Origin of the sequence: Magnetovibrio sp. (assembly GCF_036568125.1) — a bacterium.
Taxonomy (GTDB): domain Bacteria; phylum Pseudomonadota; class Alphaproteobacteria; order Rhodospirillales; family Magnetovibrionaceae; genus Magnetovibrio.
The window spans coordinates 1-57671 of record NZ_DATCTF010000008.1; the positions used below are offsets into that span (position 1 = coordinate 1).

Annotated in this window: 53 protein-coding genes and 1 riboswitch (1 of these 54 running past the window's edge); of the genes, 25 read left to right on the forward strand and 28 right to left on the reverse strand. The window is 58.8% G+C overall.

Annotated elements, in window-relative coordinates; genetic code table 11:
• Window positions 1–15: 15 nt before the first annotated feature.
• From VIN96_RS04070 to tldD, 5 genes are all read right to left on the reverse strand, one after another.
• Complete coding sequence (locus VIN96_RS04070; protein WP_331894161.1) at window positions 16–900, reverse strand: hypothetical protein; 885 nt, start codon at window positions 898–900, stop codon at window positions 16–18.
• On the reverse strand, window positions 897–1778 hold the full coding sequence (locus VIN96_RS04075; protein WP_331894162.1) for a hypothetical protein: 882 nt from the start codon (window positions 1776–1778) through the stop codon (window positions 897–899). The genes VIN96_RS04070 and VIN96_RS04075 overlap by 4 nt, the downstream gene beginning before the upstream one ends.
• A gap of 24 nt (window positions 1779–1802) precedes the next feature.
• Complete coding sequence (locus VIN96_RS04080; protein WP_331894163.1) at window positions 1803–2576, reverse strand: hypothetical protein; 774 nt, start codon at window positions 2574–2576, stop codon at window positions 1803–1805.
• Between the two features lie 52 nt (window positions 2577–2628).
• On the reverse strand, window positions 2629–3420 hold the full coding sequence (locus tag VIN96_RS04085; protein ID WP_331894164.1) for a hypothetical protein: 792 nt from the start codon (window positions 3418–3420) through the stop codon (window positions 2629–2631).
• A 220-nt stretch (window positions 3421–3640) separates the two neighbouring features.
• On the reverse strand, window positions 3641–5074 hold the full coding sequence (gene tldD / locus VIN96_RS04090) for a metalloprotease TldD (protein ID WP_331894165.1): 1434 nt from the start codon (window positions 5072–5074) through the stop codon (window positions 3641–3643).
• Window positions 5075–5219: 145 nt separating this feature from the next.
• Window positions 5220–5297: riboswitch (SAM riboswitch) on the forward strand.
• Between the two features lie 64 nt (window positions 5298–5361).
• On the opposite strand from tldD, the gene metZ reads away from it, so the two are divergent.
• The 7 genes from metZ (at window position 5362) to VIN96_RS04125 (ending at window position 13895) form a co-directional block, all read left to right on the forward strand.
• A complete protein-coding gene (gene metZ / locus VIN96_RS04095) occupies window positions 5362–6573 on the forward strand; it encodes an O-succinylhomoserine sulfhydrylase (protein ID WP_331894166.1) in 1212 nt (403 codons plus the stop codon).
• Between the two features lie 78 nt (window positions 6574–6651).
• On the forward strand, window positions 6652–7998 hold the full coding sequence (locus VIN96_RS04100; RefSeq protein WP_331894167.1) for a TldD/PmbA family protein: 1347 nt from the start codon (window positions 6652–6654) through the stop codon (window positions 7996–7998).
• A gap of 145 nt (window positions 7999–8143) precedes the next feature.
• Window positions 8144–9910, forward strand: a complete 1767-nt coding sequence (locus VIN96_RS04105) for an ABC transporter ATP-binding protein (RefSeq protein ID WP_414675591.1) — start codon at window positions 8144–8146, stop codon at window positions 9908–9910.
• Between the two features lie 18 nt (window positions 9911–9928).
• A complete protein-coding gene (locus VIN96_RS04110) occupies window positions 9929–10675 on the forward strand; it encodes a lysophospholipid acyltransferase family protein (RefSeq protein ID WP_331894169.1) in 747 nt (248 codons plus the stop codon).
• A complete protein-coding gene (locus VIN96_RS04115) occupies window positions 10672–11979 on the forward strand; it encodes a 3-deoxy-D-manno-octulosonic acid transferase (protein WP_331894170.1) in 1308 nt (435 codons plus the stop codon). The genes VIN96_RS04110 and VIN96_RS04115 overlap by 4 nt, the downstream gene beginning before the upstream one ends.
• A complete protein-coding gene (gene lpxK / locus VIN96_RS04120; protein WP_331894171.1) occupies window positions 11966–13003 on the forward strand; it encodes a tetraacyldisaccharide 4'-kinase in 1038 nt (345 codons plus the stop codon). Before VIN96_RS04115 ends, lpxK begins: the two co-directional genes overlap by 14 nt.
• Entirely contained in the window at window positions 12996–13895 is a 900-nt protein-coding gene (locus VIN96_RS04125; RefSeq protein ID WP_331894172.1) for a lauroyl acyltransferase, read from the forward strand. The genes lpxK and VIN96_RS04125 overlap by 8 nt, the downstream gene beginning before the upstream one ends.
• Here VIN96_RS04125 and VIN96_RS04130 read toward each other — a convergent pair.
• The 3 genes from VIN96_RS04130 to xseA all read right to left on the reverse strand — a co-directional run bounded on the left by VIN96_RS04130 (window position 13892) and on the right by xseA (window position 16809).
• Entirely contained in the window at window positions 13892–14389 is a 498-nt protein-coding gene (locus VIN96_RS04130) for an ATP-binding protein (protein ID WP_331894173.1), read from the reverse strand. The genes VIN96_RS04125 and VIN96_RS04130 overlap by 4 nt on opposite strands.
• Window positions 14390–14587: 198 nt before the next feature.
• On the reverse strand, window positions 14588–15403 hold the full coding sequence (locus VIN96_RS04135) for a M23 family metallopeptidase (RefSeq protein WP_331894174.1): 816 nt from the start codon (window positions 15401–15403) through the stop codon (window positions 14588–14590).
• On the reverse strand, window positions 15400–16809 hold the full coding sequence (gene xseA, locus VIN96_RS04140) for an exodeoxyribonuclease VII large subunit (protein ID WP_331894175.1): 1410 nt from the start codon (window positions 16807–16809) through the stop codon (window positions 15400–15402). Before xseA ends, VIN96_RS04135 begins: the two co-directional genes overlap by 4 nt.
• A gap of 137 nt (window positions 16810–16946) precedes the next feature.
• Between xseA and purD the strand changes: the two genes are divergently transcribed.
• A complete protein-coding gene (gene purD / locus VIN96_RS04145; protein ID WP_331894176.1) occupies window positions 16947–18227 on the forward strand; it encodes a phosphoribosylamine--glycine ligase in 1281 nt (426 codons plus the stop codon).
• Between the two features lie 95 nt (window positions 18228–18322).
• Window positions 18323–18640 carry a DUF1244 domain-containing protein gene (locus VIN96_RS04150; RefSeq protein ID WP_331894177.1) on the forward strand — a complete coding sequence of 106 codons (318 nt, stop codon included), beginning with the start codon at window positions 18323–18325 and terminating at the stop codon, window positions 18638–18640.
• Between the two features lie 14 nt (window positions 18641–18654).
• Here the strand turns inward: VIN96_RS04150 and VIN96_RS04155 are convergent, their stop codons facing one another.
• The 3 genes from VIN96_RS04155 to VIN96_RS04165 all read right to left on the reverse strand — a co-directional run bounded on the left by VIN96_RS04155 (window position 18655) and on the right by VIN96_RS04165 (window position 21667).
• Window positions 18655–20367, reverse strand: a complete 1713-nt coding sequence (locus VIN96_RS04155) for an aldehyde ferredoxin oxidoreductase C-terminal domain-containing protein (protein ID WP_331894178.1) — start codon at window positions 20365–20367, stop codon at window positions 18655–18657.
• A gap of 279 nt (window positions 20368–20646) precedes the next feature.
• The gene (locus tag VIN96_RS04160) at window positions 20647–21072 is read right to left on the reverse strand and encodes a sulfur globule family protein (RefSeq protein WP_331894179.1); all 426 of its coding nucleotides are present in this window, start codon (window positions 21070–21072) and stop codon (window positions 20647–20649) included.
• Between the two features lie 136 nt (window positions 21073–21208).
• Window positions 21209–21667: a nucleoside deaminase gene (locus VIN96_RS04165; protein ID WP_331894180.1), complete on the reverse strand. Its 459-nt coding sequence runs from the start codon at window positions 21665–21667 to the stop codon at window positions 21209–21211.
• 76 nt (window positions 21668–21743) lie between these two features.
• Between VIN96_RS04165 and VIN96_RS04170 the strand changes: the two genes are divergently transcribed.
• From VIN96_RS04170 to VIN96_RS04200, 7 genes are all read left to right on the forward strand, one after another.
• Window positions 21744–22505 carry a gamma-glutamyl-gamma-aminobutyrate hydrolase family protein gene (locus VIN96_RS04170; RefSeq protein ID WP_331894181.1) on the forward strand — a complete coding sequence of 254 codons (762 nt, stop codon included), beginning with the start codon at window positions 21744–21746 and terminating at the stop codon, window positions 22503–22505.
• A complete protein-coding gene (locus VIN96_RS04175) occupies window positions 22498–23463 on the forward strand; it encodes a pseudouridine synthase (RefSeq protein WP_331894182.1) in 966 nt (321 codons plus the stop codon). Before VIN96_RS04170 ends, VIN96_RS04175 begins: the two co-directional genes overlap by 8 nt.
• 7 nt (window positions 23464–23470) lie before the next feature.
• Window positions 23471–24043 carry a 16S rRNA (guanine(966)-N(2))-methyltransferase RsmD gene (gene rsmD / locus VIN96_RS04180; protein ID WP_331894183.1) on the forward strand — a complete coding sequence of 191 codons (573 nt, stop codon included), beginning with the start codon at window positions 23471–23473 and terminating at the stop codon, window positions 24041–24043.
• Window positions 24044–24225: 182 nt separating this feature from the next.
• Window positions 24226–24624 carry a hypothetical protein gene (locus VIN96_RS04185; RefSeq protein WP_331894184.1) on the forward strand — a complete coding sequence of 133 codons (399 nt, stop codon included), beginning with the start codon at window positions 24226–24228 and terminating at the stop codon, window positions 24622–24624.
• Between the two features lie 77 nt (window positions 24625–24701).
• Complete coding sequence (locus VIN96_RS04190; RefSeq protein WP_331894185.1) at window positions 24702–24932, forward strand: sulfurtransferase TusA family protein; 231 nt, start codon at window positions 24702–24704, stop codon at window positions 24930–24932.
• 66 nt (window positions 24933–24998) lie between these two features.
• Window positions 24999–26138, forward strand: coding sequence for an FAD/NAD(P)-binding oxidoreductase (locus tag VIN96_RS04195; RefSeq protein ID WP_331894186.1), 1140 nt, complete (start codon window positions 24999–25001; stop codon window positions 26136–26138).
• A gap of 13 nt (window positions 26139–26151) precedes the next feature.
• Window positions 26152–26676 carry a hypothetical protein gene (locus VIN96_RS04200; RefSeq protein ID WP_331894187.1) on the forward strand — a complete coding sequence of 175 codons (525 nt, stop codon included), beginning with the start codon at window positions 26152–26154 and terminating at the stop codon, window positions 26674–26676.
• A gap of 68 nt (window positions 26677–26744) precedes the next feature.
• Here the strand turns inward: VIN96_RS04200 and VIN96_RS04205 are convergent, their stop codons facing one another.
• The 3 genes from VIN96_RS04205 to VIN96_RS04215 form a co-directional block, all read right to left on the reverse strand.
• Window positions 26745–27788 (reverse strand): 2-oxoacid:ferredoxin oxidoreductase subunit beta, encoded by a 1044-nt coding sequence (locus VIN96_RS04205; RefSeq protein ID WP_331894188.1) that lies wholly within the window; start codon window positions 27786–27788, stop codon window positions 26745–26747.
• Window positions 27785–29665, reverse strand: coding sequence for a 2-oxoacid:acceptor oxidoreductase subunit alpha (locus VIN96_RS04210; RefSeq protein ID WP_331894189.1), 1881 nt, complete (start codon window positions 29663–29665; stop codon window positions 27785–27787). Before VIN96_RS04210 ends, VIN96_RS04205 begins: the two co-directional genes overlap by 4 nt.
• 245 nt (window positions 29666–29910) lie before the next feature.
• On the reverse strand, window positions 29911–30063 hold the full coding sequence (locus tag VIN96_RS04215) for a hypothetical protein (RefSeq protein WP_331894190.1): 153 nt from the start codon (window positions 30061–30063) through the stop codon (window positions 29911–29913).
• A 31-nt stretch (window positions 30064–30094) separates the two neighbouring features.
• Here VIN96_RS04215 and VIN96_RS04220 point away from each other — a divergent pair, with 31 nt between their 5' ends.
• On the forward strand, window positions 30095–31954 hold the full coding sequence (locus VIN96_RS04220) for a sensor histidine kinase (RefSeq protein ID WP_331894191.1): 1860 nt from the start codon (window positions 30095–30097) through the stop codon (window positions 31952–31954).
• Here VIN96_RS04220 and mutL read toward each other — a convergent pair.
• The 11 genes from mutL to VIN96_RS04275 form a co-directional block, all read right to left on the reverse strand.
• A complete protein-coding gene (mutL, locus tag VIN96_RS04225) occupies window positions 31951–33756 on the reverse strand; it encodes a DNA mismatch repair endonuclease MutL (RefSeq protein WP_331894192.1) in 1806 nt (601 codons plus the stop codon). The two genes, VIN96_RS04220 and mutL, sit on opposite strands and share 4 nt — an antisense overlap.
• A 2-nt stretch (window positions 33757–33758) precedes the next feature.
• A complete protein-coding gene (locus VIN96_RS04230; protein ID WP_331894193.1) occupies window positions 33759–35066 on the reverse strand; it encodes a glucose-6-phosphate isomerase in 1308 nt (435 codons plus the stop codon).
• Window positions 35067–35140: 74 nt separating this feature from the next.
• On the reverse strand, window positions 35141–36451 hold the full coding sequence (locus tag VIN96_RS04235; RefSeq protein ID WP_331894194.1) for a pitrilysin family protein: 1311 nt from the start codon (window positions 36449–36451) through the stop codon (window positions 35141–35143).
• Window positions 36448–37821, reverse strand: coding sequence for a pitrilysin family protein (locus VIN96_RS04240; RefSeq protein ID WP_331894195.1), 1374 nt, complete (start codon window positions 37819–37821; stop codon window positions 36448–36450). Before VIN96_RS04240 ends, VIN96_RS04235 begins: the two co-directional genes overlap by 4 nt.
• A gap of 144 nt (window positions 37822–37965) precedes the next feature.
• The gene (locus VIN96_RS04245; RefSeq protein ID WP_331894196.1) at window positions 37966–38529 is read right to left on the reverse strand and encodes a DUF3035 domain-containing protein; all 564 of its coding nucleotides are present in this window, start codon (window positions 38527–38529) and stop codon (window positions 37966–37968) included.
• A complete protein-coding gene (gene lspA, locus VIN96_RS04250; RefSeq protein WP_331894197.1) occupies window positions 38516–39076 on the reverse strand; it encodes a signal peptidase II in 561 nt (186 codons plus the stop codon). Before lspA ends, VIN96_RS04245 begins: the two co-directional genes overlap by 14 nt.
• Complete coding sequence (ileS, locus tag VIN96_RS04255) at window positions 39073–41910, reverse strand: isoleucine--tRNA ligase (RefSeq protein ID WP_331894198.1); 2838 nt, start codon at window positions 41908–41910, stop codon at window positions 39073–39075. The genes lspA and ileS overlap by 4 nt, the downstream gene beginning before the upstream one ends.
• A gap of 53 nt (window positions 41911–41963) precedes the next feature.
• On the reverse strand, window positions 41964–42911 hold the full coding sequence (locus VIN96_RS04260; protein ID WP_331894199.1) for a bifunctional riboflavin kinase/FAD synthetase: 948 nt from the start codon (window positions 42909–42911) through the stop codon (window positions 41964–41966).
• Window positions 42912–42998: 87 nt separating this feature from the next.
• Complete coding sequence (locus tag VIN96_RS04265; protein WP_331894200.1) at window positions 42999–43460, reverse strand: MaoC family dehydratase; 462 nt, start codon at window positions 43458–43460, stop codon at window positions 42999–43001.
• Window positions 43461–43538: 78 nt separating this feature from the next.
• A complete protein-coding gene (locus tag VIN96_RS04270) occupies window positions 43539–43946 on the reverse strand; it encodes a hypothetical protein (RefSeq protein WP_331894201.1) in 408 nt (135 codons plus the stop codon).
• Between the two features lie 27 nt (window positions 43947–43973).
• On the reverse strand, window positions 43974–44753 hold the full coding sequence (locus VIN96_RS04275) for a sulfite exporter TauE/SafE family protein (RefSeq protein WP_331894202.1): 780 nt from the start codon (window positions 44751–44753) through the stop codon (window positions 43974–43976).
• Between the two features lie 301 nt (window positions 44754–45054).
• On the opposite strand from VIN96_RS04275, the gene ccoN reads away from it, so the two are divergent.
• From ccoN to ccoS, 8 genes are all read left to right on the forward strand, one after another.
• Complete coding sequence (ccoN, locus tag VIN96_RS04280; protein WP_331894203.1) at window positions 45055–46542, forward strand: cytochrome-c oxidase, cbb3-type subunit I; 1488 nt, start codon at window positions 45055–45057, stop codon at window positions 46540–46542.
• Between the two features lie 15 nt (window positions 46543–46557).
• Entirely contained in the window at window positions 46558–47277 is a 720-nt protein-coding gene (ccoO, locus tag VIN96_RS04285) for a cytochrome-c oxidase, cbb3-type subunit II (RefSeq protein ID WP_331894204.1), read from the forward strand.
• A 2-nt stretch (window positions 47278–47279) separates the two neighbouring features.
• Window positions 47280–47459, forward strand: a complete 180-nt coding sequence (locus tag VIN96_RS04290) for a cbb3-type cytochrome c oxidase subunit 3 (protein WP_331894205.1) — start codon at window positions 47280–47282, stop codon at window positions 47457–47459.
• Window positions 47452–48318 carry a cytochrome-c oxidase, cbb3-type subunit III gene (ccoP, locus tag VIN96_RS04295; protein WP_331894206.1) on the forward strand — a complete coding sequence of 289 codons (867 nt, stop codon included), beginning with the start codon at window positions 47452–47454 and terminating at the stop codon, window positions 48316–48318. Before VIN96_RS04290 ends, ccoP begins: the two co-directional genes overlap by 8 nt.
• Window positions 48319–48475: 157 nt before the next feature.
• Window positions 48476–49924 (forward strand): cytochrome c oxidase accessory protein CcoG, encoded by a 1449-nt coding sequence (ccoG, locus tag VIN96_RS04300; RefSeq protein WP_331894207.1) that lies wholly within the window; start codon window positions 48476–48478, stop codon window positions 49922–49924.
• A gap of 15 nt (window positions 49925–49939) precedes the next feature.
• Window positions 49940–50437, forward strand: a complete 498-nt coding sequence (locus tag VIN96_RS04305; protein ID WP_331894208.1) for a FixH family protein — start codon at window positions 49940–49942, stop codon at window positions 50435–50437.
• Entirely contained in the window at window positions 50437–52884 is a 2448-nt protein-coding gene (locus VIN96_RS04310) for a heavy metal translocating P-type ATPase (RefSeq protein WP_331894209.1), read from the forward strand. The genes VIN96_RS04305 and VIN96_RS04310 overlap by 1 nt, the downstream gene beginning before the upstream one ends.
• Window positions 52885–52886: 2 nt before the next feature.
• Window positions 52887–53096, forward strand: a complete 210-nt coding sequence (gene ccoS, locus VIN96_RS04315) for a cbb3-type cytochrome oxidase assembly protein CcoS (RefSeq protein ID WP_331894210.1) — start codon at window positions 52887–52889, stop codon at window positions 53094–53096.
• Here ccoS and VIN96_RS04320 read toward each other — a convergent pair.
• The 3 genes in view from VIN96_RS04320 to VIN96_RS04330 are tightly spaced (each overlapping or abutting the next) and all read right to left on the reverse strand, a layout consistent with a single transcriptional unit that may run on beyond the window.
• Window positions 53087–53839, reverse strand: a complete 753-nt coding sequence (locus VIN96_RS04320) for a ceramidase domain-containing protein (RefSeq protein ID WP_331894211.1) — start codon at window positions 53837–53839, stop codon at window positions 53087–53089. The two genes, ccoS and VIN96_RS04320, sit on opposite strands and share 10 nt — an antisense overlap.
• Window positions 53836–57273 (reverse strand): acyl-[ACP]--phospholipid O-acyltransferase, encoded by a 3438-nt coding sequence (locus tag VIN96_RS04325; protein WP_331894212.1) that lies wholly within the window; start codon window positions 57271–57273, stop codon window positions 53836–53838. Before VIN96_RS04325 ends, VIN96_RS04320 begins: the two co-directional genes overlap by 4 nt.
• A protein-coding gene (locus VIN96_RS04330; protein WP_331894213.1) for an esterase/lipase family protein crosses the window boundary here: on the reverse strand, window positions 57270–57671 show its final stretch. It continues 774 nt past the right edge of the window; 402 of the gene's 1176 nt are visible here — the last part of the coding sequence; its start codon lies off the right edge, out of view; its stop codon occupies window positions 57270–57272. The genes VIN96_RS04325 and VIN96_RS04330 overlap by 4 nt, the downstream gene beginning before the upstream one ends.

Here is a 57671-nt window from a genome sequence, read left to right on the forward strand (position 1 = left end):
AAAAGGGCCGTATCATCACGTCATGCTCCCAGGTCCATCGTGTGCGAAATGCCGATCGAAGAACATGCTTGAAGACATGCCCTTGAGCTGCTCCATGACCCGGTCGGTCAGCAGCTTGATTTTCGGCTCGTACGCGAGCCCCGACCAATCGTCGTGAGCAAAGATCGTGTGCAACACCGCACGATCAATGGGCGCGAAGCCGTTAGGCTTTTTGGGAGAAAGCGGCGAATTGACAACAGAGGGCGTGATCACATCACTGAACACCGCACCGGTCAGCGCAGCAAAAACAACATAACGAAGCTGTGCGCCGATGGGGTTTTGCTCAGCTAGCTCACCTGTGTATCGTTCGGTGGCGATCACGACCAAGCGATCGCGGGCATCGCGCTCTAATCTGGTCGTAGGATAGACGCCCGCTTGCGTTTCGTACTCCCGCAAGGTACGCAAGTATGCCTCATCAGAGTTGTCCGCTTGCAAAAGCCGTCGCGCACTCGATATCGTTGCAGAAAAAGGCAAGTTATCCCAGACCAATACCAGCAAATCGAACTCCTGGTTATATGGGTCTATCCCAACAAACGGTACATCCAGTATTTCAGAAAGATCCCGCACGATACTTCGCGCATCATCTTTTTCATCATCTTTTAAGTTTACAAATGAAAAACGAACTTCAGGTTTTTGACCTAAATACTCAAAACCTGACAAACCTACATTAAACAATTCTTTGGGTATGAAGTCCGGGATACGATCAAGATGCAGATCTGGAAACATCGCCCGCAGATGGTTTTCGACCTGGGTGCGCGGATACGGACTTTCCGCCTTGGCGACGCCATCGACTGCGATGCTCAGCGCCACGACCAGGGCGCAAGCTTTGATCAGCCGTTTGAAAAAGGGCCGCGTCATCATGCCATCTTCCCCGATGCGTCGTGTGCGAAATGCCGATCGAAGAACACGCTTGAAGACATGCCCTTGAGCTGCTCCATGACCCGGTCGGTCAGCAGCTTCATTTTCGCCTTGTAGGCCAGCCCCGACCAATCGTCGTGACCGAAGATGGCGCGCAACACGGCACGGTCGATGGGCGCGAAGCCATTCGCTTTTTGCATGGAGAGCGGGGTGTTTACAACAGACGGGCGAATGGCATCACTGAACACTGCACCTGTCAGCGCCGCAAAAACAACATAGCGAAGCTGTGCGCCGATGGGGTTTTGCTCAGCCAAATCTGCGGTGTATCGTTCGGTGGCGATCACGACCAAGCGATCGCGGGCATCGCGCTCTAACCGCGTGGTAGGATAGACACCCGCTTTCGTTTCGTATCCCCTCAATGTGCGATAATAGTCTGCATCCGATTTCATGCCCTGCAACAAATCCTTTACGTTTGGCTGCATCGCAAAAAAAGGCAGGTTGTCCCATATCAACACCAGCAAATCGAACTCCTGGTTATATGGGTCAATCCCAGAAAACGGGGTATCCAATATTTCAGAAAGCTCCCGCACGATACTTCTCGCATCCTCTTTTTCATGATCTTTCAACTCTACGAATGCAAAACGAACTTCTTTTTTCAGACCGAAATAATCGAATCCCGACAATTCCTTGTTAAAGATTTCTTTCGGCATGAAGTCTGGAACCCGGTCGAGGTGCAGATCGGGAAACATCGCCCGCAGATGGTTTTCGACCTGGGTGCGCGGATAAGGGCTTTCCGCCCTAGCCGCTTGACCGGCAACGGTGCAAAGCATCGCGACCAGCGCACAGGCCTTCATCACACGTTTTATAATTTGCCAGCCCATCGTCCCGCCCCCTTATCGTGCCGCTTAAACAGAACTACGAAGCTGCTCCATGACCCGGTCGGTCAGCAGCTTCATTTTCGGTTTGTAGGCCAAACCGGACCAATCTTTGTTGTTGAAAATCGCACGCAGCACGGCCCGGTCGATGGGCGCGAAACCGTTGTGGCGCTTTTGCACGGAACGCGGATTCATCACCGAGGGCTGGATCACATGGCTGGCCCTGGCCCCGGTCAGGGCGTGAAACATTGCAAAACGAATTTGCGCATCGAAAGAAAACCGTTCCGGCGCGCTCAAGACATCGCGTTCCGTCGCCACCACCACAAGGGGCTCGCCCGTATTGCGCATATACCTTTTGGCTTGGAAAATGGCGCCGCCGGTCTCAGCCTTACGCAAATCTTGGATATAGTCTTGTTCAGATTCCGAGCCCGACTTGAGCAGTTTTTTATAAGCCGGATACATAGCTGCAAATGGCAAGTTGTCAGGAACCAAAATATATAGGTCAGCGGCATCTTTGTTGGGGTTGACCCCTACCGCAGGAAATTTCAAAACTTCGTCGAACAACTCAAATAAAATGGCATTCCTATTATCTCGCTCAAATGATTTCACATCATAAAAAGAGAAACGAATGCGCTCATTCTTTGCAAATACATCAAAATCCATCGGCCCCGCACCGGAAAAAACCGCCGACATAGCGCCTAGTCCAAGATCTGGAAACATCGCCCGCAGATGGTTTTCGACCTGGGTACGCGGATACGGACTTTCCGCCTTGGCGACGCCATCGACTGTGATGCTCAGCGCCACGACCAGGGCGCAAGCTTTGATCAGCCGTTTGAAAAAGGGCCGTGTCATCCCATCACAATCCCCGGCCGGTGCTTTGCAGATAAGTCATCATGGCGTTGAGCAGCTCTTCGCGAGCGCGCTCAGTCGGCAGAGCGTTCCAATTGTTGTTGGAATACAGAACGTAGATCAGCGCTTCGTCCAAAATGGGAAGTTCCGTGAATTCCGGCAAATCCGGGACGGAAGCTTGCACGGATTCATATACCGCCCCACCCTTTTTCGTGCCCGTGAGCATGAAAAATACGATCTGCATCAAGTAGCGGCGCGGCGGGATATAGGTGCCGCGCTTCGCCCAATGGTTTTCCGCCAGCGCGGAGGCCGCGATGATGGTTTGATCGAGATCGGACGTTAAAAAATTGGCAACCAGATTTTTACGGTTTTCCGCCACCTGATTGAGAGTTTCCACATACGCATCGTCCGCAACGTCGCCTTGCATGCGCGGTCTGTAATCCGGCGTCATGGCTTCGAAAGCCACGTTCTTCACATAGTCGATGGTGAGGTTGGCGGTTTCATCGTCGCCTTTGCGCAATGCGTTCCCCGTGAATTGATCGAAGAGATCGAAGACGGCTTGGGTGTCGGCACTGCTGAGACCTTCCATGCCTTTCACCAGCCACGTCACATCGCCCCTGAAACGCCGAACCGGTGTGTCGTCGCTGTAGGTCAAATCGATGTAGGTCCGAACGCTTCTGCGGTCGTACGCTTCGTCCGCGCGCACGGAAGAAACAAAACTGGCGCTGAACAAGACCGCAATCAATGCGGCGATGGACAAGGCGCGAAACGGGGTCGGCAGGGATTTCAGGACGGGCATTTGAACCTCACGAACATGAACGTCCTTAAATTCATACCCACCCAGGGCGGAACAGTCCAGACACACTTCGCCCTGTCGTTGCAAGCAGAGTATATGTTCGCGCCTTTTCTGTCAAGGATTTTTTACCTATTTTCGTTTTCCCCCGCACCCCCGCGCGCAAAAACACCGCCCAGCGCGTTGGCATGGGCGGCGTTTTTTTTCGATGCGAAGATGCAGACGGTTAAGCCGCCGTGCCGCCGACGGTGAGGTTTTCGATGCGCATGGTCGGCTGACCGACGCCGACCGGCACGCTCTGGCCATCCTTGCCGCACATGCCGACACCGGTATCGAGCTTCATGTCGTTGCCGATCATGGTGACGCGCTTGAGGTCTTCCGGCCCGTTGCCGATCAATGTCGCGCCTTTGACCGGGGCGGCGATTTTACCGTCTTCGATCTTGTAGGCTTCGGTGCAGCTAAAGACATACTTGCCGGACGTGATGTCGACCTGACCGCCGCCGAAGTTGACCGCGTAAAGACCGTTTTTCACCGACTGAATAATTTCCTCAGGCTCCATATCGCCCCCCAACATATACGTGTTGGTCATGCGCGGCACCGGGGCATGGGCGTAGCTTTGACGGCGCCCGTTGCCGGTCGCCTCCATCCCCATCAGGCGCGCGTTCATGCGGTCTTGCATGAAGCCTTTGAGGATGCCGTCCTCAATCAGAACGGTGTTCGACGTCGGCGTGCCTTCGTCGTCGATGCTGAGCGAGCCGCGACGGTCCTGCATGGTGCCGTCGTCGACCACGGTGACGCCCTTGGCCGCAACGCGTTCGCCCAACAGGCCGGCGAACGCCGAGGTCTTTTTGCGGTTGAAATCGCCTTCCAAGCCGTGGCCCACCGCTTCGTGCAGCAACACGCCCGGCCAGCCGGGGCCGAGCACCACGGTCATTTCACCGGCCGGGGCGGGCACGCTATCCAAGTTCACGATGGCTTGGCGCAGGGCTTCGTCGGCGATGTTGGCCCAGTTTTCCGGGGTGATCCACTGCGCGTATTCGGCCCGGCCGCCCGCGCCGAACGAACCGCTTTCCATGCGCCCGTCCTGTTCCACCACCACCGAGACATTGATGCGTACCAGCGGGCGGATGTCCGCCGCGCTGTGGCCACCGGGGCGCAAAATCTCCACGGCCTGCCAGTTGCCTGCGAGCGAGACCGACACCTGTTTGACCCGCGGGTCCTTACCGCGCACATACGCGTCGATGTCGCCCAGCAGCTTGACCTTGGCGTCGAACGCCATGCCTTGCAGCGGGTTCATGTCGCCGTACAGTTTGACGTTGGTGCCCTTGGGGGCCTCGGCCAAGGTGCCGCCGTGACCGTTACAGACGGTCTTTACGGTTTGCCCGGCGCGCTTGATGGCGTCCTCAGACAATTCCGTCGCATGGGCATAGCCTGCCGTTTCGTCCGCCACCGCACGCAGGCCGAAACCTTGGGCGGTGTCGAAATTGGCCGACTTCAACTGGCCGTCGTCGAACAACAGGCTTTCGGATTGGCGGTATTCCAAAAACAGCTCGCCGTCGTCCGCCCCGCCGAGCGCCTCTTCGACAAGGCCGGTGACGCGGCCCCGGTCCATGCCGGTATGTTCGAAGAAAAGCTGATTGGTGGTCGCGGAATTGGACATGAGCGGTCTCCGTTAGATGTGCGCCTTCCCGTATGCCAGAGGGGGCGCGGCGCTGCAAGGGTCGCACCGCATATATAGGGTTTTAATCGCGCTTCGCCAGCGCAGGAAAATCTTGACGATTCGCGTCTGGTTCGACATGTTATGGCGTGAACTACGTGGTGATTTGGCCGGTCGGCTTGCGGCCACGTAAAACAATCCGCTAAAAGGCCGAAGCAACGGGAAAGCAAATGTAATGCCCTGGCCTTCGGTCCGGGCTTTTTTTTGTTTTTTTGAAGGATAACCGGAACATGCCCCAATCGAGCAACAGCAGCAACAAACCTGACACATCGTCTTGGCGTCCCGCCACCCAACAAGTGCGCGGCGGGCTGGAACGCACGCCCTACGGTGAAACCAGCGAGGCGTTGTTCCTGACGTCGGGTTATGTCTACGACAGCGCCGAACAGGCGGAACGGTCCTTCACCGGCGAGGAAGACCATTATGTTTATTCCCGTTACGGCAACCCGACGCTGAGCATCTTCGAAGAACGCCTTGCCGCCGTCGAAGGCGCGAAATTCTGCAAAGGCACCTCTAGCGGCATGGCCGCGGTGTTCGCCGCGCTGGCCGCGCATCTGAAAACCGGCGATCGCATCGTCGCCGCATCGGCGCTGTTCGGGGCGTGTTACCACGTGATCAACGCGATCTTGCCGCGTTGGGGCATCACCGCGGAATTCGTCGACGGCACCGATTTGAACGCTTGGGCCAAAGCACTAAGCACACCGGCGCAAGCCGTGTTCCTGGAAACGCCGTCCAACCCGGCGCTGTCGATCACCGACATCGCGGCGGTCTCGGACCTGGCGCATAAGGCCGGTGCACTGGTGGTGGTCGACAACGCCTTCGCCAGCACCGTGTTGCAGCATCCCCTTGAACTGGGCGCGGACGTGGTGACCTACAGCGCCACCAAACACATCGACGGCCAAGGCCGTTCGCTGGGCGGGGCGATCTTGTCCAACAACGAAGACTACATGGAAAATACCGTTGCGCCGTTCCTGCGCCAGACCGGCCCCAGCCTCAGCCCGTTCAACGCCTGGGTTCTGCTCAAAGGGCTGGAAACGGTCGAACTGCGCGTCACCCGCCAATGCGACAATGCACTCGCTGTGGCGGAATTCCTCAGCAGCCAAGACGCCATCGAACAGGTGATGTATCCGGGCCTCGCATCCCATCCCCAGCACGATCTGGCGATGAAGCAGATGTCCGGCCGTGGCGGCACCATCGTCGCGTTCAACGTCAAGGGCGGCAAGAACGCGGCGTTCAAGATCATGAACAAGCTGAGCATCATCGACATCTCCAACAACTTGGGCGACGTCAAAAGCCTGATCACCCACCCCGCCACCACCACCCATCAAAAGATGACCGTGGACGAGCAATTGGCGGCGGGCATCACGGCGGGCACCATTCGCTTGTCGGTGGGTATCGAGGATGTGCGCGACCTGATCGACGATCTGGCCCAAGCTTTGGCCTGATTTAGCCGCTAGGCCTTGGCGAACGGCGTTTAATCCCCTACATAGTCTGGGGACCACTTCCAAACTTTAAGGAACACGATGCCGGATTCCATCCAAGACAAGCTCAACCTGTTGCAAGACCTGATCAAGTCCGCCCAATCCCAAGGCGCGGACGCGGCGGACGCGCTGTTCGCCGAAGGCACGTCCCTGTCGCTGTCGTGGCGCATGGGCGAGGTCGAACAACTGGAACGTTCCGAAGGCATGGATTTGGGCCTGCGCGTGTTCGTCGGCAAATCCCAAGCCATCGTGTCGTCGTCCGACATCGGCAAGCGGGCATTAAGCGAATTGGTCGAACGCGCCGTCGCCATGGCCAAGTCGGTCCCCGAGGATCCCTTTGCGGGTTTGGCGGACCCCGACCAGCTGGCCACCGAGTTCACCGATTTCGACATGTTCGACCCGTCCGAGCCCAGCACCGACGAGCTGACCGAAGCCGCGCGCACCGCCGAAGAGGCGGGCTTGGCCGTGGCCGGCGTCAGCAATTCCGAAGGCGCGCACGCAAGCTTCAGCCAATCGTCCATCGCGTTCGCCGCGTCCAACGGGTTTGCGCACACCTATCAGCGCTCGCGCCACAGCCTCAGCGCGTCAATGTTGGCGGGCCAAGGCACCGGGATGGAACGCGATTACGATTACACCGGCGCTGTGTGGGCTGAAGACCTGCAAAGCCCGGAAGCCATCGGTCGCAGCGCGGGCGAACGCGCGGTCAAACGTCTCAACCCGAAAAAGGCCAAGACCCAGCAAGTGCCGGTGGTGTTCGACAACCGCGCCGCGCGCTCTCTGGTCGGGCATCTATCGAGCGCGATCAACGGCTCCTCCATCGCGCGTGGCACCTCGTTCCTCAAGGACAAAATGGGCCAAGACATCTTTGCGCCGGGCGTTACCATCGTCGACGACCCGCACCGCATCCGCGGCTTGCGCTCCGCCGCGTTCGACGACGAAGGCCTACCCACCCAACGGCGCAACGTCATCGACAACGGCAAACTGACCACGTGGTTCCTGGACCTGCGCTCGGCGCGCCAGTTGGGCCTGCAATCCACCGGCCACGCCGGACGCGGGGTATCGAGCCCGCCGTCGCCGGGGGCCTCGAACCTTTATCTGCAAGCGGGTTCGCTGTCGGTCGAAGACTTGATCAAAGACATCAAGGCCGGATTCTTGGTCACCGAGCTGATCGGCATGGGCGTCAACACCGTGACCGGCGACTATTCGCGCGGCGCCAGCGGCTTTTGGATCGAAAACGGTCAGATCGCCCACCCGGTGTCCGAAGTCACCGTGGCCGGACACTTGAGCGACATGTTCAAAAGCCTCACCCCCGCCGACGATCTTGAATTTCTCTACGGCGTCGACGCACCCACGGTGCGTATCGATGGCATGACGCTTGCGGGTTCCTAAGGCCGTCTCCTCGGGCAGGCTCTAAAGCTTTGGCTTGCCCCCGCACCGTGCTATGTTCCCGGCAGAGGAAAACCTGGGGATTCCCGACCGAAACAACGGCTTTAAGTGATCGCAACACGTGACGCATATTCCAACGCATATCCTGATGGCGCGCCTATGGCGTGAACACATTCGCGGCTATCTCGGCTGGTTGTTGCTGGCCTTGGTCTTCATGGGCGCGATGGCCGGGGCCACGGCGCTGAGTGCGTGGCTGATGAAACCTGTGGTCAACGAGATTTTCATCGCCCAAGATCGCAATATGTTGTGGATGATCGGCGCGGCGGTGCTCGGCACCTTCGCCGTCAAGGGGCTGTCCAACTATGCCCAGGCAACCATGATGGCGCACGTCGGCTTGAAGTTCGTCGCCGACATGCAAAATCGCCTCTACCATCATATGAGCTCCATGGACTTGAGCTTTTTTCACGACAATTCCACCGGCGCGCTGCTGTCGCGCTACACCATCGACGTGGGTTCGATGCGCGTCGCCGTGACCCACGGCATCACGGTGTTCGGCAAGGATCTGCTGTCGCTGATCGGTCTGGTGGCGGTGATGTTCATTCAGGACTGGGAACTGGCGCTGATCTCGTTCTTCGTCTTTCCCATCGCCATCATCCCGATCGCCAAGATCGGCCGACGCATGCGTAAAGTGACCATCAATGCCCAGGCCGAAACCGGCCAGTTGACCACCGCGTTGGAACAGACGTTCCAGGGCATCCGCGTGGTCAAGGCGTATTCGATGGAGCCTTACGAACGCGAGCGGGTCGCGGGCTTCGTCGAAAAGCTTTACCAACTGGCGTTCAAGCAGCTGCGCACCCGTGCGCTCTCCAGCCCGATTATGGAAACGCTTGGCGGTGTCGCGGTGACCACCGTGATCATCTACGGTGGCTACCGGGTGATCGAGCAAGCCACCGACCCCGGTGCGTTCTTTTCCTTCATCACCGCATTGCTGTTGGCGTACGAACCACTCAAACGCCTGGCCAATTTGAACGCCACCATCCAAGAAGGCTTGGCCGGGGCGGAGCGCACCTTCCAGGTTCTCGACAGTCCCTGCACCATCACGGAAAAGCCCGATGCCGCCGCGCTCAACATCACCAGTGGGGAACTGCGTTTTGAAAACGTCAGCTTCACCTATCCCAGCGTTGAGGGCAGTGAAATCGTCCAAGACGTCGCGTTGAACGGCATCGACATCACCGTGCCTGCGGGCAAGACCGTGGCGCTGGTCGGCGCATCCGGCGCGGGCAAGTCCACCATCATGAATTTGGCGCCGCGCTTTTACGACGTCACGGCCGGGCGCGTCACCATCGACGGCCAAGACATCCGCGACGTGACGTTCAATTCGTTGCGCGGGGCCATGGCGTTGGTCAGCCAGGAAGTTACCCTGTTCGATGATACGGTGCGCGCCAACATCGGCTACGGCCGTCCCGAGGCCAGCTTCGATGACATCCAAGATGCCGCCCGCCACGCCGCCGCCCACGATTTCATCCAGGCCCTGCCGGAAGGTTACGACACCATGGTCGGCGAACACGGCGTGCGCCTGTCAGGTGGTCAACGCCAGCGCTTGGCCATTGCCCGCGCCATGATCAAGAACGCACCGATCCTGCTGTTGGACGAGGCGACCTCGGCGCTGGACACGGAATCCGAGCGCCACGTCCAGGCTGCATTGGAAGACCTGATGGCGGATCGCACCACTTTGGTGATCGCGCACCGCCTGTCCACCGTGGTGCACGCCGATTTGATCTACGTCCTGCACCAAGGCCGGGTGATCGAACAAGGCACCCACGCCGAGCTGTTGGACAAAGGCGGTCAGTACGCGAACCTCTATCAATTGCAGTTTGCCGCTGAAGACGCCATCGACGTTCCGGCTGACGCCTGAGGGTGGTGGAGGCTCAACGTGAAACTGCACAAGCGCATATTCGAACAAGCCTGGGCGCAGTCTTTGGTGTCCTTGCTGATCGCCGCCTATGTGCGCTTCGCCCACGCCACCAGCCGGTGGGACATACGCGGCTGGGACAACATCCAAAACCAGATCGACGCCGGCCAGCCGGTGATTTTGTGCTTTTGGCACGCGCGCATGATCCTGTCCATGTACGGTTGGCGGCATCCATACAAACTCAACATGCTCAGCACGCCGCACCGCGACGGTAAAATCGCCGCGCTGAGCTACAATCGCTTGGGCATCAACACCATCTGGGGGTCAACCAAAAAAGGCGGGACGGAAGCGGCGCGCGCCATGATCAAGGCGCTCAAATCCGGCGAAACCGTCGCCATCACCCCGGACGGCCCCAAAGGGCCACGGCAGCGCATGCAATCCAGCGCCATCGACATCGCGCGCATGAGCGGCGCCAAACTGGTGCCCGTGACCGCTGCGTCGACCAACGGAAAAATTCTCGGCACTTGGGACCGCTTGCAAATCCCCAAGCCGTTCGGTCGTGGCGTGGTGTGGATCGACGCACCGATCGAGGTGCCGCGCAAGGCCAGCGAAGACGACTTCGAAGCGCTGCGTCAGTCGGTTGAAGATCGCCTCAACACCATGACCCGAGAACTCGACCGTGAATTCGGCTTTGAAACCCCGGAACCCGCCGAACTGCCCATTCCTTCGCATATGCTCACGCGCAAAGACGAGGAGCGGATGCCATGAAGCTGTCGCTCTATCGCATGGGCACGACCTTGGGCGGGCCATTGATCCGGCTCTATCTGAACCACCGCCTCAAACGCGGCAAGGAAGACCCGGCACGCTTTCAAGAACGCCTCGGTCATCCGTCCCTGCCACGGCCCAGCGGCAAGGTGGTGTGGATGCACGCCGCCAGCGTCGGTGAGGCGTTGTCGGTCCTGGCGCTGGTCGAACGCGTGCTTGCTGAGTATCCCGGCTGGTCTGTCTTGGTCACCACCGGCACCGTGACGTCGGCGCGGTTGATGGCGCAACGCTTGCCCCAAGGCGCTGTGCATCAATACGTGCCGGTGGACCGTGTCTCATACGTCCGGCGCTTTTTGGAACATTGGCGGCCCGATTTGGCGTTGTGGGTGGAAAGCGAGTTTTGGCCCAATATGGTTATCGAAACCCGCGCCAGCGCCATACCGATGGTGGTTCTCAATGGCCGCATGTCGGAAAAATCGTTCAATAAATGGCGCAAGAGCCCGGCCATGATCGCGCGTCTGCTGGCCGCCTTCCCGCTGATCTTGGCCCAAAGCGCTCAAGATGGAGAACGCTTTCACAAATTGGGGGCCAAAAACGTCGATGTGGTGGGCAACCTGAAGTTCGCCGCCAAACCGCTTCCAGTCGACGACGAAGCGTTGGCGAAACTGAAAACCGTTATCGGTACGCGCCCCGTGTGGCTGGCGGCATCCACCCATGACGGAGAAGAAGCCATCTGCGGACGGGTCCACACGATGCTCAAAGTACGCAAACCCGATTTGTTGACGATCATCGCGCCGCGTCATCCCGAACGCGGCACGGTGGTGGCGGCGGAACTGACTGCCCAAGGGCTGAATGTCGCGCGGCGTGCAAACGGCGACGCCATCAGCACCGCCACGGATGTCTACATAGCCGACACCTTAGGCGAATTGGGTTTGTTTTATCGCCTCTGCAAAATTGTTTTCATGGGTAAAACCTTGGCCAGCGGCGGGGGACAGAACCCGATCGAGCCGTCCGCGTTATCTTGTGCCTTGATTTTCGGCAAGGACATGAGCAATTTCCAAGATATATCTTCGACCCTGGTGAAGACCGGCGCCGCCCGGTGGGTCGCAGACGAAACGGAACTCTGTGCCGCTGTAGAGATGCTGATGAACGACGAAAAAGCCCGCGAAACCGCTGCAATTTCTGCGTTCGACACGGCCCGCGCCGAAGCGGGGGTGTTGGACCGGGTGCTCCACGCGCTTGCCCCTTATTTTCAAACCGTGCAGGCAAATCCAGCCGCCGAGGAAGCCCACCATGCGCGCACCTGATTTCTGGGATCGTAAAACCGACGGGGTGATGCCCAGTTTACTGCGGCCGCTGGGGTGCTTGGTCGCAGGTGTCGGCTCCATGCGCCGCAAGGCCGCCGCGCCTTGGCGCGCGCCGGTACCGGTGATTTGTATCGGCAATCTGGTCGTGGGTGGCGCGGGTAAGACCCCGGTCGCCATCGATATTGTGACGCGTTTAAAAAACCAAGGCGTCAACGCCCACGTGGTGTCACGCGGTTATGGCGGCTCGGAATTGGGGCCCGTCCAGGTCGATCCGATAAACCACGACAGCCGTACGGTGGGTGACGAGCCATTGTTGCTGGCGCGGTCTGCCCCCACCTGGGTCAGCCGAGACCGCCGCAAAGGCATCGAAGCCGCCGTCGCGGCCGGTGCCCAGATCGTCGTGATGGACGATGGCTATCAAAATCCCAACGTTGAAAAAGACCTGTCGCTGCTGGTCGTCGATGGCGGTTACGGCTTTGGCAATGCCCGCGTCATGCCTGCGGGTCCATTGCGCGAACCCGTTGACGCCGGGCTGGCGCGCGCGGACGCCGTGGTGCTGCTCGGCGCTGACGAGGCCGACGTGTGGGGCCGGATCCAGCGTTTGGGTTACAAAAGCCTCAAAGTGCTGCGCGCCAAACTGGAACCCATCGGCGATTTCTCCGACCTCAAAAACCAAAAGGTTTTTGCCTTCGCCGGCATTGGTCGACCGGAAAAATTCTTCAAGACCTTGGAAGGCATCGGTTGCAAGTTGGCAGGCTGCCGCGCCTTTGACGATCACCATCCTTATAGCGAGGCCGAGGTTCTGTCGATCCTCGCCGATGCGGTGGACATGCAAGTTCTGACCACGGCCAAGGACCATGTGCGCCTCAGCGCCAAGCAGAAAGACCGGGTACGGGTTCTCGACATCGGGATGCGTTGGAAAAACGCCGACGAAATCGACCTCCTATTGGCTCCGTTCGTCGCCGCGCTACATGCCCCACAGTCCTCTCAGCAACCTCCTGTAGAGACGAGCCTGGATGGCTGAGTCCCTAACGCCGCTCCGTAGCCGCAAGGCCACCGTGCTCGATTACATCGGTGCGGGCTTTGCTTACGGTGGGGTGTTTGTTCTACGCCTGTTGCCGTTTGGCGCGGTGTCGGCGCTGGGAGGTCTGCTTGCACGCAGCATCGGGCCGCTGTTGAAGCCATCGAAAGCGGCGCGTAAAAACCTCCACCTCGCCTTTCCCGAAAAAAGCCAAGCCGAAATCGAGGCGATCGTGCGCGAGGTTTGGGACACCATGGGACGCACCGCATTCGAATTCGCGGTGATGGATCGCCTGCTTACCGACAGCGACAAAGACCGGGTTGAAATCGAAGGGCAAGAACACATCGATGCCGCCTTCGCCACCGGCAAGCCGGTGCTGTTTTTCGGCGCCCATTTGGGCAACTGGGAACTGCTGCCGGTTTCGGCTGGGATTTTGGGATTTGGCGTAAATATTTTCTACCGTGCCCCCAACAATCCGCTGTTGCAAAGCCTGTTCGCCAAACGCTCCAACCCCGGAGAGCTGATTCCCAAGGGCGCGCCCGGCGCCAAGCGGGCGTTCACTTTGCTCAAGCGCGGCCAGCACCTCGGCATCTTGGTCGATCAGAAACTCAACGACGGCATTGCCGTGCCGTTTTTCGGACGTGACGCCATGACCGGCACGGCGTTGGCGGAATTCGCGCTGCGTTTCGACTCCCCGGTGGTTCCGATCCAATGCATTCGCTTACCTGGGGCGCGGTTCAAGCTGATCTATCACCCGCCCTTAAACATCACCCGCAGCGGCGACAAAAAAGCAGACGTCCGCGCCATCATGGCCGACGTCAACGCGATGATGGAAAGCTGGATCCGCGAACGTCCGGGCCAATGGCTGTGGCTGCACAAACGCTGGCCGCGCTAATCACTTCCTCCATAGCTCTTAACGATGAAGCCCTCGTCCGCCGAGGGCGGCACGAAGTATTTCATAAATAGATCGAAGTCGGCCTCATTGGGGGCAAACGGGTGTGTGCCCGCCTCGTTTCTCTGGCGCATCCGCGCCTTACAGACGTCATCCGGCACGTCTAGGTAATGCAAGACATGCGCTGCGTTGGTGTTGTCAATCAGTCCACGCATCCAGCGACGTTGCCCCTGCGTATTGGCGGGAAAATCCAAAACAACGTTGAGGCCGTTGCGCAAAAGTCCTTCGATATGTCGGCCTAGGGCGCCGCGCAGCTTGGCAGAGCAATCCACATAATCTTGGAGAGAATGAATTTCATCAGGGTAAAGGCGCGAGAGCCAGTCATCCTCGCTCAAGAGGACCGTGTCGGGCTCGCCCGCCAAACGTTGGGCCAACGTAGATTTTCCAGCCGCGATCTTGCCGCAGAGCAGGTGCAAAGTCGGTGTATTATGAGGCATCTGTGCTCACCTTTTTTTGGGGCGGCGGTGCGCGCCATCCCCCATTACAGACATAACGATGAAAGCCCAGCCTAAGGTCTTAGGCCGGGTTGGTAATTCGCTTCACGCCCACGCGGACGCTCGGCCCTTCAATCTGTCTGTATGAACACATGCCTTGTGCTTAGCAGACACCGCACAATTGAGTAAATACGCTTGTGATTATTTTTGCGACATAGCCTTCGGCATCGGCTCGGTGGCGAGCATCGGGTCCAGGTGCACCGACTTCCACGTCATGCCCCAATGCAAGTGCGCCCCCGTGACGCGGCCGGTTTTGCCCACCGTGCCGATGGCGTCACCTTGGCTCACCACCTGACCTTCGATCACCGCAATGCTGTCCATATGCGCATAGACGGTGGTAAGGCCGAGGCCGTGATCGATCATCACCGTCTTGCCGGTATAAAACATATCGTCGTGAACCAACGCCACTACGCCGTCGGCGGGGGCGACGATGGGTGTTCCCTCGGGCGCGGCGACATCGACGCCGTTGTGCGGATTTTTCGGCTGGCCGTTCAGGATGCGCTGCGAACCGAACACACCGGAAATTGGCCCCGTCACCGGCCAGCGAAAACCGGACAGAAAGCGCGATTCGGGACTGATGGCACCACGCACACCCCAAATTTTGGCGTTGTCGGCCTTGATGCGCGCGACGTCCTCGGGCTTGGGCGTGACCTTGCGCGCGGGCAAGCCGTCGATGCGCTGGATCTTGTAGTCCTGCTTAACGATGGTGAGGGCGTGTTCATCGATCTTGCCGCCTGGCTCCACCACCTTGAGCACCGCATGCGGCTTGGCATCGCGGCCAAAACCGATGACGAACGCCCCATCCGCTGCGACATCGACGGTTTCGCCGTCCAAAGTCACTTGAGCGCCGGGCGCCGTATGGCCGATCACCAAGCCACCTTGCTTAAACGCGCCTTGCAACTCCAAGGCCTGGGCAGGCACGGCGAACAGAACAATCAGGGCAATCAGTATTCTCACAGCAGGCTTCCTTGACGTGTATCGGGCTTCTTTGGCGGTTTGACCTTCTTCGGTTTCATCGGCGCGTCGCCGGTGACCCGTGCGCCGACGTTGCCGCCCTTCATCTTGATCGAGATATCGTCGCCTGGGGCCAGGTCGCTGGCTTGGGTGACCGCCTTGCCTTTGGCGTCTGTGACCAAGGCAAAGCCGCGGTCCAAAACGCGTTGGTAAGACAGTCCGTCAAGCAGCCGCGCGGTTTGTTCAAGATGACGCCGACGCGGTTCGGTCAAACGCCCACCGGCGCGCGTCAAAGCGTCCGCGCGACTGTCCAGACGATCGCGGGCGTAAGCGATGCGCGGGCGCGGTGAAGCGAGCAACCCCGCGACCTCAGCCATGCGGCGATGGCGGCGGTGCAGTCCCGTTTGCAAACTGCCCGCCAAGCGCTCGGCCCAATCGTCCAAACGCTGGCGGTGGCTGGCGACCAGACCGTTGAGGTCGGGCAGGCCGCGGGCAAGGCCTGTCAGATGGGTCTTGCGTTCCCCCACCAAACGCCCCGCCGCGCGCATCAACCGCGCACCGTCGTCTTCGACCAGGGCGATCAGCTCGGAACGTACCGGCACCGCCATTTCGGCGGCCGCCGTCGGCGTCGGGGCACGCAGATCGGAGGCAAAATCGATCAAGGTGGTGTCGGTTTCATGGCCCACCGCGCTGATCAGCGGGATTGCGCTTTCCGCCGCCGCGCGAACCACGTTTTCTTCGTTGAAGGCCCACAAGTCTTCCAACGAACCGCCGCCACGCGCAACGATCAGCACGTCCGGGCGGGGAATGTCGCCATCGGGTTTCAAGCGGTTGAACCCCGCGATCGCATTGACGATCTGCTCTGCCGCGCCTTCGCCTTGCACCAGCACCGGCCACACCAACACGCGGCGCGGAAAGCGATCGTTGAGACGATGCAAAATGTCGCGAATCACCGCCCCGGTGGGCGAGGTGACCACACCGATGACCTCAGGCAGCATCGGAATCGGGCGTTTTTCGGCGACGTCAAACAGGCCTTCGGCGGCGAGCTTCTTGCGGCGGTCTTCCAACAGCTTCAACAGCGCACCTTCGCCCGCGACCTCCATAGCCTCGACCACGATTTGGTAGTTGGATCGGCCGGGATAGGTGGTCAGGCGCCCGGTGGCGATGACTTCCAGACCGTCTTCGGGCTCGATGCCCAAGCGCGCCGCCGAACCCCGCCAACAAACCCCGTCGAGAACCGCCCCCTCGTCTTTCAAGCGAAAATAGAGATGGCCAGACCCGGCACGCTTAAAGCCGGAGATTTCGCCGCGCACGCGCACGAACGAAAACGAATCCTCGACCACCCGTTTGAGGTGGCTGGAAACCTCCGAAACCGAAAAAATCGGTGCATTTAAGCCAGTTTCCGTCATTTAGATCGCCTTAAGTCGGTTTGCGGTTCACTCCCGCGAGACAGTATGTATGATACGAAGAGATGCGGCAAAAAGAGTCGCACACAAAAGTTGGTTTTAAGAAATACACATTTAGGAAGTCCGGGAGGCTTTTGCCGATGAAGGTTTTGGTCGTAGGTTCAGGTGGACGCGAGCACGCACTGTGCTGGGCGATCGCAAAATCGCCGAAGTGTGACAAGCTCTATGCCGCACCGGGAAATGCCGGAATCGCGGACGTGGCCGAATGCGTCAAGATCAAAGCCGAAGACGTCGATGGTTTGGTGAAGTTTGCCAAATCGGAAAAGATCGACTTCGTCGTCGTCGGCCCCGAAGCTCCGCTGGTGAACGGTTTGGTCGACAAGCTTGAAAGCGTCGGCATCAAGGCTTTCGGGCCGTCGAAAAAAGCGGCGCAGCTTGAAGGTTCCAAAGCCTTCATGAAGGACCTACTGGCCAAATACAACATTCCCACCGCCGAATACGGCGTGTTCGACGAACCGGACGCGGCGAAAGAGTACATCATGAAGATGGAAGGCGGCGTGGTGGTCAAGGCCGACGGGTTGGCTGCCGGCAAAGGCGTGATCGTGTGTCACAACAAAAACGAAGCCTTCGCCGCCATCGACCACATCATGATCGAACGGGCGTTCGGCGCGGCGGGCGACGAGGTGCTGATCGAGGAATTCATGCCCGGTGAGGAAGTCAGCTTCTTCGCCCTGGTCGATGGCACCACCGCAGTGGCCATGGGCTCAGCCCAAGACCACAAAGCGGTACATGAGGGCGATGTCGGCCCCAACACCGGCGGCATGGGGGCGTATTCTCCCACTCCGGTGGTCGACACCGCGATGCAAAAAAAAATCATGGCCGAAATCATCCAGCCGACCATTGAAGCGATGGCCGCCGAAGGCGCACCTTACAAAGGCGTGCTGTTTGCGGGCCTGATGATCAAGGACGGCGAGCCCAAGGTTCTCGAATACAATGTCCGCTTCGGCGATCCGGAATGTCAGGTGCTGATGGCGCGCATGAACTCGGACGTGTTGGAAGCCTTGCGGGCGTGCGCCGAAGGCAATCTCAAAGACGCCAAGATCACATGGAAGAAAAGCACCGCCTTGGTGGTGGTCATGGCCGCCGACGGTTATCCCGGCAAGTACGCCAAAGGCACCCTGATCAACAATTTGAGCGCGGCTAACGCCATCAAGGGCGTAGAAGTCTTCCATGCCGGAACCAAGTTCAAGGACAAAAAGGTGGTGTCCAACGGCGGACGCGTGCTGGGCGTCACCGCCATCGGCAAAACCGTCAAGGAAGCCCAGGACATCGCTTATCAAGCCGTTGACGCCATCGAGTGGCCCGACGGCTTTTGCCGTCGCGACATCGGTTGGCGCGCGGTGGAGCGTGAAAAGGCTTAACGCCGCCTCAAACCTCTAGACATCAAGCCCTTTGTTCCTATATCCCCGGTACTTGAATTTTCGTGTACCCAGGATCGGAATGAAGGGCTTTTTCCATGGACGAGCAGACCCGCACCAATCTCGAAGCCGCCGCATGGCGCAGCTTTGTCGCGCACCTGCAAAAGCGCACCGACGTGCAAAACATCGATCTGATGAATCTGTCTGGCTTTTGCCGCAACTGCCTATACAAGTGGTTGCTGGAAGCGGCCGAAAACCAGGGTGCTGAACTGTCCAAGGACGACGCCATTCAGGCTGTTTACGGCATGAGCATCGACGAGTGGAAAGCCAACCACCAGACCAAGGCCAGCGAAGAGCAGCTCAAACTGTTCGAAGAAACCAAGCCCCTGCATTCGGCGATCAGCGGCCACCGCTGACGCGCCAAAAGCCTTTAGTCGTTCAACAGCTCATTGATGACCGGGGTTACGTCGGCGGCTTTCAGGCGCGAGGTCTTGTTGGTCGGCGGCAACGGTTCGTCGTTGAAGAACGTCGGCAACGCATTGTCGTCTTCGTCGAAACCGGCATCGATGTTGAATTGCCGTTCCAACTGCAAGGTCTCGAGACCGAGAAGCTCGTAAAACTCGACCTTCAAGTCCGTGCCCAAGGCGTCGTTGATCGCATCGACCATCATTTGTTGGCTGGCGTTAGTAACCGAGCGCCCAAACAGACACATGCCTAAGCTGTCGTTGGTGGCGCACAGAACCTGAAGCTGGAAGCTTTCTTTCACCAAGTCCGCAACCGAAACGCCGGTGCTGTTGAAGGTCGGGTTGTTGCCGACCGTATGGTCCGCGCCTTGGGCCGTGGTCATCATTGAAATGGCCGTGACTTCCGCGACGCGGGGGTCGTAGGCGCTCAGCGCCTGCTTTTTGATCACCGGCAACCGCTTCAAACCACGCTTCGCGCCGACCCGCGCCACGCCTTGGGCCAGGTCGCGTCCGCGTTCATTGCCGACGCGCAGATCGTCCATGGCTTGATGCATGAACGCCAGATCGCCGAACGCGGCGTCGCCCGCTTCCATCAACACGGCCAGCAACGCGCCGATCTCGATACTGTCGATACCGAGGTCATTGGCGTGAAAATTGAGTTCCGCCAAATCGTCGGGGTCGCTTAAACCGCAGTTGGTGCCCATCACGCCGATGGTTTCATATTCAACCGGCGAGACAACTTCTTTGCCGTCCTTGTCGAAATAGACGTTGGAACATTTGATCTGACACCCCGGCATGCAGGCATGCGACACAACGCCGCCGCGCTTGACGTTTTGGTCGTGGATGTAATCGCCCCCCATGGGGAAAACGCTGTCTTCCGCTTCGGTCGCGCGACCGATGGAAAAATTGTTCACCGGAATCGCGCCAATGTGGTTCATCACATCGGCGGTCATGGCGGTGCCGAACTGGCTCAGGGCCTGCACCTTGGCGTCCTCGGCAAGCTTGTCGCCATAGACGCGCACCGTTCCCATGACCTTTTTACGATCGTGGAACGTCGGCATCTTGTGCTTGTCGACGACAATCGCCTTGACCTTCTTAGCCCCCATCACCGCGCCGACGCCGCCACGCGCCGCCAGACGCGAGGGACGGTTGTCCGTATCGGAAAAGGCGATGCCCGCGATCAAGCCGCCGTATTCGCCGACCGGGCCGCACAGGGCGATGCTGATTTTATCGCCATAAGCTTCGTGCAGCATAGCGGCGGCTTCGACGTTGCCTTTGCCCAAATAGGGTGTCGCATCATCGAATGTGACCTCGCCATCTTTAGGAATACGGATCACCACCCAATCGTCACTGGCACCATTCAAGGTCAGCCCGGAAATTTCCAGCTGGCCCATGGCAAACGCAAACGTACCGCCGGCATTGGCTTCCTTGATGCCACCCGTGAGCGGGCTTTTGCAGCCGACACTGATGCGGTTGGCATTGGAAAAATTCGTTCCAGCAAAGGGGCCGGCGGAAAAAATCAAAGGGTTCTCAGGTGACATCGGATCAACCGTGGCCACGCCGCGTTCAACCAGCGTCTTCGCGATGTGGTAACGGCCCGAGCGCGCCAGAGCCTCCCCACTTTGCGTTTCCTTGCGGACAGAGCGAGCGTTCAGGTCGAAATGAAGGTATTGGCGCATGAGAATTCCAAGACGAAAAAGCACAATGACCGAAGCTTATATAGGCGATGGCCGTCAATTCCAAAGCCTCGCTTGTCGCATCGACTGACAAACGGACATAGCGTTTATCGTGAATCAACGCGAAGATCAACTCGGCTGTCCACCGCACCTCCGCCTCACCGCCCCCTCGCATTGCAAATCCAAATTGACATGCATGTAAAGGTTACAAAAAAGAAGGAACGAAGCCGCGCTTCGTCCCTTCTTCTCGTTGTTCAAGCACAAGACGTCTGAATTTGTGGCTTACTTATCCTTGGCCGCCGGCGCCGCAGGTGCTGCGGGGGCGACGGGCGGCGGTGCATATCCATAGGGTGCATATCCATAGGGTGCGTAGCCATACGGCGCATATCCATACGGCGCCCAGCCGTAGGGACCGTAACCGTTATAACCGTTCCAACCGTTGTAGCCGTTATAACCGTTGTAACCGCTGCCCGATCCATTGCCGCGTCCGCTGAAGCTCATGGAGAAGTCGCCGGAACCGTCGCCCCAACCATTGCCCCAACCGTTGTTGTTCCAATTGTTGTTGTTCCAATTGTTACCCCATCCAGGGCCCCAACCATTGCCCCAACCGGGGCCCCAGCCCCAAGCCGCGGCATCGTGGGATGCCAGCGCAGAAGCGCCGACCAGACCGGCAACAGCAAGTATTTTCATCAATTTAGGTGTGTGCATGACCTCCCCCATGAACGTTTCCTAGGTAATCCGGAAAGAGGGAAAGCGGCTCCCCACAATCCGAAGATGCAAAGTGCACGGAAAATTTATAAAACTTGGGCGATTTTGCCAAGTGGCTTTGACACGTTTTAAGCGCTTAGCGCTTGGAGCGAAAAAACGTTCGCAGCAATTCCGCCGAGACACTCTCTTGAAGCCCGCCATAAACGTCGGGGCTATGGTGGCAGGTGGGTTGAGCAAAGATTGCCGGGCCATGTTCCACACCGCCCATTTTAGGATCGTACGCACCGAAATAGACCCGCCGGATGCGTGCGAACGAAATCGCGGTGGCGCACATGGCGCAGGGTTCCAACGTGACGTACAAGTCGCAGCCCACCAGCCGCGCCGAGCCCGCCTGCTTTGCAGCCTCGCGGATGGCCAACAGTTCGGCGTGCGCGGTGGGGTCGTCAAGTTCTTCGGTGCGGTTGCCCGCGCGAGCCAAAACGGTGCCGGTTTCAGCCTCGACAATCACGCAACCGACCGGGACCTCGCCACGCTCGAACGCGCCTTGCGCTTCCAACAGCGCCATTTCCATGTAGGTTTCGCTGGAACTCGTCATAATCAGAAAGTGCAGACCCGGGCGCATTCCGTCAAGTCTTCTTGCTCCCGCGCGTCAGGGGACTTACATTCGCCCTATGACAACAGAACTCATCACGCCGGTTATCGGCATACCGCTCGACAGTGAAACCGGGGGCGCGGAGCAATACTCCAAATTCCCGTGGTATGCCCTGCGCCAAAATTACATTTCCGCGGTGGTCAAGGCCGGCGGCTTGCCGTTGCTGATGCCTCACGAGCCGAGCCTTTTGGACATTTACGCCGACGACATCGATGGATTGCTGATAACCGGCGGCAATTTCGACGTCGATCCGGCCATGTACGGCGCCACCACCACCCACGACAGCGTCAGCACCAAGGACGACCGCACGGCGTTCGAAATGGCGATCTTGCAAAGCGCCATGAAACGCGACCTGCCGGTGCTGGGCATCTGCGGCGGGCAACAGCTGTTGCATGTGGCGCTGGGCGGCACGCTGATCCAGCATATTCCCCATGAACTGCCCGATGCTTTGGCCCACGAGCAGCCCAACCCGCGTGACGAGGTCGGCCACGACGTGGAGATCGTACCTGGCACCATACTGCACGACATCGTCGGCCAACCTCACATTCAAGTGAACAGTGCCCACCACCAGGCCGCCCGCGACGAACCGGCGGGTGTAAAAATCAACGCCCGTGCCCCCGACGGGGTCATCGAGGGCTGTGAAGCCACCAACATGACGTTTTGTCTCGGCGTGCAGTGGCATCCCGAATTCGAAATCACCGACGCCGACGTGCGCATCTTCGCCGCATTCGTCGAAGCCGCGCGGGAATACGCCATAGGACGCGAAACCAGCAATGACTGATCAAGATACCGCACCGGACGACACCGATGACGCCGCTGACAAAGGTGAGCGCATCGCCAAGGTGATGGCGCGCGCGGGGCTGTGTTCGCGCCGTGACGCGGAACGCTGGATCGCGGAAGGTCGCGTGCGTGTAAACGGCAAAGTCATCGACACCCCCGCGACCTTGGTCACGGACCCCACCACCGTGGTAGTCGACGGCAAACCCTTGGCGGCCCCCGCCGAGCCGCAGTTGTGGCGCTATCACAAGCCGCCGGGATTGGTCACCTCGCACAAGGACGACCAGGGCCGTGAGACGGTTTTCGACCAACTGCCGCGCGAAATCGGCCGGGTTGTTTCGGTCGGCCGGTTGGATCTGAATTCCGAAGGCTTGCTGTTGCTGACCAACGACGGCGGACTGGCGCGCGAGCTGGAACTGCCGTCCAACGATTGGGTGCGCACCTACCGGGTCCGCGTGTTCGGCTACGTCGATGATGAAAAGCTCGCCGTTTTGCAAAACGGCATCACGTATGAAGGCGTCAAATACGGCGCCATCAATGCCCAGATCGAAAAGAAAACCGGGCGCAACGCGTGGCTGATCGTGTCGCTGAGCGAAGGCAAGAATCGCGAAATCCGCCGTGTGATGGAATACTTGGAATTGCAGGTAAACCGCCTGATCCGTACCGGTTACGGTCCCTTCCGCCTCGACAATCTGCAACGCGGCGACGTGCAATTGGTGCCGCGTCGCCAGATGATCGACCAATTGGGCGGCAAGCTCGACGGTGCCGGAACTGCGATCAAAATGACCAAGACCGGTTGGGCAAAGGCAAAAGCCAAACCGAACGCAAAGCCCAAACCACGCAAACCCCGTGCCGACAAGGCGCGCACAGACAAGGCGACACCGGGTAAATCTCATTCGGCTAAGTCGCATACGGGCAAACCGCGCGCAGCCAAACCAAGCGCGCGCAAGCCACGTACATGATCCGGCCATGCGTATAGTCGGCGGCAAACACAAGGGCCGATCCCTGGCCGCACCGCAAGGGCGCGACACCCGCCCGACATCCGACCGTGCCCGCGAAGCCATGTTCAACGTGCTCGAACATCTCAGCATCGGTCCGGGCATACGCGATGCTCGGGTTCTGGACGTATTCGCCGGAACCGGCGCTTTGGGGTTGGAGGCCCTGTCGCGCGGCGCGCTTCATGCCACATTCGTCGAAAACCACCGCGGCGCGATCAAAACCTTAACCGCCAACATCATTGCCTTGAAAGAAAGCGACCACTGCGCCGTTTTGCCCATCAAGGCGACTGCCATCCCGCTCTGCACCCCACCCCACGCACCCGTGGACTACGCCTTTTTGGATGCGCCTTATGACAAGGGCCTGAGCGTGCCGGCACTTCATGCCCTGGCCGAGCGCGGCTGGCTTGCCCCCGAAGCAGTGATCATGGTCGAGGTCGGCGCGCGCGAAGCCTTCGCTCCACCCGTCGGATTTTCGGAGGTCAAGGAAAAGACCTACGGTGCTGCACGAGCTGTGTTCCTTGAGTTTCGACACAAGGTCGCCTAGGCCATTTCACACAGAGTTATAGTATTATCCTTTTATCATGTATTTTTCGGACGTAATTAATTACACTATTTTTGTGTGGATTTTACCCCCACAAATGGTTTAGAACAATTCTCCATCATCCCTTGCCCGCAACGCCCTTAGGCTGATTGCGCTTACGCCCCTTTATGAACGGAGGTCCCAATATGGCCGCACTGCCGCTTTACATCATGCTGAGTTCTTCTGACCGCGACAAACTTCAGCTGGCGTCGATGATCGCTTCGGTTGCGGCAGTCTCCGAACGACCGGTCCACGTGTTCGTGTCCATGGGCGCGATCAAGGTGTTCGACAAAAACGCCAGCGGTAACGCCCGTTATGCGGACAGCGCGTTCAACGCGGAATTGTGCGAAAAGAACGCCCCCGATCCGGTCGACATGTTCGGCCAGGGCAAGATGCTCGGCGATATGACCATGTGGGCGTGCTCCATGGTGCTCGACGTTTTGGGCTGGGACGAAAGCAATTTGGTCGACGATCTGTTCGATGGCCAAATGGGTTTGACCAAGTTCTTGTCCGACGCCGAGGAAGGCCAGCTGATTTCGATGTAATTCACCCCCCCCCGTCATCCACTCAAACGCACCTTCTCAATCGGTGCGACAAATTAGGTCCAGGAGGCCAGAACAATATGAGCGAACGTAAAGTAATCGATGCCCGCGGTTCTTTTTGCCCCGGCCCGCTGATGGAACTCATCGCAGCGCTAAAACTTTTGAACGTCGGCGACGAAGTCGAAATTCTGTCCACCGATCAAGGCACGGCCAAGGACGTGCCGGAATGGTGTGCGAAAGTCGGCCATGAAACGGTCGAGTCCGGTGAAAAAGACGGCCACTGGTTCGTGGTCGTGCGTAAAGCGAAATAAACCATCGTCAATCGGCCCGTCACGGCCTGGGGGTATGTGACGGGCAAATCTCTAGGGAGGTACTCAATGTCTAAGAAAGTTCTCATTGTTGGCGGCGGCCTTGCCGGCACCATCATCGCCAACGGCCTGTGCCGCCACATCGGCACCGAACTGCGCAGGGGCGATGTGTCGATCACCATGCTGGGCACCACCGACACCCACATGTACCAGCCGGGTCTGCTGTACGTTCCGTTCGGCAAGATCCGCGAACGCGAATTGTTCCGCCCGCAGCGCAAAGTGCTTGATAAGCGCGTGATCTTCCACATCGATCCGGCCACCAACATCGACGTCGACAACAAAAAAGTCACCTGTAAGTCCGGCGCCGTGCACGAGTACGATTATCTCGTCATCGCCACCGGCTCACGTCTGATGCCGCAAAACATTCCCGGCATGCAGGAAGGCGCACACTGGCTTTACGACCTGGAAGGTGCGCGCAAGATGCGCGACGCGCTGGACAAGTTCGAAGGCGGCAAGATCGTCGTCAACGTCAACGCCCCGCACAAATGCCCGGTCGCCCCGCTGGAAATCACCTTCATGTTGAAGGAATACCTGGAAGGCAAAGGCCTGTGGGACAAATCCGAGATCACCTACACCTATCCGATCGGCCGCCTGCACGCGCTGGAGCCGGTCGCCGAATGGGCGAAACCCGCCATGGACGCCGACGGCATCAAGTACGAAACATTCTTCAACACCAAAGAAGTCGACCCTGCGGGCAAGACCATCTCTTCGGAAGAAGGCGTGACGCTCGACTACGACCTGCTGGTCACCATCCCGCCCCATGCCGGCGCCGAGGTCATCACCGATTCCGGTTTGGGCGATGGCGGCTGGGTGCCGACCAACAAAACCAAGCTGTTGCGTGAAGGTTCCACGGACGTGTTCGTGTGTGGCGACACCACCAACATTCCGATTTCCAAGGCCGGTTCCACCGCCCACTTCGAAGCCGACACCGTGATCGACAACTTGGCGTCCCTGCTCACCGAAGGCCGTTGGGCGCGCGATTACGACGGCAAGGTGTTCTGCTTCGTCGAGACCGGCATGAAGACCGGCACCTACGTGTGGTTCGACTACAAGACGCCGCCGAACCCCGGCGCACCGTCGCAGATGATCCACTGGTTCAAGCTGGCTTACAACCGTCTGTACTGGCTGTCCGCCCGCGGCTTGCTGTAAGGGAGTGGTGGATATGAGCGAGACTCAAGAAAACACCCTTCGCCTGGTCCAGGCCGCTACTGAGGCGATGACCGACGGCATGGTCGAACGCATGGCCACCACCGGCGGCAATGCATTGGAAGTGCTCGATCGCCTCAACAACGACGACACCAAAGATGCGATCATGAACACCATCGACCGCTTGACCGAGCTGCAACGCTCGGGTGCGCTCGACACGTTGTTCGACCTCGTCATCTTGTTGCACGGTGCGCGTTCGGCGATGACCGACTCGATGGTGGAACGCCTGGTGATCTGGGCCGAAACCATGATCAACAATGTCGCCAACGAACATCTGGCCGAATTCGCCGGAGAAACCGTTGACGCCATGCACGACGCCGCGGTGGAAACAGCGCAGCAAAAATCCAGTGGTGGCCTGATGTCGACCATCGGCATGCTCAGCAAGCCTGAAACGCAACAAGCCATCAAGTTCCTGATGACGTTCGCGTGCAAAATGCAAAAGAACGTGACGGACTCGCAGGGGACGCAAACGAACGGATAAGCCCTCCCTTCGTTTTACATCCCTCCTTTGCCGTGGTTCCTCTTTCGAGGACCACGGCATTTTTTTGCTTAAGCCTCGTCGGCATCTCCACCGACGGCCCAGGTGTGACCCTGGCGCAAGACGTCGTTGAGACTGGTGGTGGCGTGGGAGGTTTGGGCCTCCACCATCTTGCGGATTTCGACTTCGAAGATATGCCCCGGCTTGCAATACAGAACCCCCATGGCGACGGGAAATTCCGGCTCGTTCATGTCGGCCAACAAGCACCCGAGCATCCTATTGGTTTCATCGTGCACCAAGATATCAGCTTCGGTGACACCGTTTTCGCCGATGGTCACGACCTCCAACGCCAACGCGCCGGAAACGATGCGCAGCCCCTTGTTGCGCTCGCGCCCAAATATCAACGGCTTGCCGTGTTCGACATGAATTTGCATGTCGGCGGCCTTGTCCTTGGCGGTGAACGCATCGAACGCACCGTCATTGTAGACGACGCAGTTTTGGAAGATTTCGACGAACGATGTGCCCTTGAAGGCATGGGCGCGCTTGAGGGTTTCGGTCAATTCCTTTTGCGCGGTATCGACGGCACGGGCGACGAAATGCCCGCCCGAGCCCAACGCCAGTTGGACCGCCGAGACCGGATTTTCAATACAGCCCAACGGCGACGACGGCGAGCGTGTTCCGACCCGTGAAGTTGGCGAAAATTGCCCTTTGGTGAGGCCATAAATCTCGTTGTTGAACAACAGAAATTGCACATCGACGTTACGGCGCACCAGATGAACGAAATGATTGCCGCCGATCGATAGCGCATCGCCATCGCCCGAAATGATCCACACATCCAGGTCCGGATTGGCAAGCTTGATGCCCGTGGCGATGGCCGGGGCGCGTCCATGGATGGAGTGGAACCCATACGTCGCCATATAATAAGGGAACCGCGATGCACAGCCGATACCGGAAACGAACACCGTGTTTTCGGTTTTGGCCTCGACATCGGCGAGGGTTTTTTGCACGGCCTTGAGGATCGCATAGTCGCCGCAGCCCGGACACCACCGCACTTCTTGGTTCGAGGCAAAGTCCTTGGCCGTAAGTTTCGGCGCTTCGGTTGTCGCTTCGTTCATTGTGCAGCCTCCCAATAGGCGCGGATCGCGTCTTCGAGTTCGTGAATTTTAAACGGCTGGCCCATCACTTTGTTGATGCCTTTGGCGTCGATCAGGTATTGATCGCGCAACACCTTGACGAACTGGCCGCTGTTCATTTCCGGCACCAAAACTTGATCGAACCCTGCCAGCAGCGCGCCTAAGTTGGCGGGCAACGGCCACAAATTGCGCACATGGATGTGACTGACGGATAGACCTTCGTCGATCAGATTGCTGACCGCCCGATTGATCGGGCCATAGGTCGATCCCCACCCGACCACCGCCACCGGTCCGCTTTCGGGGCCAGCCTCAACGCCTTGATCGGGAATGTCGCGCACCACGCCGGCGACTTTCGCCGCGCGGACATCGGTCATCTTTTGATGGTTGGCGGGGTCGTAGGAAATGTTGCCGGTCTCGAAACTTTTTTCCAAACCGCCGATGCGATGTTCCAGACACGGCGTGCCCGGGATCGCCCAAGGCCGCGCCAACGTCTCAGCATCGCGGATCGACGGATCGAAACACGGACCGTCTTGATGCAAGTCGGTGGGAAACGGTTCCATCGCATCGACATCGGGGATCAACCAAGGCTCCGACGCATTGCTGATGTAGCCGTCGCTCAAAACCATCACCGGGGTCTGATACTTCGTGGCGATGTGGCAGGCCTCGATCGCCATTTCGAAACAGTCCGACGGCGAACGCGCCGCGATCACCACCAGCGGACATTCGCCGTTGCGGCCATAGAGCGCCTGCAGCAGATCCGATTGCTCGGTCTTGGTCGGAAGCCCGGTGGACGGCCCGGCGCGTTGGGTGTTGATGACCACCAGCGGACGTTCCGAACTGACGGCTAGACCGATGGCTTCGGCTTTCAGAGAGATTCCCGGACCCGAGCTTGAGGTCACGCCCAAGCCGCCTGCATACGATGCACCGATGGCGGCGCACACGGCGGCGATTTCGTCTTCAGCCTGAAAGGTGACGATGTCGTGTTCGATCATTTTAGACAACGTGTGCAACACCGGCGAGGCGGGCGTGATCGGATAGGAACAAAACACCAACCGCAACGCGGCCAACTTGGACCCGACGGCCAACCCCCACGCCATCGCTTCGGCGCCGGTGACGGTGCGATACAGCCCCGGTTCGATGTCCGGCGCATGGGGCACGGTGTAGCTTTGCAGGCCGTCGGCGGTTTCCATCGTTTCCGCCAGCGCATGCCCGGCGTTCAGCGCCGCAATGTTGGCATCGGCAATGTCGGGACGGGATGCAAATTTTCTTTTGAGCCAATCGATGGTCGCTTGGCGGTCGCGATCGAACATCCAATAGACATAGCCCAGCGTCCAGAAGTTCTTACAGCGCAATGCCTCTTTCTTCGACAGACCGAATGCGCTCACGGCATCCTGCGTCAGTGTCGAGATATCCATTTCTATAACGCGGTAGGCTTCGAGACTGCCGTCTTTAAGCGGATCTGCACCATAGCCCGCACGATGCAGGTTGCGCTCTTGAAAGGACCCGCTGTCGACGATCAGGATACCGCCGACCTTGAGCCCCGGAAGCTCAACTTTCAGCGCCGCCGGGTTCATCGCCACCAGAACATCGAATTCGTCGCCAGCCGTCTTGATCACGCGCGAACCGAAATTGATCTGAAAGGCGGAAACGCCAAACGTGGTGCCTGTGGGCGCACGAATTTCGGCGGGATAATCGGGAAATGTCGAGAGGTTGTTTTGCGCCACCGCCGTCGCCAGAGTGAACTGACCGCCGGTGATCTGCATGCCGTCACCGGAATCTCCGGAAAAACGAACTACGGCGGAATCGAGCGTTTGGCGAACAGGGGAAACTCGAGAATTATCTATAGCAGAACCAGTCACGCTGAACGTCTTTCTTGCCAATGTTGAAACTGTCGAAAGCCGCTTTGATGTTCGCTCATCTCCATGAAAAACACATTAAGATATTCGTCTTCCCAAAGCCTACGCGACACGCTACGCCACATATCGCGCATTACGTTGTAAGCCCGAAGCGACGGCACTTGCGTCACCCTTGTTCCGAGGAGTCCCTTGTAAACGGAACTTTTCAATTGATACTATCTATTACGGCCACAATGTAGAGGGTTAGGTCATTCATCAGAGATCGTCGCGATGTCCACATCTCCCGTGTTGCCCAAGAAAAAGTCTCCGTTCGGTTGGATGAGAGAAATTTCAATCGCAGCCATGACTTTGGCGGCAGCCGGCGCCATTTTCATCGCGTTTTGGTCAGCCCAGGTGTCCATATCCCATCTGCACGATTACCAAGACCAGCTTATGGAAAACGAGGGCCGTTCGGTCGCCGATGCCATTGGCCGCTTTGTCACCGAACGAACCAGGTCGCTGACGTTATTTGCGGAACAAAACCGTGATCTGCTCTCCCGATTTTTGGCATCAAACGAGGACCCAGAGCTTCAGCAGCAACTCAACATCCTCATCGGCAAGCATTTTCCCAATTATCTCGCCTTTACCCTTCGCGGCGTGCGCAACCAACTCGTACCCGATGACTTTGGTGAACTCGTCGGCCCCGTATGTCGAAACGATATCGATAATTTTTGGCAGAGCCAGGAGCACCGAGAACTTTCCGAAACAAGCAACTACAAACCGTTCATCCATCCCCAAGGTGGAAACTATCATTTCGACATGATGACGCTCTGGCAAACCTCAAACGGTGAGAAGGCAATCTTGTTTGTCAGTTTCCTGCCCACCCAATTGACCCGGATCATTTCCAGCTTTCAGTTGCCCGGTCATCACGTCGTGTTGGTGCGCAACGATCAAAAAGACCTCATCGAGTTGACCGCCCAAGGGGCCCGCGACATCTTGAAAGCAAATATTCGCCTCTCGCCTGAAGAACTTCAGCGTGTGTTTCATTCCCTGCCCATCGAACACACCAGATGGATTGCGCTCGTTTTGCCTCAAGCCGGTTTCTTGGAAGAACAAGAGTGGAAAATTCACCGCCGTGCGGGCGTGCAGGTCTTGGGAATTGTGCTCTTTTGGGTGGGGGCCATGTGGCTGATGGTGCGAACACTCCGCCAGCGCGAGCAGGCCTACATCACAATCAACGAACAAGCTGAACGTCTGCTGCGTTCTCAACAGGTCGCCCATGTCGGTTCTTGGGACTGGAACATCCTCACGGGCGGGTTGGAATGGACCGATGAAATCTACAGTATTTTCGGTCGTTCACGTGACGACTTTGGATCGACGTACGAAAACTTTCTCCAATGCATTCATCCCGATGATCGTGAAAAAGTCATTTCCGCCGTTGGCAATGCCGTTGCAAACGGTGCACCTTATGATCTTCAGCATCGCGTTCTCCTACCAAGCGGTGACGTGCGCTACGTCCAAGAAAAAGGTCAAGTGTATCGAGATCATATGGGGCAGCCCGTGCGTATGCTCGGCATCGTCCACGATGTCACGGATCGCATTATGCTGGATAAATCGAAAAATGAATTCATTTCGACAGTCAGCCACGAACTGCGCACCCCCCTGACATCCATCAAAGGCTCGCTGTCTCTGCTTTTGGGCGGAGCCGCGGGAGATCTTCCCAAAAAAATGAAAGACATGATCGTCATTGCCCACAACAATGCCGATCGGTTGATCAACCTTGTCAGCGATATTCTCGATCTTGAAAAGCTCCAATCCGAAAGGCTGGAATTCAATCTCCGAGATTTGGACGTTGGCACGTTATTGATGGAAGGCGTCAACGCCAACCTCGGCTACGCCCACAAGTTGGGGGTCACTTTCACCATCCAACATCCACTACCGGGCCAGCTTGTGCGTTGCGATAAAGACCGCATTCTCCAAGTTCTCACCAACTTGCTGTCCAATGCGGCCAAGTTTTCCCCCAGAAATAGCACCGTCACCGTTTCCGCCATCCAAGCCGGCGACAGGATCAAGATATCGGTCACCGATCAAGGTGCGGGCATTTCGAAAGAATTCCAGTCGCGCATTTTCGAACGCTTCAGCCAAGAAGATTCATCGGACCAACGCACCCAAGGAGGCACAGGGTTGGGCTTAAGCATCTGTAAAAACATTGTTGAAAAACACGGCGGAGAAATAGGTTTCGACTCCACCTTAGGCCAGGGGAGCACGTTTTTCTTCACCCTGCCGATTGCGACGGATGAGCGCCAGCCCTAACGCCGTCCAAACAATTTTTCGATGTCGCTGAGCTTGAGCTCAACATAGGTCGGACGGCCATGATTGCATTGCCCGGAATGCGGCGTGGCTTCCATTTCACGCAGCAAGGCGTTCATTTCATCCGCGTTCAGTCGCCGACCGGCGCGCACCGAACCATGGCAGGCCATCGTCGAGGCGACGTCAGCGAGCTTTTCATGCAGCGACAAGACCTCGCCCCATTCAGCCAAGTCATCGGCTAGGTCCTTGACCAATTTTTGCACGTCGGTCTGGCCGAGCATCGCGGGCGTTTCTCGCACCACCACGGCCCCTTCGCCAAACGGCTCGATCACCAAGCCAAGCTCCGACAATTCGTCGAGGCGCTTTGTGAGTCTGGCGGCGGACGGCTCGTCCAGCTCCACCACCTCGGGCAACAGCAAGCCTTGGCGTTTGATGCCGCCTTCATCCAGGGCGTGCTTCATGCGTTCGTACACGATGCGTTCGTGCGCGGCGTGCTGATCGACCACCACGATACCGTCTGCTGTCTGCGCCACGATGTAGGTTTCGTGCAGCTGCGCGCGCGCCACGCCGAGCGGGAAGTCGCTCACAACGGTATCGGCTTGGGGGGGCGGCTGTTGTTCGCTTCGCGCCGTAGGGGTCATATCGAAATTGTGCAATGGCGCTTGAAACTGCGCGGCACGGTCGGACAAACCGGCAGTTGGATAACCGCCGCCTTGGGGAAACGGTCGCGATTGATAGGCATGCAAGCCTTGGCCATGCTGAACCGCGCCGAGCGCCGCGTGAGACACCGTGGTCGAGGCGCGGTGCCCGGCATCGGCCAAGGCGTGCTTGAGCGCACTGACGATCAAACCGCGCACCAAACCTGAATCGCGAAAACGCACTTCGGTCTTTGCCGGGTGAACGTTGACGTCCACTTGGTCGGGCGGAACTTCCAGATAAAGCGCGACATAAGGATAGCGGTCATGAGCCAGAAAGTCGCGATACGCACCGCGCACCGCGCCGAAAAACAGCTTGTCCTTGACCGGGCGACCGTTGACGAACATGTACTGCTGCTGGGCGTTGCCGCGGTTGAGCGTCGGCAGACCGATGTGCCCTGTAAGACGAACGCCTTCGCGTGCGGCTTCGACCGTCAGGGCATTGTCGGAAAATTCCCGCCCCATGATCGCGCCGAGACGATCCAGGCGCTGGGTGAACAAATCGCCCTGGGCGGGCGCATAGCGCAGCACCGTGCGCGTGCCGTCTGCCAGCGTAAAGCCCACCCCCGGATGAGCCATGGCGAGACGCTTGACCATTTCCGTGGCGTGGCTCAGTTCGGTGCGCGGTTCTTTGAGAAACTTCAACCGCGCCGGAGTGGCAAAAAATAGATCGCGGATTTCGACCCGGGTGCCTTGTGGGTGGGCGGCAGGCTGGACATTGCCGAGCGTGCCCCCTTCGACGCTCAAGGTCCATGCGCTGTCGCCGCCTTCAACCCGCGACGTAATAGTCAAGCGCGCCACCGCGCCGATGGACGGCAGCGCCTCGCCGCGAAACCCCAACGACTTGATGTGCACCAAATCGTCGTCGGGCAGCTTCGACGTAGCGTGACGTTCCACCGCCAAGCACAAATCGTCCGCCGTCATGCCGCGACCGTCGTCGGTGACGCTGATCAAGGTGCGGCCGCCGTCGCGCAACTGGATATCGATGTTGCGCGCCCCGGCGTCCAAGGCGTTTTCAACCAGTTCCTTGAGGGCGGAGGCCGGACGCTCCACCACTTCGCCGGCGGCGATTTGATTGACCAGAGTTTCAGGCAGACGGCGAATGGTCATGTTCAGCCCATTTCGAGCAGGAACTTGCGCGCCAAGACCTTGCCCTCTTCGACGGCGGGCTGGTCGAACGCGTTAACACCCAAAAGCCCGGCGGAAATGATGGTCTCCAGCATGAAATGCATCATCAGCGCGCCCATCACCTCTTCGTCCAAACGGTCCAGTTCAAACAAGCGTGTCGGACAGCCATTGCGCACCAAGGTTTCCGTCGTGGCACGCTGTTCGGCGTCCAACAAATCGCCCATGCGGCGACGTTGCAGGTAGGCGAGCTCCGGTTCCTTTACCAAGGCGTTGGATATCAAACCGCCCTCACCCGCGACATTCAGCGTCATCAAGGTGAACAGCTTGTCGCGCGGTCCATCCAGATACAGCTGCATTTGGCTATGCTGGTCGCGCGTGCCCATAGCGCGAATGGGCGTCGATCCGGTGCCGTTCTTGCCCAGACTTTCGGCCCAAAGCTGTTGAAACCACAGTCCGAAATTAGCCAGACGGTCGACGTACGGCATCAAGACCGTGTTGGCGATGCCCTTCTTTTTCATAAATGCGACTTTGATCGCGGCGCCGACGGCAGGTTCGCTTTCACGCGGATCGGGGCCTTCCAGCGTCGCTTTCAGCACGTTCAGCGCGCCACGGCGCACCGCGTGAGCATCCAATCCCGCGATCATCGCCGGCAACAAACCGACCAAGCTCAACGCGGAATAGCGCCCGCCGATGTTCGGGTCGTGGGCCAAGACCGGCAAGCTCAACCGATGCGCCAAAGAGCGCAGCGGGTTGTTGGCGTTTTCAAGCTCCGTGATCACCAAGGCATGTTCGGGCACGCTGCCGCGGCCGATCAGCATCATCAATCGATCAAGACAAGCGATGAACTGTGCCACCGTTTCCGCCGTACCGCCGGATTTTGAAATGACGATAAAGCCGGTACGCCGCAACTCGAGCTGTTCGTACAGTAGCTCGAACGTATCGGGGTCGACGTTGTCGAGGAAATGCAGCCGCGGGCCACCCTTGCGCGGGCCAAAACCGCTATCGGCCAAGGCATAAAGGGTCTGCCCACCCAGCGAAGAGCCGCCAGTGCCCAACACCACCACATCGTCAAATTGAGTGCGAAAGCGCGTCGCGGTGGCGTCTAGGTCGGCGATGTCGTCGGTGGCTTCCGGCAGCCGCAACAGCGGCAGAGCGCCGCTTTTGTAATTGGCGCGCAGTTCATCGACGATGGGGCCGGTCTGTTCTTGAAATTCGCTGAATTGCTCATCCGAAAGCCCATATTCGCCCACATGGCTTTCAAAACAGGTTTGGATAATTTGACGATAGAGCATAAAGGCCCAACATTCCCAAAGGCATTCCCCACGCCGCGCCAGAAAGACGCGGAATCGGCCCCCAGATTACCACGTTAGCGGCTGGGGACAATGCCTGCGGGTTTTCCGACCACAACAATATCGAGACGGTCCGGCGCCAAATATTTAGCCGCCACCCGTTTCACATCGGCCATGTCCACCGCATCGATATAGGTTTTGCGCTTATCCAAGTAGTCGATACCCAATTTGTTGAGCTGCATCGCCACCAAAACCCGGGCAATCGCGCCTGTGGACGTAAAGGTCAGCGGGAAAGCGCCGGTGATGTAGGTTTTTGCGTCCTTGAGCTCTTGCTCGCCGACATCGCCTGCCGCCATGCGCGCCCATTGGGTGCGGATGACTTCGATGGTTTCCGACACCCGGGCGTTTTCCGTGGCGGCGCTGCCGATGATCAGTCCGGCATGATCCAGCGGATATACGCTGGAACCGACCGAATAGGCCAAGCCGCGCTTTTCGCGCACTTCATCGTACAAGCGAGACGTGAACGAACCGCCGCCGAGAATGTGGTTCATCACCAAGGTTGCGTAATAATCGGGATCGTCGCGTTTGAGGGCTCCGTGACCGAACACGATGGTACTTTGCGGAATATCACGTTCGATCACGTCGAGACGCCCGCTGGCGTTGACCGCGACATCGCCGCCACGTTCGACGGACGGCGCTGCCGGTAGCGCGCCGAACGCGTGATCGATCAATTGACCGAGGCGATCAGGGTCAATGTCGCCAACCACGCCGATGATCAAATTGGACCGTCCCAAGCGGGTTTTGACGAACGATCGCAGATCGTCGGATCCAAGGGCCGTGACGCTTTCAACGGTGCCGTCGGAATCCACCGCATAGCCGTGACCGGGGAAAAAATGTGCGAACAAAGAATCATATGCCAGTTTGCCCGGGTCTTCGCTGTCGGCACGGATGCCTGCGATGATCTGGCTTTTCAACCGCGCCACCGGTTCTTCATCAAAGCGCGGTTGGCTCAGCGACAACCGCAGCAGATCGAACGACTGGTCGAGGTTTTCCGACAGTGTCTTCAACTCGCCCGAAAAGCGGTCCAGTCCGGCATCGAAGCGCAGGGTAATCGACTGGTCGGCTAGGATTTGTTGAAACGATTGGCTGTCGAGATCGCCCGCCCCTTCGTCCATGGTGCTGGCGGCCAGATTGGAAAGGCCCGCCTTGCCCACCGGGTCGAGTTCCGAACCGCCGTCGAAGGCAAACCGCATCGACACCACCGGATTGGAATGGTCCTGCACCAACCAGGCTTCGATCCCACCGGGGCTGACGACGCGTTCGACATCGACCGCCCAAGCGTGCAGCGGCGCGAAAATGATCATCAGCGCGACAAGCAACTTTTTCATGCGCCGTCTCCATTACCGTTGGGCAGCAGCTTGGTGGTGATGCGCCGTGGCTCGTCCAAGACGGCTTTCAGCGCGTCGAGCACGTCTTGTTCGGTGACCGCCTGAATGCGTTCGGGCCATTGTTCGACGTCTTCGATGCTGTGGCCTGCCGCCAGCGCGCCGCCGATGGTCCACGCGCCGGTTTTCATCGCATCGCGCGAATAGACTGCATCCGCCATCATGCGCTTTTTGATCGCCGCCAACTCGTCGGGTTTGAGGCCCTCGTCGAGCACACGGCGGGTCTCCGTTCGCAGTGCTTGAGCCAATTCATCGAGACTCACGCCCGGACGTGGCGAGGCGTAAAAGGCGAACTGGCCGTTGCCTCGGGCGGACTGGTCGTAATAGGTGCCCGCCGAAACCGCCAAGGCCTGATCGATCACCAACGCCCGGTACAGCCGCGACGTGCCGCCACCGCCCAGAAGTTCGCTCAAAATCTCCAACGCCGCGACCCGGCGCGGCGAGCCGTTGCTCAGCGACGGCTGGATAACGTTTTCCGCCCAACTGGCTTGGCGCACGCGGGCATCGCGCAACACCGTTTCACCGCCTGTGATCGGCGCATCGGTGACCAACGGCGTGCGGGCCGCGACACCGCGTGCCGGAATCGGGCCGTAATATTTTTCCGCCAACCGCTTCACGTCGGCCACATTGACATCGCCTGCGACGACCAAAATGGCGTTATCCGGGGCGTAGTGGTCTTTGTAGAAGGCCAGCGCATCTTCGCGCGTCAACGCCGCCAGCTCGGGACGCCACCCGATGATCGGGCGGCCATAGGGATGGTTATCAGGGAAAAATTTCTGATTGGCTTCCTCGCGCAGACGGGCGCTGGGTTTGTTTTCGATGCGCTGGTTGCGCTCTTCCAGCACCACTGCGCGCTCGGTGGCGACGTCTTCGGGACTCAGAACCAAGTTGGTCATGCGGTCGGCTTCTAGCTCCATCACCATTTCCAAACGGTCGCTGGCGACGGTCTGGTGATAACCGGTGTAATCTAGGCTGGTGAACGCATTTTCCTGGCCGCCATGTTGGGCCAAAATCTTGGAAAATTCGCCGTTGGGATGCTTGGGCGTGCCTTTGAACATCAAATGTTCCAACAGATGCGCCACGCCGGATTTGCCCTCGGGCTCATCGGCGGAACCGGCCTTGTACCACACCATGTGCAACACCACCGGGGCGCGGTGGTTGGGCAGCACCACCACCTGCATGCCGTTATCCAGCGTAAACGTTTCGGGATTGAACACCCCTGCCCAGGCCTCGCTCGCCCAGAGGGCTTGGCCGCCCCACATCATCACGATCACGGCAACGGCGGCACAAAAACGTTTTGCGATTTTTGTCATAGGACCCCAATTCATGCCCGGTCACATTTGCCCACACGCTGATGCGCGCGATCATTTCTAATATGGTTTTTTAGATAAAAATTGCGGCAAAAAAAGGAAATAAAAAGGGCCGGAAGATCCAGCCCTTTTTTCAATCGATGCAGCTTATTTGAACCAACCGTCGAACAGCCCCTCAAGTGGTGCCTTGGATTTCTTTTCGACAACCGGGGTTTCGCCATCGTTGACTGGTTTGCCCAATGCTTGGTTTTCCTGGATGCGTTGCAGTTCCTGCTTCGGTTCGACGACATGGCCGGGATCAGGCTCGAACATCAGCGATTCCATGAAATTCTGATCTTCTTCGGCGAACACCGACGTTTCCCGATTCACGATTTGACGAATATCGGGTTCCGCATTTTGCGCCCCGGCGCGCGCCAACAGCGCGGTGGTGCCGGGCGTCGAAGCCTGAATCGGTGCCGCCTGAGTCTCACGTCCGCTCAGCATCACACGCTTGGCGATGTCTTGCGGATTGTCGTCTTTGCGGGCCTCGGCCTCGGCTTCGGACGGCGGACGCAAACCGTAATCGGGCGGCAAGGTCAACGGCGCACGGGTGTAGACCGAAAATTCGTCCGGCGCGGCCTTGGTTTGGGTCAACGCTTTGCGCGCGCCGTCACAGCCCGTAAGGGCGACGGCGGCGACAACGCCAAGTGCAATGAGCTTAATGTGTTTCATCTGTTCCCGGTGATTTTTCACCATTTGTGTGCTTTGCATCCTTATTTGTAGGGCTTTCGCTGCCGAGAAACAAGGATTCCCACATCAACATCGCTGCGCCGATGACGATGGCGCTGTCGGCGACGTTGAATGCCGGCCAATGATACCCCAAAACATGCAGGTCGAGAAAGTCCGTCACCGCGCCGAAGCGAAAACGGTCGATGACGTTGCCGACGGCGCCGCCGATGATCGAGCCCAGAGCCAAGGCGCTGAGGCGGCTTTCGGCCCGTGTCAACCACACGCTCAGCCCCACCGCGATGGCCAACGTCAGCACGATCAAAATCGTATCGCCGTGCTCGCCGGCGTTACCGAACATGCCGAAACTGATGCCCCGATTCCACGCCAATACGATGTTGAAGAACGGCGTGATCTCGAAATACGGACGCGTAGCGTCCGAAAACAGACCCAATATCAGCCACTTGCTGATTTGATCCGCAATCAATATTGCCACGGCCAAGCCCCAACCGACCTGCCGGGCCGCGCGATGGTCGGTGATTTCACCGCTCATTCAGCGGCTCCCGCGTGCTCGACCGCGTCGGCGCAGCGCCCGCACACCGTCGGATGGGCCGCATCGACGCCGATGTCATCGCAGACCTTCCAGCAGCGTTCGCACTTTTCGCCCTCCGCCGCGTTCGGTACCACGCCGACCCCGACGATACCGTCGACCGTGAACGCGCCGTCCGGCGCGTCCCCTTCGATCAGCTCGGCGCCCGAGGTGATGCTGATTTCCGCCAGATCGACGCCTTGCATCGCTTGTATGTAATCCGCCGAGGCGTAAACCTTGGGTGCGGCCTGCAAGCTGGAGCCGATGCGTTTTTCCGCACGTTCGATTTCCAGCGCGCCGGTGACCACCCGGCGCAGTTCGCGGACTTTGGCCCACTTTTGCGCCAAGGCGTCGTCGCGCCAATTGTCGGGAACGTCCGGGAACAGGCGCAGGTGCACACTGGTGTCATCGGGGAAGCGCGACAGCCATGCCTCTTCCGCGGTGAAGCAGATGAACGGTGCCAGCCATGCGCTCAAGCAATTGAAGATCTCATCCAGCACTGTTCGGGTGGCGCGACGCAAGGTGCTGTCGGGGCGTTCGCAGTACAGCGTGTCCTTGCGGATGTCGAAATAATACGCGCTCAGTTCGATGGAACAGAAATTGTTGAGCTCGCTGAACAGAGAATGAAAGTGGAAGTCGTCGCACGCGGTGCGGACTTTTTTGTCCATTTCCCACAGACGGTGCAGAACCCAACGTTCCAATTCGGGCATTTGCGCGAAGTTCAGACGTTCGCTTTCTTCAAAGCCGTCGAGGTTGCCGAGCAGGTAGCGCAAGGTGTTGCGCAAGCGGCGATAAACGTCGGCGTGGCTCTTGATGATGTCGGGACCGATGCGCAGGTCTTCCGAATAATCGGAGCCCACCACCCACAAACGCAGGATATCGGCGCCGTATTCGCCGATGATCTGTTCGGGCGGGATGTCGTTGCCCAAGGACTTGGACATCTTGTGGCCGTCTTGGTTGAGCAAGAAACCGTGCGTCAACACCGTATCGTAGGGTGCGCGCCCACGGGTGCCGCAGCTTTCCAAAAGCGAGCTTTGGAACCAGCCGCGATGCTGGTCGGACCCTTCGAGGTACAAATCCGCGGGCCACTTCAGATCATCGCGGGCTTCCAGCACGAATGTATGGGTACAGCCGGAATCGAACCACACGTCGAGAATGTCCGTCACTTGATCGAAATCGGCGGCATTGTAGTCGGCACCGAGGAACTCCTGCGCGTCGCGGGCGAACCACGCGTCCGCGCCTTCTTCCTTGAAGGCCTGAATGATGCGGTCCATGACCGCTTGGTCGCGCAACGGCTCGCCGGTGGTTTTGTTGACGAACACCGCGATCGGCACGCCCCAGGCGCGTTGGCGCGACACGCACCAGTCGGGGCGGTCGGCAACCATCGATTCCAGACGTGCGCGGCCCTTGGCGGGCACGAAGCGGGTGTCGTCGATGGCCTTCATCGCGGCTTCGCGCAGGCCCGTTTTTTCCATCGAAATGAACCACTGCGGGGTGTTTCGGAAGATCACCGGAGCTTTCGATCGCCACGAATGCGGATAGCTGTGCTCGATCCGGTGCGTGGCCAACAGCCCGCCCAGTTCTTGCAGTTTGTCCGCCACCGCCTTGTTGGCCGGGAAACGGGTTTTCTTTTTCTTTTCGTCGAAGATCAACACCGGCAGGCCTTCGAACATCGGCACCTGGGCCGTGTAGGTGCCATCGCCGTTGACGGTGTCGGGCACCGGCACGCCGTTTTTAACGCCCAGTTCCCAGTCGTCCGCGCCGTGGCCGGGGGCTATATGCACGATGCCGGTACCGGCTTCCAAGGTCACGAAGTGGCCTTTCAGCGCGCGCACCTCGAACTCGTATCCATGACCGTGGAACGGGTGTTTGCACACCACCCCCTCCAGGCCGTGGTGGGAAGCGATCTTATCCCACGCGGTGATGCCGGCGTCTTCGGCAACCTGTTCGGCCAAGCCTTCGGCGACGATCAGTTTTTCGCCGACCACGGCGAGGCTGTCATCCGTGACGCCTTTGACTTCATAGACGCCGTAATCGAACTCGCCGTACGCAACCGCGCGGTTGGCGGGGATGGTCCATGGCGTGGTGGTCCAGATAACCACCGACGCGCCGTGCATTTCGGCGATCGGCGCCTGGGCCACCGGGAACCGCACGTGCAGGGTTTGCGAAGAATGGTCGTGGTATTCGACCTCGGCTTCGGCCAAGGCGGTCTTTTCCACCACCGACCACATCACCGGCTTGGCGCCTTTGTACAGCGCGCCGCTCATCAAAAACTTGCCGAGTTCGGCGACGATGTGCGCCTCGGCCTCGAAGGTCATGGTCGCGTAAGGATTGTCCCAATTGCCGATCAAGCCCAAACGCTGGAACTCTTCGCGCTGCACGTCGATCCAATGGGCAGCGAATTCGCGGCATTCCTTGCGAAATTCGACCACGTCGACTTGGTCTTTATCCTTGCCTTCGGCGCGGTACTTTTCTTCGATTTTCCACTCGATCGGCAGACCGTGACAGTCCCAGCCGGGCACGTAGTTGGAATCCTTGCCCATCATCTGTTGCGAACGGACGATGACGTCCTTGAGGATCTTGTTGAGCGCGTGACCGATGTGCAGGTGGCCGTTGGCATAGGGCGGACCATCGTGCAGGACGAACTTTTCGCGCCCTTCCCCGGCTTTGCGGCTCAGCGCGTACAAATCGATTTCTGCCCAGCGTTTGAGGGTTTCCGGCTCGCGTTTGGGTAAGCCCGCACGCATCGGGAAATCGGTTTGGGGAAGAAAGACTGTGTTTTTGTAGTCCGTGCTCATGGTCTCAGCTTATCGGTCTGTGGCGATGCATGGGGGCGAACGAAGGCTCTGTTTTAGCCTTCTTTTGAGAGGATTTCTCTAGCTTTCTCGCAATCGATGGCGATTTGCGTCTTGATGGCGTCCAAGCCGTCGAATTTGCGCTCTTCGCGCAGACGTTCAATCATCTGCACGCGCAGGTGCTTGCCATATAGATCGCCGTCGAAATCGAACAGGTGCGCTTCCAACACGACATCGTCGCCTTTGTCGAAGGTGGGGCGTTTGCCGACGTTGCAGACACCGTTCAGCCAACGGGTTCCGCTGCCTTCGTCGACACCGGCGCGCACGGCGTATACACCCAACGCCGGGCGTAAAAAATCGCCCAAGTGTAGATTGGCGGTCGGGAAGCCCAACTGACGGCCGCGCTGATCGCCGTGCTCGATGCGTCCTTCCAGCTCGAACGGGCGGCCCAAAACATGAGCGGCGCCGCGCGTATCGCCGGCTTTCAGGCAATCGCGCACACGGGTGGACGAATAAACGATGCCGTCTTCGTCGACGACCTTGGGCACCGCGGTAAAGCCAAAGCCTATGTCGCGTCCCAGGTGCAAGAGGGTATCGCAATTGCCCTGGCGCTTTTGGCCGAACTGAAAATCGTATCCCGCCACCACATGGCTCGCGCCCAGGCCTTTGACCAGGACTTCTTCGACGAAAGCTTGGGCAGTCAGTCCGGCAAACGCGAAATCGAAATGCTGAACCAGCAGTTCGTCGACGCCCAGTTGTTCGATCATGTGCGCCTTGGTGCGCATGGTCGATAGGCGGAACGGTTCGCAATCGGGCTTGAACAGTGCATCGGGGTGCGGCTCGAACGACATCACAGCCCACGGTTTGCCTGTGGCGCGCGCAATGAAACCGGCCTCGTTGATGACAACTTGGTGGCCTTTGTGAATACCGTCGAAGTTCCCGATGGCGACCACGCAGCCGCGGGCGTCTTCAGGCAAATCGGTATAGTGTCTAAATATCCGCATGGGGGCGAAAAGTGCCGCCGCGTCCGCCTTGGGTCAAGGGAAATCACAAGACGGACGCGTTATTGTCGGCCCCGGAGAGACAAAAGCTCAGCGTTTGGGGGCCATCATGGTTGCTTCACCTTCAAGAACGACCTTACCGTCAACCATGCATTTGGTCGAAAGCTGGACGAAACCGCGCTTTTCGATCAGGTCGGTGATCTCCACTTCGGTTTCGACCACATCCCCGGCGCGCACCGGGGCACGAAATTTGAGGCTTTGGTTGACGTAGATCGAACCCGCCCCCGGCAAGATGGTGCCGACCACCGTGGAAATATAGCTCGCCGACAAAATACCGTGGGCGATGCAGCCGCCGAACGGGGTGTGGGCGGCGGCGAACTCGGGATCGAGGTGCACCGGATTGTTGTCGCCCGACACCTGAGCGAAGATCTGAATGTCGGCGTCCGTGACTTCGCGGGTGTAGCCGGCTTTTTGACCGATTTTCAATTCGTCGAAATAATAGGCGTTGCCCGGTGCCGAACCGGCCGCTTCGGTGATGATGTCGCCGCTCATTGGATGCTCCCTGGATTGATGTGCGTGTTTTTGTTGCGATGCAGCGTAGCGCTTTCGCATATGCGAGGCAATCCCAACTCAACGGGTGCGGCGGCGCACCAAACGCGGGCTCGACGCCAACGCGCGGCGCTTGCTTTTGTCCCTGTCCTCCGTCTCTTCCTCGGGTTCGGGTGGGGCCGCCTGCGGCACGGGGCTCAAGGGGTTGTCGTCGAACAAATTCGATTGCAGCCCGCGGGTTTGTGCCCGACGTTCGATCAGCGCCAGGGTACTTTGCACCGTGGGATGGCGTCCCGGCACCCGGGCGGACTTAAATAAGTGTTCCCGTGAGATCACGTTGAGTGCCTCGCGCGCCATCGCGGCATCGTGCCGTCGCTCGACCCAACGCAAATAGGCGGCAATGGTCCACGGATGGGCGGGCAGCGGTTTCAAACCGCGCTTTTCACACCAGCGTTTGAAATCACCCCAGGTTTTCGCGCGAGTCGCCATGAGCCCTCATCAATGTGCGGCTGCAGTTTAGAGCAACTGCCACGCCAAATAGAACAGAAACCCACCGTTGACGATCAGCAGCACCGGCGCGGCTTGGCGCGCGATATCCGGCCAACGACCCAACAAGGCCCCCCCGGCCAAACCCAACCCCAGCAAGGCCGGAACGGTGCCGATCCAGAACGCCAACATACCGAACACCCCGGTCAGCCATTCGCCGCTGGCCGCCGCTGCCGCCAGCGCGCCATACACCAGACCGCACGGTATGAAGCCCAACGCCACGCCCAAACCATACCCACGAAACCCAACCGGATGGACAAACAAGGGTCTGATGAGCTTGCCCCAAGAACGCGCCAAGGTGCCCTCGCCACCGCCCGCATCGATGCCTTGGGTGCCCGGCAAGGTCACCCCCAGGCCGCGCAAGGCGTAACCGAGAAAGAACAACGCCGCCACAACCAGCAATGCCGCCGCGATCCAGTTGAGCGCCGGAACCTTCAACAATTGCTTGGACGCCAACGCCGCAACCCCACCCAAAACCATATACGTGGTGCCGCGCCCCAGGTGATACGGCACCAGGGCACCCCCCGTCAGACGCTTGAGTTCGCTCATGTTTTGAGCGCTCACCGCCTCCAGGCGCGCCTGAACCTGGGAAATGACGAATGGTCCACACATGCCAATGCAGTGCGTCGCGCCGCCAGCGAATCCGGCCAAGAACAACGCAAACAACAATCCTTCCGAACCATCGATCGCGGCATTGCACTGCGCCACCCCCACGGCGAGCAAGCTATCCAAAAATGCGCCTTGATCCATGCCGCCTTTACCCCTTTGTTCTGTAAGGATTTTTATTGAGAACGAAAATAATTCTAATTAGATCAGCACGTTAAGTGAAAGAAAATTCTACGATAACGCGCCGACTAAATTAGATTGGACTAATTTGACGTTGCATTAAACAGAAAATAAGTGTTTAAATCTCAACGTTCGAGGATCCCCGTTTTCGGTCCTCATTGGCTTTAGGGAGCCCGTTTCACTCCTGAGGCAGGTGGGCATGTTACGCATAACTCAATTCAACTGCTCATCCCTCGGTTAACGATAACAAGGTTGGGAGCCAGAGATGTCTTCAGCATCCCTCGCGAATACGGCGAGTTCCAGCACGCCTGAGTATTACGATGATCTGATTAAGAAATTCGTGATCGCAGCAGCGTTCTGGGGCTTAGCTGGTTTCTTGGCAGGCGATTATATCGCTTGGCAATTGGCCTTCCCGGTTCTGAATTTGGACCTGGAATGGACTTCATTCGGACGTTTGCGTCCGCTTCACACGTCGGCGGTGATCTTCGCCTTCGGCGGCAACATTCTTCTTGGTTCGTCCTTTTATGTCGTGCAGCGCACTTGCCGCGCCTCATTGTTCGGCGGCAATGGCTTGGGCAGCTTCATCTTCTGGGGCTATCAGCTGTTTATCGTTTTGGCGGCGACCGGTTATCTTCTGGGCATCACCCAGGGCAAAGAGTACGCCGAACCGGAATGGTACGTCGATCTGTGGCTCACCATCGTTTGGGTGGCCTATCTGATCGCCTTCGGCGGTACCATCGTCAAGCGCAATGAACCGCACATTTATGTGGCCAACTGGTTCTATCTGGCTTTCATTCTCACCATTGCCGTTCTGCACTTGGGCAATAACGCCTCGGTCCCCGCAGTTCTGTTCGGTGGGGAATTCACGAAAAGCTACATCGTCTGGGCCGGTGTTCAAGACGCCATGACTCAGTGGTGGTACGGCCACAACGCGGTCGGGTTCTTCCTGACAGCCGGCTTCTTGGGCATGATGTACTACTTCGTGCCGAAACAAGCCGAACGTCCGGTGTACTCGTATCGTTTGAGCGTGGTTCACTTCTGGGGCCTGACCTTCCTGTACATCTGGGCCGGTCCGCACCACTTGCATTACACCGCGCTGCCCGATTGGCTGCAAACACTGGGCATGACCTTCTCGATCATGCTGTGGATGCCGTCCTGGGGTGGTATGATCAACGGCGTGATGACCCTGTCCGGCGCATGGCACAAGCTGCGCACCGACCCGGTCCTGCGTTTCATGGTCGCGTCCATCGGCTTCTACGGCATGTCCACCTTCGAAGGGCCGTTGATGTCGATCAAGGCTGTGAACTCTCTCAGCCACTACACGGACTGGACCGTTGGTCACGTGCATGCTGGCGCTTTGGGTTGGAACGCCCTGGTGTCCTTCGGCGTTCTGTACTTCTTGGTACCGAAGCTGTGGAACCGTGAACGTCTGTACTCTCTGCGTCTGGTGAACACGCACTTCTGGATCTCTACGATCGGGATCGTGCTGTACATCGCTTCCATGTGGGTTTCCGGCATCATGCAGGGCCTAATGTGGCGCACGTACGACAGCCTTGGTTTCTTGCAGTACTCGTTCATCGAGACGGTAGAAGCCATGCACCCGTACTACATCATCCGTGCAACGGGCGGACTGCTGTTCGTTCTCGGCGCCGTGCTGATGATCTACAACCTGTGGCGCACTGCCCGTGGCGACCTTCGTGACGAAGCCCCAATCGGCCTCGATAACACGCAAGCCGCTCCGGCAGCCGAATAAGGGAGGATTGATACCATGCAAGCAATGCTTGAACGTAATGTCGTTCTCCTGGCGATCGTGACCATCATCACCATCTCCATCGGCGCACTGGTGCAGTTGGTACCGCTTTACACGATGGAAACCACCATCGAAAAAGTGGACGGCATGCGCCCCTACACACCGTTGGAACTGGCGGGTCGGAACATCTACGTCCGTGAAGGTTGCTACCTTTGCCACAGCCAGATGATCCGTCCCTTCCGTGACGAGGTGGAACGCTATGGCCACTATTCCTTGGCGGCCGAAAGCATGTTCGACCATCCGTTCCAATGGGGTTCCAAGCGTACCGGTCCGGATCTTGCTCGCGTTGGCGGCAAGTACACCAACGACTGGCACGTGGCTCACTTGATCAATCCGCGCTCCGTTGTGCCGGAATCGATCATGCCGGGCTATTCGTTCTTGGCTGAACGCCCGTTGTCCGCTGCGAAAATCGCAGGGGAACTGGAAACGCTGCGTGTTGTCGGCGTTCCCTATACGGACGATCAGATCAGCAATGCACAAGCCGATCTGACAGCCCAGGCCAACCCTGAAATGGGTGATGGCGACGCCGTCATGGCGCGTTACCCCAAAGCCGTCCTTGGCGACTTTGACGGTAACCCGTCGCAATTGACCGAGATGGATGCGATCGTCGCTTATCTCCAAATGTTGGGCACCCTGGTGGACACCAAGTCCTACCAAACCAGCCCGGATGGGAGGTAACGATGGATCTTCAAACCATATCGGAACTGGCGCGTCAGGCATGGGTCGTGTGGCTTGTGCTGCTGTTCTCCAGCATCGTGTTCTGGGCGTTTCGTCCCAGCAACAAGAAGCGCTTCGAGGACGACGCCATGATTATCTTCAAGAACGGAAATGGTGAAAACGGAGGTCAGTCTCATGGCTAACATCGAAAGAGATGAAGTCAGCGGTACCGATACCACCGGACACGAGTGGGATGGCATTAAAGAGCTGAACACGCCGATGCCGCGTTGGTGGCTGTGGACCTTCTATGCAACCATCCTGTTCTCCGCCGTGTGGTGGGTGTTGTACCCATCCTGGCCGACCCTGAACAATTATTGGAAAGGCACGCTGAACTATTCGTCCCGCGTTGACCTGACCAATGACCTTCAGGCTCGCGATCAGGCCCGCTCCAAGTGGACCAAACAGTTTGCCGCCCTGCCGATCACCGAGATCGTCAAGGATAGCCAACTGCGTGAGTTCGCCATGGCTGGCGGCAAGGTGATCTTTGCCGACAACTGCGCACCGTGTCACGGTTCGCAAGGTCGTGGCGCACCGGGATACCCGGTGCTGGCGGATGACGATTGGCTGTGGGGCGGTTCGCTCGAGGCCATCGAAACCACCGTACGTTACGGTGTCCGTTCGACCCACGAGGACACACGCGTCAGCGAAATGCCCGTGTTCAGCGAGGATTATTTGAGCCCCGCTCAAATTTCCGACGTTGCCGAATACGTGCTTTCGTTCAGCAACCAGTCCAAAGACAGCGCTGCCGCCACGCGTGGCGCCGAGGTCTTTGCCAACGATTGCGCAGCCTGTCACGGCGAAACCGGCGACGGTGGACGCGACTTCGGCGCACCGAAGCTGAACGACGGTCTGTGGCTTTATGGAAACACCCACGAAGCCCTCGTCAGCCAGATTTCCAAGCCCAAGCATGGCATCATGCCGACCTGGGAAGGCCGTCTGGACGACGTGTCCATCAAGCAAGTGGCCATTTATGTCCACGACGCGCTGGGTGGCGGTGAATAACACTTAGCTGCGGGCCCGCCCGCACTAAGAATAAAATGCGAGGGGGAGTTCCGGCCAACCGGGCCTCCCCCTTTCTTTCAACTCTCTCCACAAATAAGAAGCGATCTAAACCGACTGCAAGAATTCGAAACCAAGGATTCGAGAGTACGAGGCCCCCATGAGCAACACCCCGACAGAACACCACGTGCCGCAAACGCCTTCTTTGTACGAAACGCACAAGAAAATCTATCCGCAGAAAATCAAAGGCCATTTCCGTTCTTTGAAATGGAAAGTGACCTCCGCGATCATGGCGTTTTATTTCCTCGCGCCGTGGATCCGCTGGGACCGTGGCGAAGGCCAACCGGATCAAGCGATCATGGCGTCGATGACGTTGCGACGGGTGTATTTCTTCAACATCGAAATGTGGCCGCAGGAAATCTATTACCTGACCGGCATCTTGGTGCTCGCCGCCGTGGGTTTGTTTTTGGCTACCGCCATGGCCGGACGCGTGTGGTGCGGTTTTACGTGCTGGCAAACGGTGTGGACCGACTTGTTCGTGTGGGTCGAGAGCAAACTCGAAGGCGACCGCAACAAGCGCATAAAGTTCGATCAAGCGCCTTGGACGTTCAATAAAATTTGGCGCAAGAGCCTCAAGCAAATCATCTGGATCGCCTTTTCGCTGCTCACCGGCGCGGGCTGGATCTTCTTTTTCAACGACGCCCCGACCACCGCGACCAACCTGCTGACCGGACAAGGCTCGCTGGCTGAATACGGCTTCACCCTGCTGTTCGCCAGCACCACGTATCTGCTGGCCGGTTTTGCGCGTGAACAGGTTTGCATCTACATGTGTCCGTGGCCGCGCTTCCAAGGCGCGATGTTCGACGAGCACAGCCTAATCGTGACCTATGAAGCCTGGCGCGGTGAACCCCGCGGTAAGGCCAAGAACACCAACCCCAACGCTCCCGCGCTGGGCGATTGCGTCGACTGCAACTTGTGCGTCAATGTCTGCCCCACCGGCGTCGACATTCGCGAAGGCGATCAATTCCAGTGTATCGGTTGCGCACTGTGCGTCGACGCCTGTAATTCGATCATGAGCAAGCTGGGCCGCCCGGGCGACCTGATCACCTACGATTCCGTGTCCAACCAGATGGCCCGTGAACGTGGCGAAACACCGAAAAAGCGCCTCATCCGCAAGCGCACCATCGCATATGCGTTGTTGTTGTCCGCCGTCATCGCGCTGATGACCTTCGGCCTGCTGAACCGCACCGAATTGGAAATCAACGTGCAACGCGACCGTTCACCGTTGTTCGTGCAGTTGTCCGACGGTGCGATCCGCAACGGCTACACCTTCAAGCTGCTGAACATGATCAACGTCCCGCAATCCTTCACGCTGTCGGTCGACGGCCTGGACGGTGCGCAAATGACGGTGATCGGCTTGGCGAAAGACCCGGTTGATTCCGTTACCTTGAGCGTCGCCCCGGACTCGGTCGCGACGTATCGTATCTTCGTCCGTGCGCCTTTGAGCTCTTTGGATGATCAATTCGAGGATATGGAATTCGTACTCACCAACACCGAAACCGGCGAAGAAATCGATTACGATTCTCGTTTCGCCGGCCCTGTGAGGTAAGGCATAATGACGACCATGAGCAAATCGAAACGTCCCGACGGTTGGTGGTATCCCTGGATTTTCGTTGCCGGGTTCTGCGTCGTGTTCCCCGTCAACGGCCTGATGGCCTATTTCGCGGTAACCACGTGGACCGGCCTTGAAACCAAGGATTACTTCAATCAAGGCAAAAGCTACAACGCCGTTCTGGAACAGCGCGCCCAACAAGACGCGCTGGGCTGGAACGTGAAATTCGATTTTGAAAACGTGCCGCTCCCGGATGATCCGCGTGCCGGGGTGTTTCGCCTTCACTTTACCGACAAAGCCGGGCACGATCTCAACAACCTCTACATCAGCGCGCTGGCCAAGCGCCCGACCCAAGAAGGTTACGATCAAGAATTGATCTTCACCTACAAAGGCCATGGCACCTACGTCGCCAAGGCGACCTTGGCGTTGCCGGGACTGTGGGAATTGCAATACACCGCAACCCATGGCGATGATACCTTCAAGATGCGTTCGAGGGTCCAAATCCCCTAATGTCGGCCCCCCAAAGCACAGGCCCCATCGGTACAGATCAAAGCGGCACATGCTTGCACTGCGGTGAACCGGTACCGGCTGGCAGTGCCGGGGGGGCGCATTTTTGCTGCGCGGGTTGCCGGGCGGCCTACGAAATGATCCAGGGCATGGGGCTGGAAAGTTATTACCAGCGCCGTTGCCTTGATCCCGACCAGCCGTCGATGCGCCCCGACGACGAAAACACCCGCTTCGACTTCCCGGCCTTCGCCACCACCGACGATCAGGGGGTCACCACCCTGCATCTGATGGTCGAGGGTCTGCAGTGCGCGGCGTGTGTGTGGCTGATCGAAACGGTGCTGCGTAAACAGCCCGGCGTGGTCCATGCGCGCATCAACATGACCACCCGGCGCTTGGTGTTGAAGTGGAACGCCGCTGAAGCCGACGCCACAGACCTGATCGGCGTCGTCACCCACCTCGGCTATCGCCTCGCCCCTTACGATCCCAGCTTGATTTCCGCCGAGACCCAGAGCCGCGAAAAGCAGTTGCTGCGTGCCATGGTGGTCGCCGGTTTCGCGGCGGGCAACGTGATGATGTTTTCCGTCTCGGTGTGGGCGGGAAAGGACATGGGTGAATTCACCCGCAACACCATGCACTGGCTGTCGGCCCTGATCGCGCTGCCCGCGATCGCTTATGCCGCGCGCCCGTTTTTTCACAGCGCCCTCACCGCACTCAAGGCCGGGCGCACCAATATGGATGTGCCGATTTCCCTGGCGGTGCTTCTCACCAGCACCATGAGCCTCGTCGAAACCGTGCGCATGAGCGAGCACGTCTATTTCGACAGCGCCGTGTCTTTGGTCTTTTTCCTGTTGATCGGGCGCTATCTCGACAGCCGCGCACGCGGACGGGCGCGGGCTGCGGGCGAAAACCTGATGGGACTGAAAGCCCGCGCCGTGACCATCTTGCTGGACGACGGCAGCCGCGAGGTGGCACCGCCCGAACGACTTAAACCGGCGATGCGGTTTCTCGTCGCGGCCGGCGAACGCATCGCCGCCGACGGGGTGGTGCAAAGCGGCGAAAGCGACATCGACACCTCATTGATCAACGGCGAGAGCACTCCGGCGCAAGCGCGTGCGGGCGAAAAGGTTTTTGCCGGTACGCTGAACCTCAGCGGCCCCATCGTTGTCGAGGTTACGCAAACCGGCGAAGACACGCTGCTCAGTGAAATCGTCCGCCTGATGGAGGCCGCCGAAGACGCCCGCGCCAAGTACGTCGCACTGGCGGACCGGGTCTCGCGCCTGTATGCCCCTGTGGTTCACCTCCTGGCCGCTTCCGCATTCTTGGGCTGGTGGTTGATTGCCGGAATGAATTGGCAGGATTCGCTGATGATCGCCATCGCCGTGCTGATCATCACCTGTCCATGCGCCTTGGCGCTGGCGGTGCCTGCCGTGCAAGTGGTGGCGGGCGGGCGTTTGCTGCAACGGGGCATCTTGCTCAAAACCGGCACGGCGCTGGAACGCCTAGCCACCGTGGACGTCGCGGTGTTCGACAAAACCGGCACCCTGACGCACGGCGCGCCGCAGTGGGTCAACCGTGAAGAGCTCAGCGAAGACGACATCCATATGGCGAGCTCCATGGCGGTGGTCAGCAAACATCCCTTGTCACGCGCGTTGAGCCGTGAAATTTCCGGGGTAGCCGCAGCCGATGGCGTCGTGGAGGTGCCCGGGTCCGGGCTCAAATTGATGACCCCTGACGGTGAAGTGCGCCTTGGCCGTCGCGGTTGGTGCGGGGTGGAAGACGACGATGCCCAGGCCGAAGCCGAACTGTGGCTGGCGCGTCCCAACGCCGCCCCGGTGCGCTTCGCCTTTTCCGATCAATTGCGCAACGATGCCCCGCAAATCATAGCTGCGTTGAAGGCCCAAGGCGTTCACGTGATGTTGTTGTCCGGCGATCGCAACGCGGCCGTTGCCGCTGCCGCCCGTCGCGCGGGCATTGACGATTGGCACGCCCAATTGAAGCCGGCCGACAAGGTTGCACGCCTGCATGAGCTGGCTGGGCAGGGCAAAAACGTCATGATGGTCGGTGACGGTCTCAACGATGCGCCCGCGCTGGCCGCTGCGCATGTATCCCTATCGCCGTCGAGCGCCGCCGACGTCAGTCAGACGGCTGCCGATGTGGTCTTTCAGGGCGACAAACTGGCCCCGGTTTTGGAAATCTTGCACGTCGCAAAATACGCCGACAAACTGATCAAACAAAATTTTGCCTTATCGTTCGCTTACAACAGTGCCACCATCCCCATGGCGATGGCCGGCATGGTTACGCCGTTGATCGCCGCCATCGCCATGTCGACGTCGTCGCTGGTGGTCATCGGCAATTCGCTGCGTTTGGGACTTGGCAAGGGCGTTACGCTCAAACACCTGCCGGGTGATCGAACCGTCAAACCGTTGCAGCCCGCGCAAAAGGAAACCTGAACGTGGAATCTCTGATTTACCTCATCCCGATTGCGCTGGTGTTGGGCCTGTTGGCGCTGTCCGCGTTTCTATGGTCGTTGAAATCCGGCCAGTACGACGACATGGAAGGCGCCGCCAACCGCATTTTGTTCGACGACGACATCCCACCCCCGCCCAAAAAAGACCCGGCTAAAAAAGACGCGACGACATCAGAACCCAAAGATCAGGACTGATCGTTCAGCGTCACCGCCACCGCCAACGGCCCCATCGCCGCAAACAAGTGCTTGAGGGTATGACCTGAGAGTTGCTTGCCTAAAAACGCCAGAACCTCACCATCGAAATGCTCGGTCAGTTTGGCCAGGGCATAGAATACGAACGCACCGATGATAGCGCGCCAGGTGATCCATTTACCATGTGACCACAGCCACATGATCATCGGAATGATCACAACCGGCAGAAACTGCACCAGGATGTAAACTCGCAGATCGTCGGTGATGCGCCAATAAACGGCACTAAACACCCCCACCGCGATCAGCACCGGCAACGCCAAGCGCACGCCGATGCGGGCATCGACCCGATCCGTAATCACCGCCGCCAACAATCCCATGAACCCGACCGTCATCGGCAAGCGGTCCCAAAACAAAGTCGCATTGTCCGGCGCCCAGTGATAATAGGCCGAGCCCGGCCCTACCAAGGCCACACCGATGAAGAACGCTGCCAATGGCAAGCGTGCATCCGCCGTCCAGTTTCCGTGACCACGTTGCCGACTTAGCACCCACAGACCATAAAGTCCCACCGCGATGAACGGCACGTTGGACATCACATCGCCAAAGTTGGGTATCCCCAACCAATCGCGCAGATCGGCAAAATCGTGATAAGCCAAGGGCTGGGAAATTGGGGCGACGAAAATCAACATCGCCGCGGCAAGGCCCAGCGCCACACCGCCGACCACCCACGGCTTGATCGTGTCGCTCATCCGTCACCCAGGCGCGCTTGTACCAAGGCCTCGACCCCGGGGTAGTCGGTTTTGCCGCTGCCCAGCAATGGCAACGCATCGACCGCCAGCACCGATTTTGGCACCATGATCTCGGCGATGCCGGATCCCTTGGCGGCTTTCAGCAAATCGTCGCGGGTGGCCTTGTCGAACTCGCTGACCAAGACGACCTGCTCGCCTTTTTTCGGATCGGGCAAGGTGATCGCGGCATGGCGCGTATCCGGCCAAGTGGCCAATGCCAAATCTTCAACCGCCCCCAGAGACACCATTTCACCGGCGATTTTAGCAAAGCGCTTGGCCCGGCCTTGGATGGTGACGAAACCGAAATCGTCAATGGAAACGATATCGCCGGTGTCGTACCAGCCGTCTTTGGGCGGCACCAAAACGCCGGGATTATCCGCCAGCAGGTAGCCCATCATCACATTGGGGCCGCGCACCACCAGCTTGCCACCGCGTTCGATCCCCGGAACGGCAACCAGCTTATGCTCGATCCCCGGCAACAAGCGCCCCACGGTACCGAGTTTAAAATGCATTGGGGTATTGAACGACAAGACCGGGGCCGTTTCGGTTGCGCCGTAGCCTTCCAAAATCCGCAAACCGAATTTTTCCACGAAATCTTTGCGGGTATCGTCTTTGACTTTTTCCGCGCCCGCACAGACGTAACGGACTTTGAAAAAATCGTACGGATTGGCGGCGCGGGCATATCCCGCCAAGAACGTGTCGGTGCCGAACATGATGGTCGCATTGGAATCGTATACCAATTCCGGCACCACCCGGTAATGCAACGGCGATGGATAGAGGAATGTGCGCACGCCCGCCAGAACCGGCAAAAGCATCCCGCTGGTGAGACCGAAGCTGTGAAACACCGGCAGGGCGTTGAACACGACGTCGGTGGGGTTGAATTCGATCCGCGCCGCCAACTGATAGCGATTGGCCAATAGATTGTCGTGGCTGAGCACCACGCCCTTGGGCGCGCCTTCGGACCCCGAAGTGAACAACACTGCCGCGGGGCGCTGCGGGTCTTTGACGAAACCGCGATGCCACGCCCGCGCCGCAAAGGTCGAAAACATCACCGCGCCCAGCTTATCGATAAAGCCGACACCCGCTTTGACGTCTTCCAACCACACCACTTTGGTATGTTCGCGCAAGGCGTCGATGGTTTGATGCAGTTCGCCCGCCTCGACAAACGCCTTGGAGGTCAACAGCACGTCCACTTCCGCCGTTTTTAGTGCCGAGATCATATTGCCGACGCCGGCAGAGAAATTGAGCATCGCCGGAACCCGCCCCACCGCTTGCAAGGCGAAAAACGTCACCGCCGTGCCGACAGAATTGGGCAGCAATACACCGACGTTGGCACCCTTGCCGGTGATCCTTGCGAGTTTGCGCCCCAACGCGATGGAACCGCTGACCAGCTTGCCGTAGCTCAGCGGCGCGCGGGCGATGTCTTCCAGCACGATTGCGCGCGATCCATAGATGGTGCGGGCGTCCAAAAGCGCGTCGAACAGGGTTTGGCGGGTACGGCGCGATTCAAACATCAAATCGCTCATCACGTCGTACAGTTCAAGCCCTGCTTGGGCGCGGCGGGCGGAACCTTTCAACTCTGTATTGACCGTCAAACGCCGCGGCGGCAAAACGGTTAACGTGATTTTCGGGAACCAGCGCCGGCGTACCGTGCCCTTGAGGCGCGAAAACATGGAAAATTCCGCCCCGTCGATGCGCACCGGCAACACATCCGCGTCGGCCTTGTCGGCAATCAGCGCCGGACCTTCGTAGACCTTCATCAGGCCGCCGGTGACGGTGATGCGACCTTCGGGAAAGATCACGCACTTTTTGCCCTTGGCGACTTCCTTGATCAACGACTTGGTGCTGAGCGGCTTGGTCGGATCCATGGGGAACGCTTCGAACAACATCAAGAACGGCCGCACCCACCACCGTTCCGCCATGTGGGTGTTGATGGCGAACATCGGTTTTTCCGGCAAGAACGCCGCCAGCAACGCACCGTCCAAGAACGACACGTGGTTGACAACGATCACCGCCTTGTCGCCAACCGCTTGCCAATTCTCCAAGCCCTTGACCTCGACGCGAAAGGCCAGCTTGAACAACCACACCATGAACGCCTTGATCAAGGCATCCGGCAGCAAGCGACAGATGTAGAGCGCCACGCCCGCGTTGGCGATGGCGACGGTCATGAACACGCCCGGCACCGTCATGCCGCCCGCCAACAATCCCGACACCACCAAAGCCGAAACCACCATGAACAAGGCGTTGACGATGTTATTGGATGCGATGTCGCGTGACCGGTGGGTATCTTCGCCGCGACTTTGCAAAATGGCGTACAGCGGCACGATGTACAGGCCGCCGCAGATCGCCACCATCAGCAAATCGAAGGTGATGCGCATGCCGATGGGTTGGGCCAGAAACGTCTGCACTCCGGCCAATTCGCCACCGATGCCGATCAGCGCCGACACATGAGTGCTGGCGAAATACAGATCGGTCATGAACACCGTCATCAAGATCGCGCCGAACGGCACATACTTAGCCGTGACCTCGCCCTTCAACACCTTGCTGCACAGCATTGACCCGATGGCGATGCCAATGGAGAAAATCGACAGAAACAGCGTTACCACGCTTTCGTCGCCGTTCAACGTCACCTTGGCAAAGGTCGGAAACTGACTGAGAAACGTCGCCCCCACCAGCCAGAACCACGAGATCCCCAAGATCGACAAAAACACATCGCGCCGCCCGATCGCATGACGCAACATCCGTGCGGTCGCGCCGATCACGTTGAGATCGACCTTCAGATCCTGGTTGAGCGCAGGCGCTGCGGGGATGAAGAGGCTGGCGGCGTAACCGAGCAACGCCACCGCCACGATCAGGCTCGACACCAACAGCACACCGCCGTCGGTCAGGATCAACAAGCCGCCCGCGATGGTACCGAGCAAGATGGCGAGAAAGGTTCCGGCCTCGACCATCGCGTTGCCGGCGATCAGTTCATCCGCATGCAGGTGTTGCGGCAAGATTGCGTACTTGACCGGACCGAACAACGACGACTGCGCGCCCATCAAAAACAACACCGCCATCAACGCCCAGACGTTTTGGCTGAAAAACGCCGCCGCCGCGCCGGTCATGATCACCACTTCGGCGGCTTTGACGAACCGCGCCAATTGCGCCTTGTCGAAACGATCGGCAAGTTGCCCGGCGGTGGCGCTGAACAGAAAGAACGGCAAAATGAACACACCCGCCGCCGCCGTGACCATTAACGGACCATCGATCCCGGCGGCTTCCGCCAGTTCGTATGTCACCAGCATCACCAACGCACTTTTGAACAAATTGTCGTTCATCGCGCCCAAAAACTGGGTCACAAACAGCGGCAGAAAGCGACGGCTTTTCAGCAGGTGAGCCATGTCGAAACTCATGTCTTGTGTCCCTCGTTCTGAGCTTTTTGCGTTTCAATCGCATGTTTGCGAACCGCGCCGATAAAATCGACGCTAAAGGATATCACATCGGGGTGGTCCATAATGAACGTATGGCTCGCGGGCACGACCAGATGTTTGCTCATGTGCTTCAATTTGGTCTCTTCGATGTCCACCACACCGTCCCCATCCCCGCTCAACACCGACACACGCCCCGCGATGACCGCAAACGGCGACGGCGGTTTCGCCAATACCTGCATAGAGGGTGAAGCCAGATCCGTCAAAGCCGGACCGAGGAGCGTGCGAAAAAAGGCGTACTGCGATAGGGTTCGCGCCACGTGGCTGCCTTGGTTTGGTGGCGCCAACATCACCACCCGCCCCACTTCAAAATCTTGTTTATT

What these genes read in the sequence shown, in the direction of transcription:
- VIN96_RS04185 (WP_331894184.1), top strand. Translation starts at nt 24,226, where the DNA reads ATGGCCGCACTGCCGCTTTACATCATGCTGAGTTCTTCTGACCGCGAC.
- VIN96_RS04200 (WP_331894187.1), top strand. Translation starts at nt 26,152, where the DNA reads ATGAGCGAGACTCAAGAAAACACCCTTCGCCTGGTCCAGGCCGCTACT.
- VIN96_RS04070 (WP_331894161.1), bottom strand. Translation starts at nt 900, where the DNA reads ATGATGACGCGGCCCTTTTTCAAACGGCTGATCAAAGCTTGCGCCCTG.
- VIN96_RS04085 (WP_331894164.1), bottom strand. Translation starts at nt 3,420, where the DNA reads ATGCCCGTCCTGAAATCCCTGCCGACCCCGTTTCGCGCCTTGTCCATC.
- VIN96_RS04105 (WP_414675591.1), top strand. Translation starts at nt 8,144, where the DNA reads ATGGCGCGCCTATGGCGTGAACACATTCGCGGCTATCTCGGCTGGTTG.
- VIN96_RS04320 (WP_331894211.1), bottom strand. Translation starts at nt 53,839, where the DNA reads ATGAGCGACACGATCAAGCCGTGGGTGGTCGGCGGTGTGGCGCTGGGC.
- ccoO (WP_331894204.1), top strand. Translation starts at nt 46,558, where the DNA reads ATGCAAGCAATGCTTGAACGTAATGTCGTTCTCCTGGCGATCGTGACC.
- tldD (WP_331894165.1), bottom strand. Translation starts at nt 5,074, where the DNA reads ATGTCCAATTCCGCGACCACCAATCAGCTTTTCTTCGAACATACCGGC.
- VIN96_RS04260 (WP_331894199.1), bottom strand. Translation starts at nt 42,911, where the DNA reads ATGCGGATATTTAGACACTATACCGATTTGCCTGAAGACGCCCGCGGC.
- VIN96_RS04150 (WP_331894177.1), top strand. Translation starts at nt 18,323, where the DNA reads ATGGACGAGCAGACCCGCACCAATCTCGAAGCCGCCGCATGGCGCAGC.
- VIN96_RS04245 (WP_331894196.1), bottom strand. Translation starts at nt 38,529, where the DNA reads ATGAAACACATTAAGCTCATTGCACTTGGCGTTGTCGCCGCCGTCGCC.
- VIN96_RS04290 (WP_331894205.1), top strand. Translation starts at nt 47,280, where the DNA reads ATGGATCTTCAAACCATATCGGAACTGGCGCGTCAGGCATGGGTCGTG.
- ileS (WP_331894198.1), bottom strand. Translation starts at nt 41,910, where the DNA reads ATGAGCACGGACTACAAAAACACAGTCTTTCTTCCCCAAACCGATTTC.
- VIN96_RS04215 (WP_331894190.1), bottom strand. Translation starts at nt 30,063, where the DNA reads ATGGACACCTGGGCTGACCAAAACGCGATGAAAATGGCGCCGGCTGCC.
- VIN96_RS04155 (WP_331894178.1), bottom strand. Translation starts at nt 20,367, where the DNA reads ATGCGCCAATACCTTCATTTCGACCTGAACGCTCGCTCTGTCCGCAAG.
- VIN96_RS04275 (WP_331894202.1), bottom strand. Translation starts at nt 44,753, where the DNA reads ATGGATCAAGGCGCATTTTTGGATAGCTTGCTCGCCGTGGGGGTGGCG.
- mutL (WP_331894192.1), bottom strand. Translation starts at nt 33,756, where the DNA reads ATGACCATTCGCCGTCTGCCTGAAACTCTGGTCAATCAAATCGCCGCC.
- VIN96_RS04165 (WP_331894180.1), bottom strand. Translation starts at nt 21,667, where the DNA reads ATGACGAGTTCCAGCGAAACCTACATGGAAATGGCGCTGTTGGAAGCG.
- VIN96_RS04305 (WP_331894208.1), top strand. Translation starts at nt 49,940, where the DNA reads ATGAGCAAATCGAAACGTCCCGACGGTTGGTGGTATCCCTGGATTTTC.
- VIN96_RS04265 (WP_331894200.1), bottom strand. Translation starts at nt 43,460, where the DNA reads ATGAGCGGCGACATCATCACCGAAGCGGCCGGTTCGGCACCGGGCAAC.
- lspA (WP_331894197.1), bottom strand. Translation starts at nt 39,076, where the DNA reads ATGAGCGGTGAAATCACCGACCATCGCGCGGCCCGGCAGGTCGGTTGG.
- ccoP (WP_331894206.1), top strand. Translation starts at nt 47,452, where the DNA reads ATGGCTAACATCGAAAGAGATGAAGTCAGCGGTACCGATACCACCGGA.
- VIN96_RS04115 (WP_331894170.1), top strand. Translation starts at nt 10,672, where the DNA reads ATGAAGCTGTCGCTCTATCGCATGGGCACGACCTTGGGCGGGCCATTG.
- VIN96_RS04205 (WP_331894188.1), bottom strand. Translation starts at nt 27,788, where the DNA reads ATGAACGAAGCGACAACCGAAGCGCCGAAACTTACGGCCAAGGACTTT.
- VIN96_RS04100 (WP_331894167.1), top strand. Translation starts at nt 6,652, where the DNA reads ATGCCGGATTCCATCCAAGACAAGCTCAACCTGTTGCAAGACCTGATC.
- ccoN (WP_331894203.1), top strand. Translation starts at nt 45,055, where the DNA reads ATGTCTTCAGCATCCCTCGCGAATACGGCGAGTTCCAGCACGCCTGAG.
- metZ (WP_331894166.1), top strand. Translation starts at nt 5,362, where the DNA reads ATGCCCCAATCGAGCAACAGCAGCAACAAACCTGACACATCGTCTTGG.
- VIN96_RS04170 (WP_331894181.1), top strand. Translation starts at nt 21,744, where the DNA reads ATGACAACAGAACTCATCACGCCGGTTATCGGCATACCGCTCGACAGT.
- lpxK (WP_331894171.1), top strand. Translation starts at nt 11,966, where the DNA reads ATGCGCGCACCTGATTTCTGGGATCGTAAAACCGACGGGGTGATGCCC.
- ccoG (WP_331894207.1), top strand. Translation starts at nt 48,476, where the DNA reads ATGAGCAACACCCCGACAGAACACCACGTGCCGCAAACGCCTTCTTTG.
- VIN96_RS04310 (WP_331894209.1), top strand. Translation starts at nt 50,437, where the DNA reads ATGTCGGCCCCCCAAAGCACAGGCCCCATCGGTACAGATCAAAGCGGC.
- VIN96_RS04175 (WP_331894182.1), top strand. Translation starts at nt 22,498, where the DNA reads ATGACTGATCAAGATACCGCACCGGACGACACCGATGACGCCGCTGAC.
- VIN96_RS04195 (WP_331894186.1), top strand. Translation starts at nt 24,999, where the DNA reads ATGTCTAAGAAAGTTCTCATTGTTGGCGGCGGCCTTGCCGGCACCATC.
- rsmD (WP_331894183.1), top strand. Translation starts at nt 23,471, where the DNA reads ATGCGTATAGTCGGCGGCAAACACAAGGGCCGATCCCTGGCCGCACCG.
- VIN96_RS04230 (WP_331894193.1), bottom strand. Translation starts at nt 35,066, where the DNA reads ATGCTCTATCGTCAAATTATCCAAACCTGTTTTGAAAGCCATGTGGGC.
- purD (WP_331894176.1), top strand. Translation starts at nt 16,947, where the DNA reads ATGAAGGTTTTGGTCGTAGGTTCAGGTGGACGCGAGCACGCACTGTGC.
- VIN96_RS04240 (WP_331894195.1), bottom strand. Translation starts at nt 37,821, where the DNA reads ATGACAAAAATCGCAAAACGTTTTTGTGCCGCCGTTGCCGTGATCGTG.
- VIN96_RS04220 (WP_331894191.1), top strand. Translation starts at nt 30,095, where the DNA reads ATGGAAAACGAGGGCCGTTCGGTCGCCGATGCCATTGGCCGCTTTGTC.
- VIN96_RS04325 (WP_331894212.1), bottom strand. Translation starts at nt 57,273, where the DNA reads ATGAGTTTCGACATGGCTCACCTGCTGAAAAGCCGTCGCTTTCTGCCG.
- VIN96_RS04190 (WP_331894185.1), top strand. Translation starts at nt 24,702, where the DNA reads ATGAGCGAACGTAAAGTAATCGATGCCCGCGGTTCTTTTTGCCCCGGC.
- VIN96_RS04130 (WP_331894173.1), bottom strand. Translation starts at nt 14,389, where the DNA reads ATGCCTCATAATACACCGACTTTGCACCTGCTCTGCGGCAAGATCGCG.
- VIN96_RS04160 (WP_331894179.1), bottom strand. Translation starts at nt 21,072, where the DNA reads ATGCACACACCTAAATTGATGAAAATACTTGCTGTTGCCGGTCTGGTC.
- VIN96_RS04075 (WP_331894162.1), bottom strand. Translation starts at nt 1,778, where the DNA reads ATGGGCTGGCAAATTATAAAACGTGTGATGAAGGCCTGTGCGCTGGTC.
- VIN96_RS04270 (WP_331894201.1), bottom strand. Translation starts at nt 43,946, where the DNA reads ATGGCGACTCGCGCGAAAACCTGGGGTGATTTCAAACGCTGGTGTGAA.
- VIN96_RS04235 (WP_331894194.1), bottom strand. Translation starts at nt 36,451, where the DNA reads ATGAAAAAGTTGCTTGTCGCGCTGATGATCATTTTCGCGCCGCTGCAC.
- xseA (WP_331894175.1), bottom strand. Translation starts at nt 16,809, where the DNA reads ATGACGGAAACTGGCTTAAATGCACCGATTTTTTCGGTTTCGGAGGTT.
- VIN96_RS04125 (WP_331894172.1), top strand. Translation starts at nt 12,996, where the DNA reads ATGGCTGAGTCCCTAACGCCGCTCCGTAGCCGCAAGGCCACCGTGCTC.